Source organism: Occultella glacieicola (genome assembly GCF_004353825.1).
Taxonomy (GTDB): domain Bacteria; phylum Actinomycetota; class Actinomycetes; order Actinomycetales; family Beutenbergiaceae; genus Occultella; species Occultella glacieicola.
Map to the genome: position 1 here is coordinate 57,672 of NZ_SMNA01000013.1, position 56,932 is coordinate 114,603.

Consider the following 56,932-nt stretch of genomic DNA (forward strand, 5'->3'; position numbering starts at 1 on the left):
CGGGCCGGGTTGGGTCGCCGTCATGATTCTCCTCGCGGGTCTGAGCACGATCGGGCCGGGTCACTCCCCTGCGTCCCCCGGACGAAACCGCGGCTGCCCTGCCCAGACCGAGTGTAACGATTCACGCCCCCGGGTGGGTGGAGCCGGGAGGATCAGAGCCGCGGGTCGATGTGGACCTTCGGTCCGCGGCCGCCGGGCCGAGCGCCGTCGAGCACAGCGGCGGCCTCGGCGAGGGGGACGGTGGCGGCCACCAGCGGTCGAGGATCCACGAGACCGGCGGCGTACGCGCCGATCGCGTCCGCCAGGCCCGCGGACGCGCCCAGGATGCCGACCGCGGTCACGTCCCGGAACACCAGTGACCGGCTGTCGATCGGGCTCGGGGTCTCCGCGATGCCGATGTACACGACCCGGCCGGCGGGTTCGACGAGGTCGACGGCCCGGGCCGGCACGCCAGCACCGGTGGAGGCATCGACGACGGCGTCCCACGGTTCGTCGGGGAGCGTCGCCTCGGTCCAGGCGTGCGTCAGGCCGAGGGAGCGGGCGAACTCCAGGGACTGCTCGTCCGGCCCGAGCAGGTGCGCCTGCGCGCCGGCCGCCTGGGCGAACAGGGCCGTGAGCAGCCCGATCGTGCCGGGCCCGACCACGAGCAGGCGGTCGCCCGGGCCGACGTTCGCGGCCCTCAGGGCCCGCACCGCGTTCCCGCCGGGCTCCACCATCGCCCCGGCCGTGTCGTCCAGGGATTCCGGCAGGGCGTGCAGCGCCGACCCGGGCACCAGCAATTGCTCGGCGAGGGCTCCGTGCCAGCCGCCGCGGATGCCGATCTCGTACCGGTCCGCGCACACGTGGTGCCGGCCGGCCAGGCACCGGCGGCAGTGGCCGCAGCCGAGCATCGTGTCGCCCGTGGTGCGCCGACCCACCCAGGCCGGATCGACGCCGTCGCCCACCGCACTGACCGTGCCGCACCACTCGTGGCCGGGCCGCAACGGGTAGGCCGCCTGACCGTCGGCCAGGTAACTCATCTCGCCCGTGAACAACTCGACGTCGGTGCCGCAGACGCCGACCCGGCTCACGTCCACGACCACCTGCCCGGGTCCCGGCTCGGGCGCCGCGACGTCCGCGACCTGAGCCGAGCGCGGGCCGGTCAGCAGCACCGCCCTCACGCCGGGACCGGTCCGGCCGGGCGTGCCGCGGGGCGCCCCGGGCTGACTAGGCTGGCGGCCAACGGAGTCATCGTCGAATCGTTCCTCGCAGGTGGAGGGGCAGGTGCGCGTGCGAACCCACCCTAGGGCCCGCGGCGCCGCAATCGGAGGAGTGAGAGTGACCGAGCAGAGCCGTGAGTTGCGCAGTCAGCAGTGGTACGCGGGGCAGGGGCGGGACGCCTACATCCACCGGGCCTGGATGCGCCGCGGCGTGCCCGCGGACGCGTTCGAGGGGCACAAGCCGCACATCGCGATCGCGAACACCGCCTCCGACCTGGCCCCCTGCAACTCCCACCTGAACGAGGTCGCCTCGAGCGTGCGGGACGGTGTGCTCGAGGCCGGCGGCGTCCCGCTGAACATGCCGGTGGTCTCCCTCGGCGAGACCCAGCTGCGGCCCACCGCCATGCTCTGGCGGAACATGGCCGCGATGAGCATCGAGGAGATGATCCGCGGCAACCCGATCGACGGCGTGGTGCTGCTCGGCGGCTGCGACAAGACGATCCCCGCGCTGCTCATGGGCGCGGCCTCGGTCGGCCTGCCGGCCGTGGTGGTGCCGGGCGGGCCGATGCTGACCGGCACGTTCCAGGGCGTCGCGCTGGGCTGTGGCACCGACGTGTGGCGGCTGTCGGAGGAGGTCCGGGCCGGCACGCTGCCGGCCGAGCAGTTCACCCGGTCGGAGTCGGCGATGATCCGCTCCCGCGGGCACTGCAACACGATGGGCACCGCGTCCACGATGGGGTTGCTGGCCGAGGCGCTCGGCATGGTCCTGCCCGGGCTGGCCGGCACCCCGGCCCCGGACAGCCGGCTGCTCGAGGGCTCCCACGCGACCGGCCGGCTCATCGTCGAGATGGTCGGAGCAGAACGCGGACCCGCGCAGGTGCTGACCAGGGCCTCCTTCCACAACGCCATCGTCACGCTCGCCGCCATCGGGGGCTCGACCAACGCCGTCGTGCACCTGCTCGCGATCGCGGGCCGCCTCGGCATCGACGTGACCCTCGACGACTTCGACCGGATCGGCTCCCACGTCCCGCTGCTCGTCGACCTGCAGCCGGCCGGGCGGTTCCTCATGGACGACCTCTACCGCGCCGGCGGGCTGCACGCCGTGCTGGCCCAGGTGCGGGACCTCCTCGACCCGACCGCGCTCACCGTGGACGGAACCCGCCTGGTCGACCACCTCGACGACGTGCCGATCTGGGACCCGGAGGTGATCCGGGTGCGCGAGGCCCCGGTGCTGACCGAGGCCGGCATCGCGGTGCTGCGCGGCAACCTCGCCCCGGGCGGCGCGATCATCAAGCCCGCCGCGGCCACGCCCGAACTCCTGCAGCACCGCGGCAAGGCGGTTGTGTTCGACTCGATCGAGGATTTCCACGCCCGGATCGACGACCCGGACCTGGAGGTCGACGGCTCGAGCGTGCTGGTGCTGCGCGGCTGCGGACCGAAGGGCTACCCGGGCATGCCGGAGGTCGCGAACATGCCGATCCCCAAGCGCCTGGTGGAGCTGGGTGTGCGGGACATGGTGCGCATCTGTGACGGCCGGATGAGCGGGACGGCGTACGGCACCGTGGTGCTGCACGTCTCGCCCGAGGCCGCGGCCGGTGGGCCGCTCGCCCTGGTCCGCACCGGCGACACGATCGTGCTCGACGTGGCCGGCCGGCGCCTCGACCTGGACGTCCCGGACGAGGAGCTCGCGGCGCGGGTCCCGAACGAGGCGACGGTGGCCGGGTTCGCGGCGCCGACCCGTGGCTGGGAGCGGCTGTACGTCGACCACGTGCTGCAGGCGGACTCGGGCGCGGACCTGGACATCCTGGTCGGCGCGAGCGGTCACGAGGTGAGCCGCGAGTCCCACTGAGGTCCCGCCGGCCGCCGTGTCGCAGCTCGCCGCGACCACCGGCACCCGGTGACGGCACCGGGTGTCGGGATCGGCCGCCACGCGTCGAGTCAGCCGCCAAGCCCTCGAATCAGTCCCTGCCCGAGGACTGATTCGAGGCCGGAGTCGCGGTGTCGGCGGGCCGCGCCGGCCGGGCATCCCGGCACGCCCGGCCCGACCCAGCCCCGCCCGCCCCGGCCCGGGACCACGGCGGCGGTCGAGCATCGCTTGACACCCGCCGTCGGCCGCTTCTACTCTGAACGCAGATGGTGAATCGTTTCAGAGCCGAAGGCCGATCATCGTCGTACCGAACCAGACTTTTGGAGCTCACCATGACCACGCCGGCCACCGTCGCGAACGGGGTGCGCGACGCCCTCGCCGCCCAGACCATCGAGCTGCCCTCGTGGGCGTTCGGGAACTCGGGCACCCGGTTCAAGGTGTTCGCGCAGGCCGGCGTGCCCCGCGACCCCTACGAGAAGATCGCCGACGTCGCGCAGGTGCACGCCTACACCGGCGCCGCGCCGCGCGTCTCGCTGCACATCCCGTGGGACCTCGTCGACGACTACGACGCGCTCGCCACGCACGCCCGTGACCTCGGGGTGAGCATCGGGGCGATCAACTCGAACCTGTTCCAGGACGACGACTACATGCTCGGCTCGCTCACCCACCCGGACGCCAAGGTCCGGGCGAAGGCGGTCAAGCACCACCTCGACTGCATCGACGTGATGCGCGCGACCGGGTCCACCGACCTGAAGCTGTGGCTGCCCGACGGCACGAACTACCCGGGCCAGGACGACATCCGGGCCCGCCAGGACCGGCTCGCCGAGGGCCTCGCGGAGATCTACGCGGCGCTCGACGACAACCACCGGCTGCTCCTGGAGTACAAGTTCTTCGAGCCGTACTTCTACACGATGGACGTCCCGGACTGGGGCACCTCGCTGGTGCACTGCCTCGCGCTGGGGGAGCGGGCCACCGTGGTGCTGGACACCGGCCACCACGCCCCGAACACGAACATCGAATTCATCGTCGCCCAGCTGATCCGGCTCGGCCGCCTCGGTGCGTTCGACTTCAACTCCCGCTTCTACGCCGACGACGACCTCATGGTCGGCGCCGCGGACCCGTTCCAACTGTTCCGGATCATGAACGAGATCGTCGGCGCGGATGCGCTCCGCGCCGAGTCCGGCGTGAACTTCATGCTCGACCAGTGCCACAACATCGAACCGAAGATCCAGGCCCAGATCCGGTCCGTCATGAACGTCCAGGAGGCCACCGCGAAGGCGCTGCTGGTGGACCGGGAGGCCCTGAAGGTCGCCCAGGCCAGCGGCGACGTGCTCGGCGCGAACGGCCTGCTCATGGACGCCTACAACACCGACGTCCGCCCGCTCCTCGCGCAGGTGCGCGAGGACCAGGGCCTGGCTGCCGACCCCATCGCCGCCTACCGCGCGTCCGGGTACGGCGAGAAGATCATCGCCGAGCGCGTCGGCGGCACCCAGGCCGGATGGGGCGCCTGACCTCCCGCCGCACCGGCGCCCGCAACCGGAACCGACTCCTACCACCCACGAGAGTGAAGGCTCTTCCATGACCAACCCGGCCGTCGCCGACCTCATCGCCCGGTCCAACCGCCTCGGCGCGGACCCGCGCAACACCAACTACGCCGGCGGGAACACCTCCGCCAAGGGCACCGAGATCGACCCGGTCACCGGGGAGTCCGTGGAGCTGTGCTGGGTGAAGGGCTCCGGCGGAGACCTCGGCACCCTGAAGGAGTCCGGCCTGGCGGTGCTGCGTCTGGACCGGCTGCGCGCCCTGACCGGCGTGTACCCGGGCGTGGACCGCGAGGACGAGATGGTCGCCGCGTTCGACTACTGCCTGCACGGCAAGGGCGGGGCCGCGCCGAGCATCGACACCGCGATGCACGGGCTCGTCGACGCCGCCCACGTGGACCACCTCCACCCCGACTCCGGCATCGCGATCGCCACCGCCGCCGACGGCGAGCAGCTCACCGCCACGATCTTCGGCGACCGGGTGGTCTGGGTCCCGTGGCGTCGCCCCGGCTTCCAGCTCGGCCTGGACATCGCCGCCATCAAGGAGGCGAACCCGGCCGCGATCGGCTGCATCCTCGGCGGCCACGGCATCACCGCCTGGGGGGAGACCTCCGAGCAGGCCGAGGCGAACTCCCTCGAGATCATCGCCACGGCCGAGGCCTACATCGCCGACCACGGCACGGCGAACCCATTCGGCGCCGTCGTGCCCGGCTACGAGGCGCTGCCCGAGACCGAGCGCCGCGCGAAGGCCGCCGCCCTGGCCCCCGCGATCCGGGGCATCGCCTCCGCCGACGCCCCCCAGGTGGGCCACTTCACCGACGCACCCGAGGTCCTGGACTTCCTCGCCAGCGAGAAGCTCGGTCCGCTCGCGGCGCTGGGCACGTCCTGCCCGGACCACTTCCTGCGCACCAAGGTCAAGCCGCTCGTGGTCGACCTGCCCGCGGCCGCCCCCGTCGAGGACGTGCTCGCCCGCCTGGCCGAGCTGCACGAGGCCTACCGCGCCGACTACGCCGCCTACTACGACCGGCACGCCACGCCGGACAGCCCGGCGATGAGGGGCGCCGACCCGGCGATCGTGCTGGTGCCGGGCGTCGGCATGTTCTCCTTCGGGAAGAACAAGCAGACCGCGCGCGTGGCCGGCGAGTTCTACGTCAACGCGATCAATGTGATGCGCGGCGCCGAGGCGCTGTCCAGCTACGCCCCGATCGAGGAGTCCGAGAAGTTCCGGATCGAGTACTGGGCCCTCGAGGAGGCCAAGCTCGCCCGGATGCCCAGGCCGAAGGCGCTCGCCACCCGGGTGGCCCTGGTCACCGGCGCCGGCTCTGGCATCGGCCGCGCGATCGCCGAGCGGCTCGCCGCCGAGGGTGCCTGCGTCGTCATCGCCGACCTCAACCTCGAGGGCGCGCAGGCCGTCGCCGCCGAGCTCGGCGGGCCGGACGTGGCCGTGGCCGTTCAGTGCGACGTCACCAGCGAGGAGCAGGTGTCCGCGCTCATCGACGCGGCGGCGCTCGCGTTCGGGGGCGTGGACCTGGTGGTCAACAACGCCGGCCTGTCCATCTCGAAGCCGCTGCTGGAGACCACGGTCAAGGACTGGGACATCCAGCACGACGTGATGGCCCGTGGCTCGTTCCTGGTGGCCCGCGAGGCCGCCCGCGCGCTGATCGCCCAGAAGCTCGGCGGCGACATCGTCTACATCGCGAGCAAGAACTCCCTGTTCGCCGGCCCGAACAACATCGCCTACTCCGCGACCAAGGCGGACCAGGCCCACCAGGTGCGGCTGCTCGCGGCCGAGCTCGGGGAGCACGGCGTGCGGGTCAACGGCATCAACCCCGACGGCGTGGTGCGCGGTTCCGGCATCTTCGCCGGCGGGTGGGGCGCCAAGCGGGCCGCCGTGTACGGCGTCGAGGAGTCCGAGCTCGGCGCGTACTACGCGCAGCGCACGCTGCTCAAGCGTGAGGTGCTGCCCGAGCACGTGGCCGCCGCGGTGTTCGCCCTCGCCGGCGGCGACCTGAGCCAGACGACCGGTCTGCACATCCCGGTCGACTCCGGGGTCGCGGCCGCGTTCCTGCGCTGATGGGGCGCCGGTGACCGCGTTCGCCGCCGTCGACCTGGGCGCCTCCTCGGGGCGGGTGATCCGCGCCGAGGTAGTGCAGGTCGACGGCGAGCCGCGCATCGTTCTCGAAGAGGTAGCCCGGTTCTCCAACGGCGCGGTGCCTGATCAAAACGGGGTGCCCGACGGCGCAGGCACGTTGCGCTGGGACCTCACCGGGCTCTTCGGTGAGATAGTGCAGGGGCTGCGCGCCGCTGCGCGGCGCGGCCCGCTCGCCGGGATCGGCATCGACACCTGGGCCGTGGACTACGGGCTGATCGGCGCCGACGGCGCACTGCTCGCCGAGCCCGTCGCCTACCGCGACGAGCGGACGGCGACCGTCATCGAGAACGTGCACTCCGCCGTCGGGCCGGAGGAGCTGTACGCGATCGCGGGCATGCAGCACCTGCCGTTCAACACGATCTACCAGCTCGCGGCCGAGCGGGACGCCGGCAGCCTCGACGGGGTGGCGCGGGCGCTGCTGATCCCGGACCTGCTCGCGTACCTGCTCACCGGCAACGAGGTGAGCGAGTTGACGAACGCGTCCACCACGGCCCTGCTCGACCAGCGGACCCGGACCTGGTCCGTCGACCTGCTGCGGCGGCTCGGGTTGCCGGCGGGGCTGTTCCCGGACGTCGTCGAACCGGGACACGTGATCGGCACCCTGTCCGGGCCGGTGCGGGAGGCGACCGGTCTCGGCGACGTGCCCGTGATCGCCGTCGGCTCCCACGACACCGCGTCCGCGGTCGCGGGCATCCCGGCCACGGGCGACGACTTCGCGTACGTCTCCTGCGGCACCTGGTCCCTGGTGGGTGTCGAGCTCACCGAACCGGTGCTCACCGAGGCCTCGCGGGCGGCGAACTTCACGAACGAGCTCGGCGTCGACGGCACCGTGCGGTACCTGCGGAACGTGATGGGGCTGTGGCTGCTCCAGGAGTCCCAGCGCACCTGGCGCGAGGCCGGGGACCCCGACCTCGAGATCACGACATTGCTGGACGCGGCGGCGCGGGTTCCGGCCCGGCGGACCCTCGTGGACGTCGACCACCCGGACTTCCTGCCGCCGGGGGACATGCCCGCCCGGATCGCCGCGCACGCCCGCGCGGGCGGCCAGCCGGTCCCGGTCGGCCCGGCCGAGGTGACCCGGTGCATCCTGGACTCCCTCGCCGTGGCCTACCGGCGGGCGGTCCGTGATGCCACCGACCTGTCCGGCCACCCGGTGCGGGTGCTGCACATCGTCGGCGGTGGGTCCAGGAACGCGCTGCTGTGCCAGGCCGCGGCGGACGCCACCGGCCTGCCGGTGGTCGCCGGGCCGGACGAGAGCACCGCCCTGGGGAACGTGCTCGTCCAGGCCCGTGCCGTCGGGGCCGTCACCGGCGATCTGGCCGGCCTGCGCGCGATCGCCGCCCGCGGGCTGCACCTGACCCGGTACCGGCCGGACCCGGCCGAGCGGGACGCCTGGGCCCTCGCCGAGGAGCGCGTGCACGGCGCCCGCGCCGACCTGGTGTGAGCGGCTACCGGAACCCGCTCGCCGGGCCGGCGGACGTAGCCGACTGGGTCCTCGAGGGCGACGGCGCGGTGACGTTTCCGCAGGGCCGGATGCGGCTGGAGTCCACCCGCGACCCCGCCGAGGGACAGGCCGCGAACCTGGTGTTCTGGTGCCCGGTCGAGGTGTCCGACGGCGTGGCGATCAGCTGGGACTTCTGGCCGGTCCACGAACCGGGGCTGTGCATCCTGTTCTTCGCGGCCACCGGGCACGGCGGGCTCGACTTGTTCGACCCGGCCCTGCCGGCCCGGACCGGTGAGTACGAGCAGTACCACCACGGCGCCCTGGACGCCTACCACGTGTCCTACTTCCGGCGCCGCTGGCCGGACGAGCGGGCCCTGCACACCTGCAACCTGCGCAAGTCCCACGGCTTCCACCTGGTGGCATCCGGTCCCGACCCGCTGCCGGGGGTGCCGGACGCCCGCGGGCCCTACCGGGTCCGGCTCACCCTCTCCCGCGGCGCCGTGACGTTCTCGATCAACGACGTCGAGTCCTTCCGGTGGGTCGACGACGGCTCGGTGGGCGGGCCGCCGCTGGGGTCGGGCCGGATCGGGTTCCGGCAGATGGCCCCGATGATCGCCGAGTACGCGAACCTGCGGATCGAGCCGATCTGACGACCGTGGGGTCCGCCGCCGGTCAGCCAGCGAGCCAGATCGCGGTCAGCAGGAGCGCCCAGAAGCCGACCACCACGTAGCCGAGCACCAGCGCCGCCATGGCAAGGCCCCGGCCGCGCATCAGGTTGTTCCGGGTCTGGACCACGCCGATGTGCCCGAAGACGATCGCGAGCAGCGCGGGCACCGACAGCACCACACCGAGCAGGGCGAACACGAGGGCGAGGGTCGCCCAGACCGAGGACTTCGGCGGTGGCGTGAAGTAGCCGGGACCGGAGAACGTCTCGGCGTAGGAGGGTAGCGGCCGGGTGTAGCCGTTCACGAACGGCGAGACGCCGTACTGGGCGGTCGCCTGCCAGGGCCGCATGGGCTCACCCCGGGGTTCGGGCTGACCCGCCCCCGGCACCGGGGCGCGAACCGTGCCGAGCGTTGCGAAACCGGCGCCGTCGGGCACGACTCAGCCGGTCGCCGTCGGGAGTGGTTCGCAGCCCTGCGGAGCAGGGATCACGACGGTCGGATCGAGGAGCACCTCGTCGGCGGGGAGCAGCATCTCGAACGTGCCGCCGAGCACCACGTCGACGGTGGCGTCCGCACGCTCGTCGAGCACGATGGTGGACTCGGGGAAGAGCAGCGCCACGCTGTACGCCTGGCCGAGGCCGGTGGGGCCGGCGACGAGCCGGACCACCCCCGCGTAGCTGGACTCGGCGTTGGCCTGGCTCGCGACGACGATGCCGCGGGCCTGCAGTTCGGCCGCGGTGGTGCCGGCGAGACCGGCCCGGGAGGTGCCGTTCAGGACGTTCGTGGTGATCTCGGCGAAGTTGACGTAGGTCTGCCCCTCGGGCGGGCACGGGCCGGGCGGGGCCGTCGCCTCGGTGGGCTCGGGGGAGTTGATCGGGATGTTCACGGGCGTCGGGAGGATCCCGACCCACATGGCACCCGCGGTCAGCGCGATCACCAGCAGCGCCGCGATCAGGGCCCCGAACACGACGGTCTGACGCTGCTGCAGGTGCCGGCGCCGGGCCAGCCGGGCCTCGGCGGCCGCGCGGTTGCCGTTCGTGCTCACGGAAGGAACCTAGCGGATGCCCGGACCACGGCGGTGCTCATGGCGTCAGATCTCCAGGACCCGGGCATGCAGCACGTTGCGCTGCTGCAGCGCGGTACGCAGGGCGCGGTGCAGGCCGTCCTCGAGGTAGAGCACCCCGCGCCAGGACACCACGTGGGCGAACAGGTCGCCGTAGAACGTGGAGTCCTCCGACAGCAGGCTGTGCAGGTCGAGGGTGGCCTTGGTGGTGACCAGTTCGTCCAGGTGCACCTGCCGCGGGGGGATCTCCGACCAGTCCTTGGGCGTGGTCAGCCCGTGGTCCGGGTAGGGGCGCTCATCGCCGACGGCCTTGAAGATCACCAGATGATCCTAAGTGAGGTAGCGGCCTGCCCCTACCGACCCACCATCACGGTTGGGAAATCCACTCTGTGGGAGTAGCATCCATTCGCATGCCGTCCGACGCGCCACCCGCTCTGGCCACGATGTCCTGGACCGACCTCGACGGCGCCCGCGGGGCGTTGCGGGAGGGATCGGCCCGAGGGTCGCTGCGGAGCGCGCGGGACGGGCTCCTGGCTCGGGCGCGGACGCTGTCGGTCCTCGCTCCGGTGGCCGTCACGGACAAGCCGGAACCGGGACCGTCGGGGCAGATCCGCGACTTCTACGCGATCGGCAAGTACGCCTGGCCCGACCCGGACCGACCGGACGGGATGCCGTACCAGCGCCGCGACTGCCTGATCAACCCCGACTCGAACTCGGCCCGCTATGACAAGGCGCGCTATGACGAGATGGTCGAACGGGTCCGGGTGCTCACCCTCGGCGCGTTCCTCGGCGACGACGCCGAGCTCGGCGCGGCCGCCGCTGCGGTGCTGCGGACCTGGTTCGTGGACCCTGCCACGTCGATGACACCGCACCTGCGTCACGCGGCCGTGCTGCCGGGGGTCAACGACGGCGCGGCGATCGGCATCATCGAGGGTGCCGTGCTCGTCGAGGTGCTCGACCACGTGCGCCTCCTCGAGGCGGACGGCCACTGGAGCGGCGCGGACCGCGACGGTCTGCGGGTCTGGATGGCCGAGTACGCCCGGTGGCTGCGGACGAGCGAGTTCGGCACCACCGAGGGCCGGATGGTGAACAACCATGGCTCGTTCTGGCTCGCACAGGTGGCCGCGGCCGCCGGCTATGCGGGCACCGCGACACCCGAGGTGATCGCCGACCTGGCCGGGCTCGGCCGCACGCACCTCGAGCACCAGCTCGGCCCGGACGGCTCACTGCCGGAGGAGATGGCCCGCCCGGACGCGTGGCAGTACGCGACCTACGGGTTGCGCGCGCTCGCCACCGAGGCCCAGGTCCTCGCCGGGCTCGGGGTGGACCAGTGGGCGTACGAGACGAGCGACGGGCGAAGCCTGCGCCTCGCCTACGAGTTCCTCCTGCCCTACCTGGGTGGTGCCGAATGGCCCTATGCCCGGGTGGACCAGGACGAGGACAACCACGCCGCCGACCACGCGATCGCCGCGGCCCGGATGGGAGCGATCGGACTCGCCGACCCGCGCGCGGTCGAGGCGCACCGCCGCATGGCCGCCAGCGGCGAGCCGAGGCACGTGGTGCTGGCCGGCGACGTTCGCCAGGGTGTGGACGCCTAGGAGTAGGCAAGATAGCGGCCGGGCTTGCCCGGATTCTCGACCGTGAACCGCAGTTGCAGGTCGGTCTGACCGATCAGGCCGACCTGCTGGGTGAACTGTTCGTTGGTGACGAAGAGGTGCCCGTGCAGGCTCCAGTCCTGCGCGAGCCAGGTCCGAAGTGCCTCGAGCAGCGCCCGATCCGTCTCCGTCGCCAGTCGGGACCGGCGCACCCAGAAGTACACCGCGGCCTCGTAGGAGTCCCAGCGTTGGTCGCCCACCGCGGTGATGCGCGCGCCGTTGAACGAGCGCCCATCGGTCGCCATGAGGTAGACGCACCCGAGACACTCCGTGCCGGACGGGTCTGTCACGGTGTAGGTGAACGCCCGGCGGTCGGCGTGCCGCTCCTCCAGCCCCACCAGGTCCTTGCGGTTCGCTTCGACCGTGAAGTCGTCCGCCGGCCACGTCGACTGCTCCCAGGTGCGCAGGTAGTCTCGGCTCTCCATCACGGCCGCGTAGTCCAACTCGGCGTCGTCGGCCATGATCGGGCGGAGGATGAACTCGGCGGTTGCCAATCCCTCAGGGATGGATTCCAGGTTCGTGAAGGGCACGTCGTGCTCCCGCATGTCGGTGGCTCTCGGTTCACGGTAACGACTCCTCCGGGAGCCTCAAGCGAATATGCCCGACGGCGCCCGGGCGCGTCGCCCTACTCTGGGCTCTCATGGGGCGACGTCGCAGCGCAGGGCTGGTGGTGGCCGTGGCGCTCCTGGGAAGCGGCACCTCCTGCACGGACCCGTCGCCGACGCCGTCCACGGAATCATCGGTGACACCGTGTGACATCGCGGCTCCCGACGCCGCATTTCTGCCGCCGGACTTCTCAGGGGAGATCCAGCATCAGGCCGATGGGTTCGGGGGCTTGTTGTTCGAGTCGCTCGAATCGGCCGTATGTGACGGCTTCGAGAGGGTACTTGTCGAGCTCGGCTCCTACCGCGGTGAGGACCCCGGTCAACCCGGCCTGTGGGCCGAGTGGGTCGATCAGGTCACGCTCGACAGCGGAGAGATCGTGCCCATCGAGGGTTCGCAGATCTTGGTGCTCAGCATCATCGGCGCCACCTGGCAGCCCGACACCGGCGGCACTCATGGTGTCTCCGGTCCTACCGGCGACCCGATCGCCGAGGCCCAGTACCAGGAGCAGTCGGGAGGTTCGGCCGGGCTGTTCGTGGGGCTCATCGAACGTTCGGAGTTCCGCGCCTTCACCCTGGCTGACCCTTACCGGGTCGTGGTGGACGTCCGGTCGCCTTCCTGAGCCGCTCGGTGTCCGACGAGCCGGTTGAGTCGCTCGGACATGAGTAGACCCAGTGCGGTCAGCACGGCGAGGAACAGCGGAAGGATCCACATTCCCGTCCAGGTCGAGATCGCGCCGAACAGCGGGGGCGCGAGGGTGGAGCCGGTGTAGGCGGCGGCCATCTGGATGCCGATGATCGCCTGGGAGTTGCGGCGGCCGAAGTTCACCGGTGTGGAGTGGATGATGGCGGGGTAGATCGGCGCGGATCCGAGCCCGGCGACCACGAGCCCGACGAGCGCGAGCACATTCGTCTCCAGCGGAAGCGCCAGCATCACCACGCCGATCCCGACGCTCAGGAAGCCGCCACGGATCAGTAGCCGGTCCCCGATCCGGTCGGCGAAGAAGCCGGCCAGGAACCGCCCGGCGGTGATGCCCAGCAGGAAGAGCGAGGCGAACGCGGCCGCCGTGGCGGGCGCGACTCCGCGATCGGTGACGAGGTACGTCGACGCCCAGAGGATCGACGTGCTCTCGAGCGCGCAGTAGGCGAAGAAGGCGGTCAGGATCAGGGCGACGCCCGGGATCCGCAGGGCGCGCGCGAGGGGGACGTGGGTGCTGCCCTGTCCCGACGGTCCGGGCCCGGCCTCATGAGCCTCGTGGGGTTCGGCGGCGTGCCCGTCCGGGATGACGGAGTTGACCCTGCCCCAGAGCGGGAGGCTGACGAGCAGCAGGAACGTGAGGGCGGCCTGGATCGTGCCGACGATGAGGTAGGCGTTGGACCACCCCAGGCCGGAGGTGATGGCGTAGCTCATGATGAACGGGCTGATCGACGCACCGACACCCCAGAAGCTGTGCAGCCAGTTCATGTGTCGTGCCGCGTAGTGCAGGGCCACGTAGTTGTTGAGAGCCGCGTCGACCGCGCCGGCTCCCAGGCCGTAGGGGATCGCCCACAGGCACAACATCCAGAACGAGTCGGAGAAGGAGAACCCCACGAGGGCGGCCGCGGTCATCCCGACGCTGACGGCCGTGACCAGGCCGGCGCCGAACCGGCGGGTGACCCGCTCGGAGGCGAGGCTCGATGCGATGGTGCCGCCGGCGATGATCATGGTGATGATGCCGGCGAAGGCCACGGGAACGCCGAGGTCCTGATGCATGACCGGCCAGCCGGCACCCACCAGGGAGTCGGGGAGCCCGAGGCTGACGAAGGCGACGTAGATGATGGCGAGGAGGAGCGAGTACACGGCTTGGCGAACTGCCTTTCACGGGGCGTGGCGATCACGACGCAGCACCGCCGCGCACGGACGAGCGTACACAATGTGTGTGCACGCTCGTACACATAGAGGTAGATTCGCGAGCATGGTGGCAACCCAGCCCGCGGCCTCCGCAGGACCGAGCGATCCGATGCCCGACCACAAGCGCGCCGCGGGCACACGGCTCGGTCGCCGGAACGACCCCGACCGGCGCGACCGGATCATCGACGCCTGCATCGAGGTCGTCTCACGCGCCGGTGTCGCCGGCACCTCCCACCGGAAGGTCGCTGCCCAGGCCGCCGTCCCGCTCGGCGCGATGACGTACTACTTCGACGGCATGGACGACCTCCTGCGAGAGGCCTTCACTAGGTTCGCCACGACGATCAGCGACAGGTTCGAACGCCGCATGGCCGCGGCCCCCGATGCCGACGCCGCACGGGAGGCCGTGATCGCGATCATCCTCGAGGACGTCTTCGGCGATGACCGCGAACTCGTGTTGTCGCACGAGCTCTACACGCTCGCCGCCCGCGACCGGTCCTACCGCTCGATCACCGCCGACTGGATGGCACGCAGCCGCGCCGCCCTCGAGCGCCACTTCGATCCCGAAACCGCGCGCATGCTCGACGCGCTCATCGAGGGGCTCACCATCCACCGTGCGCTCGACTCACAGCCTCGCGACCCTCGCGAGGTCGAGATCGCCGTCACCCGCATCCTGACCCGTGGCGGCGAAGCTCGATAGGCATCGGGGTCATCCCCACGGGGTGCGAAGGCCCGCAGGCGGGCATAGCGTGCGGAAATGAACGCCAATGAACCCGGCTCACTGTCCGCCGTGATGCTCAACTGCACGCTGAGTCCTTCTCCGGCCGATTCGAGCACCGACGTGCTGGGCCGGCAGGTGCTCGACTCTCTTGCCGAGCACGGGGTTTCCGGCTCTCAGGTGCGCGTCGTCGACCGCGACGTGCGTCCCGGCGTCGAACTCGACATGGGGGAGGGGGATGAGTGGCCGGCGATCCGCGAGCAGATCATGGACTCGGACATCCTTATTCTGGCCACGCCCACGTGGATGGGGCAACAGTCGAGCGTCGCGCAGCGGGTCTTCGAGCGGCTCGATGCGGAACTGTCCGAGACCGATGACGAGGGCCGGCTCCTGACGTTCGGCAAGGTGGCGGTCGTGGTGGTGGTCGGCAACGAGGACGGTGCTCACCACATCTCCGCGGTGGCGTACCAGTGCCTCAACGATGTCGGCTTCACCATCCCGGCGCAGGGCGTGACCTACTGGAACGGTGAGGCCATGCACACGGTCGACTACAAGGAGCTCGAGCAGGTCCCGGAGGGAACCGCATCGGCGACGGCGACGCTGGCCGCCAATGCCGCCCACCTTGCCCGGCTGCTGCGCCGAGACGGCTACCCGGCAGCCTGACGTTCGGTGACGCCCAGCCTCGACCTGCTCCTGCCCGTCGGGCCGCAACCCTTCGCGCCGGCCGAACAACGACGGGTCCGTGCGGCCGTTGACGAAGGGTTGGCAGACGGGCTGTGGGTCCGGGACCTGCCGTGCGTACCGTTCGGCGACCAGGACGCCGGACAGGGTGGCGACCCGTTCGCCCACCTGGCCTTCCTCGCGGGCGCGGGGCTCGACCGCGGGCTGCGCCATCTGGGAACGGCCGCCATCATCCTGGGCCTGCGCCATCCGCTCGTCGTCGCACGTGCGGTCACCGGCCTGCAGTCGCAGGCCAGTTGCCGTCTCGTCCTGGGCGTCGGCACCGGCGGCAAACCTGCGATGAACGACGCGCTCGGCATCTCCGGTCGGTCGATGCGTGACTTCGCCGGGCAGTGGGACCAACTGCGTGAGGCGCTCCTCCGCCCGGGCGACGGCGCGGCGACGACGTTCGTGGTCCCCGGGGACTACCGCCCCCCGGACATGCAGCTGGCCACCTCGAACATCGCCAGGTGGGAGGCGATCGAGGGCAGGGCGGAGGGCTGGCAGACATTCCTCACCACGCCCGAGGACTACCTGACAGCGCTGGACGCCGTGCTGACCGTGCACAACGGACCGCTCCGGGTCTGCGTCCGCGCCGATGTCACCCTGACCAGCGACGCACCGGCGTCCCCGCAGGTCGGCGAGCGGGGACGAGTCACCTGCAACCCACAGCAGCTCGCCGGGCTCCTGCGCCCCTGGGTCCAGCTGCCCGTCGATCACCTGCTCCTGAGTCTGCGCGGAGCCGACCCGCTCGCGACCCTGCGACTGGTTCGCGAGTCCCTGTGACCCGGCGTGGCCTGGGGCCAGCGCCGGCGGAAACCAAAGGTCGCACTGGATCCGCTGGCCCGGGTCATGAGCCGTGCGCGTGGCCGAGTCCGGCGGCAAGTAGTACGCCGCAACTCACGGACCCGGTGCTTCAGAACCGTGAACCACCCGCACCTACCCCCAATCCCGCTCAGGCAATCACCGTCGCCGGCATTCGCGGATACGTGTGCAACAACTCCCGGATCGCAGGCTCCGCCGCGTGCACGACCGAGCCTTTCGCCGCCCGCGCATGCTTCGGCGGCGATTCGCGCGCCAGCGCCCGGTGCAGCCTGCGGATCTACGCCCAGTCCTCCACGGTCATCACTCTCCTCGGCTTGGCCGAGGGGTCTGAATTCGGCCGTCGCTACGGGGTGAGTCTTCAGGCGTCGTCGACACCCCTAATTGTCTGGAACGTTCCCCTTTCGTTCAGATGCCGCACGCGTGCTGGAAGCACGGTGCCTCAACCGCCTCCGCAACTGACTCTTGAACCGTCGTTGCGCCGTCTCAAGCATCACGAAGCGCGGGTCGTTCGCGCCCTCGAAGTAGGAGTTCTCAGCGGCGTCGCGGCCACCGTCGGCCTCGATGACCCGAGCCAGGCTTTCCCGCATCGGCGGTCCGTCAGAGAACTTTCTGGCCCACGCGGCCTTCGGCGTCTCCGGCCCGGTCCCTCCTTCGGTTATGAATCCAAGGCCGACGTCTACCTGCTCGCGCAACGCTTCGGCTAGGGACGCCCTTATCAAGCAGGCGAAAGCGCTCGATGCGGGATTCGACCTTCACGGACTGGGCGAGCGAGATCGGCTAGAGGGCCTGGGACAGCCGTACGTCGCTGGCGGTGCTCATGTCGAAACGAGGTCCTCGCTCAGGTGCGGCATCCAGTCGATGGCGCGCGCGGTCATGGTCGTGAGATCGGTCAGTGGCTCGTCAGCGAACAGGCTGATCGCGGTGTTGTGCTTGGTGACCCAGCCGGTCATGGCCGTGATGCCGAGGAACGAGCGAAACAGGTGCTGGAAGAACGCCCCGTGCGTGAGAAGGGCGACCACGTCGGTCGCCTGGTGCTGCTCGCGAAGCCCCTCGATCAGGATGCGCGCACGTTCGGCGCGCGCCTGATGGTCGTGCTCGTAGGGCTTGACGTACCAGCCGTTCGGTCCGGCGCCGGCTGGTAGCACCAGCCGTGAGCTGACCGCCTGGAGCGCGTCTGCCGTCGCGCCGGGGTGTGTCCTGGGCATGCCGTCCTCACCGTCGATGAAGACGCCGGCCGTCTCGTAGGCGTCGAGGTGGCCAAGCAGCGGGAGGTCGACGGCGTCCGCGAGTGGCGCGGCGGTCTGCACCGCGCGTGTCATCAGGCTGGTGTGGATGTGGGTGAGTTGCCAGGGCAGCACCCCGGCCGCGACCGCCTGAGCCAGCAAAGCGGCCTGGGTGTGGCCGAGGTCGGTCAACTCGGGGTCGTGGTGACGGCCGATGGAGGCGCCGGTCTGGGACTCGAGGAGGTTGTTGGCCGACTGGCCGTGTCTGATCACTACGAAGCGCACAGGCACATTCTTCCCGAGACTCGGCCAGTCCGGTGCGCGGCGAAGCCGTTCACCCGCGGTGACGACGGTTCAGGCATCCGGAAACGGTCGATCGTGGTCGATCATTGCTGCCAGGCCCTCGTTGAGTCCCTGTGCACGTGTGCCTTCGCAGACCGGAGCGGGGTTCTCGTGGCACAGGGCCGCCAGATCGATCCCTGGGTCGATGGACTCCGCACCGGTCAGTCCCACAGCGCCTGGATGGAGCATGAGCGTTTCGACCCAATCTGTGACGTTCGTGCACGTTGTCACGGTGGCCCGGATGGCTGTTTTCTCCGCTCCTCCCGTCCGCGTCATTTCCTCATCGGCGGCCTCATTGCCTCGACGCAAGCCGCTGAAATGGCGCGGCACTGGGGGCCGCGGTCGCGGATGGTGCTAGTACGTCCGTGGTCGTGGCGCGCGCTCTGGCCGCAGGAGGCGTCGGGTCGCCAGTCTCAGCAGTGCACGAGGTAAGTACCAGCGCGAGCAGGCCGATGATGGTCCGACGAGCGAGTGTGTCAGCGTGCGACGATCTCAGCCGGCTGCTAGAGGGGCCCGGGTCGGCTCCGCTCTCGGCTTCCGCAACCTGACCCACTACATCGCCCGATCACTCCTGGAAGCAGGCGGCTTCAGACGGCTGCTACACCCCATCTGCGATGAGCCCCGAATCGCCCCACTTCGGTGGTGCGGAAACCACTAGGCTCCGACGCAAGCGGAGTTTCCGACAAAGGGGTGCAGAATGGATATCGGCGAGCGGCTGGCGTCACTTGCGACGAAGATCGAGCAGCAGAAGGCGTCCATCGGGACTGAGGAAGCGACGAAGAACGCCTTCGTTATGCCGTTCATTTCCCTGGTCCTTGGGTATGACGTGTTCAACCCGAGCGAGGTGATCCCGGAGTTCACTGCAGACGTCGGGACGAAGAAAGGCGAGAAGATTGACTACGCCATCGTCAAGGGCGGCGAACTCCAGATGCTCATCGAGGCCAAGACGGTCGGCTCCTCGCTCAGCCTGAACCACGCCTCGCAGCTGTTTCGCTACTTCGCGACAACGAACGCACGCATCGCGATCCTGACCAACGGGCAGCACTTCCACTTCTTCACCGACCTCGACAAGCCCAACCGGATGGACGAGAAGCCGTTCCTCCAGTTGGACTTGCTCGACCTCGACGAGACGCTCATCCCGGAGGTCCAGAAACTCACCAAGGACGCGTTCGACCTTGATTCGATCGTCAGCGCCGCCGAGGAGCTCAAGTACATCGGCGCGCTCAAGCGGGCGCTGGCCGCCCAGTTCCGTGAGCCGGACGACGAGTGGGTCAAGGCACTGACGAACCAGGTCTACGACGGTTCGTTCACCCAGAAGGTCAAGGAGCAGTTCCGCGTCCTAGTGCCCAAGGCCATGAAGCAGTTCCTCGCCGACCAGGTCAACGACCGCCTCAAGGCAGCGCTCGGTGGCCAGACCTACGCCGACACGACCGTGCCGATGACGGGGGCCGAGGCGGCCGTGGAGAGCGTCGCTGAGGCCAAGGCGTCCGATGAACGTGGCATCGAGACCACGCTCGAGGAGGTCGAGGGTTACCAGATCGTGCGCGCTATCGCCTGCAGCGAGATCACGCCAGCGCGGATCATGCACCGCGACACCAAGAGCTACATGGGCATCCTGCTCGACGATAACAACCGCAAGCCGATCGCCCGCCTGCACTTCAACACCGGCCAGAAGTACCTTGGCCTGTTCGACGAGGACAAGGCCGAGACACGACACCCGATCACCTCGCTCGATGAGATCTACGAGCACGCCGAGCACATCCGCAAGACCGTGCACAACTACCTCTGAGCACCATCGCCGCGCTTGGCGCCGGATCAGGTTGTGTGCCGCCGTTACCGCGCGGGTACCGCCGAGGGTGTCGAGGACGCCGAGGGCGTGGGTGTGCCGTTGACGATCTTCGTGCCCACTACTGCACATCGCGGCTCGGGCAAGAACAACAGAATCCCGCCGAAAACTGGTGTTTCTGGCGGGATCCTGGAGACTGCTGGGCGGAGGATGGGGGATTCGAACCCCCGAGGGCTTGCACCCAACACGCTTTCCAAGCGTGCGCCATAGGCCACTAGGCGAATCCTCCTGGTCAGGCGTCCACGAGGATACCCGAGTTGGGCGGCGGTTCCGAACCGGCTGCCGTGACCCGCCACACAGCGCGTCGGTTGCGCCGACCGTGGCCCAGACGGTTGCATGGTGATATGGACGACCCTCCGCATAGACCCGCCCGACTGCGACGCGCCGCCGAGCCGCCCGCCGGAACGGCCCGCTGATGGACGGCGGCACGCTCGTCAGCATCGGCCTCGTGCTGCTGTTCATCCTCATCGGAGGGGTCTTCGCGGCCACCGAGATCGCGCTCGTGTCGCTGCGCGAGAGCCAGATCGACCAGATCGCCGAGAAGAGCGAACGGGGTGCCCGGGTGGCCGCCGTGGCCCGCGACCCGAACCGGTTCCTGGCCGCCGTCCAGATCGGTGTGACGGTCGCCGGGTTCTTCTCCGCGGCGTACGGGGCGTCCACGATCGCCCCCGACTTCGTCCCGATCCTGGTCGGCTGGGGGATGCCGGAGTCCGCCGCGAGCACGGTGGCCCTGATCGTGATGACGCTGCTGATCGCGTATCTGTCCCTGGTGCTCGGCGAGCTCGTGCCGAAGCGGTTCGCGCTGCAGCGCTCCACCGGGGTCGCCCTCGGCGTCGGCCCGCTACTGGACCGGTTCTCGACCCTGATGCGGCCGGTGATCTGGCTGCTCTCGGTGTCCACGAACGCCGTCGTGCGGCTGTTCGGCGGCGATCCGAACGCCACGAACGAGGAGATCACCGACGAGGAGTTGCGTGGCCTGGTCATCGCCCACGAGGGCCTGCCCGAGGACGAGCGGCAGATCCTGCGGGACGTGTTCGACGCGGGCGAACGCTCGGTCAGCGAGGTGATGCGCCCCCGGCACGAGGTCGCGTTCCTCGACGGCGACCTCGGCATCCGCGAGGCGACCCGGTTCATCGCGGACCAGCCGTACTCCCGGTACCCGGTCATCGGTGAGGACTTCGACGACATCCTCGGCTTCGTGCACGTCCGGGACCTCTTCCTCGCCGACGTCGCCACCCTCGCCCCGGACGACGAGGTGCCCCCGACCGTGCACCCGGGCACGTCCGCGCAGAAGGTCCGGGACCTGGCCCGCGAGATCGTGGTGCTGCCCTCCACGAACGCGCTGCTGCCCTCGATGTCCATCATGCGGCGGGCCCGGATCCACATCGCGGTCGTCATCGACGAGTACGGTGGCACGGACGGGATCGTGACGCTGGAGGACCTCGTCGAGGAGCTCGTCGGCGAGATCCACGACGAGCATGACGTCGAGCTCGTCGGGGACGCGTCACCGGCCGAGGACGACGGCCTGATCGACGCCGGCCTCAACCTCGAGGACTTCGCCGACCGGGTCGGGTTCGAGCTGGTGGACGAGGGCGACTACGAGACCGTCGGCGGCTACTTCCTGGACCGGCTGGGCCGGGTCGCGCAGGTCGGCGACGTGGTGCCGGCGGGCGACCACGTCCTCGAGGCGGTCGAGATCGACGGGCACCGGATCGTCACGGTGCGGGTGCACCGGACCGAGACCGGCAGCTGAAGCCGCCGATTGGGCATGCCCGACGGCGGATGGTCGCCGTCGTGGTCGGTGCCGGCTTCGTCCCGTGCCCGACGGCGGATGCTCGCCTCGGGTGGTCGGCGCACCTGTGCGCGCTGGTCGGCCGGTTCGAACCTGTCCGAACGCCCGGTTAGTATGGACGGCAGACCCCCCGTGTGGCGTCATCCCGCTGAACCCCCCCAGGGCCGGAAGGCAGCAAGGGCAGGTGGGCTCTGATGGGTACGCGGGGGGTCCTTCATGCCCGCCTCTGCCCGGTCGGCGGCGGCCGCAGCCGGGGCTTCGCGGCCGGAGCGCACCGGCGACTGGGGCAACGTCGGTGCTGCCGCCTATTGTGATCGGGTGAGCACCGCGCTGTATCGCCGCTACCGGCCAGAGACGTTCGCCGACGTGATCGGGCAGGAGCACGTCACCGAGCCGCTGATGGCTGCCCTGCGGGCGAACCGGGTGACGCACGCGTACCTGTTCTCCGGGCCCCGCGGCTGCGGCAAGACCACCTCCGCCCGGATCCTGGCCCGCTGCCTCAACTGCGCGCAGGGCCCGACCGATACCCCGTGCGGCACCTGCGACAGCTGCGTGGAGCTGGCCCGCGGCGGCCCCGGCAGCCTCGACGTCGTGGAGATCGACGCGGCCAGCCACAACGGTGTCGACGACGCCCGTGAGCTGCGTGAGCGGGCCGCGTTCGCCCCGGCCCGGGACCGGTACAAGATCTTCATCCTCGACGAGGCGCACATGGTCACCACGCAGGGCTTCAACGCCCTGCTCAAGCTCGTCGAGGAACCGCCGGCGCACGTGAAGTTCGTGTTCGCCACCACCGAGCCGGACAAGGTGATCGGCACGATCCGGTCCCGGACCCACCACTACCCGTTCCGACTCGTCCCGCCGGAGCAGCTCACCGCCTACCTGGACCGGCTCGCCGTCGCCGAGGAGATCTCGGTGGCCTCGGGTGTGCTGCCGCTCGTGGTCCGCGCCGGTGGCGGCTCGGTGCGGGACTCCCTCTCGGTGCTCGACCAGCTGATCGCCGGCGCGGACGCCGGTGAGGTCACCTACGAGCGGGCGGTCGCGCTGCTCGGGTTCACCCACGGCGCGCTGCTCGACGACGCGATCGACGCCCTCGCCGCGCGGGACGGCGCCAGCCTCTTCCGGGTCGTGGAGCGGGTCATCGACTCCGGGCACGCGCCGCGCCGGTTCGTCGAGGACCTGCTGGAGCGGATGCGGGACCTGATCGTGGTGCTCGCGGCCGGGGAGCAGGCGGGCACGGTGCTGCGGGCCGTCCCCGAGGACCAGCTCGAGCGGATGCGGGTGCAGTCCCAGCACCTCGGGCTCGGCGCCCTGTCCCGGGCCGCGGACCTGGTGAACCTCGCGCTCACCGAGATGGTCGGAGCGACGTCGCCCCGGCTGCAACTGGAACTGCTCTGCGCGCGCCTCCTGCTGCCCGCCGCGGATGACGGGGTGGACGGCTTCAACGCGCGCCTGGACCGGCTCGAGGGGGCCCTCAGCGGCGCCGCGCCACTGTCCCCGCGCTCGCCGGTGGCGGTGCCCCCGGCGCCCACCTCCACGGTGCCGCCGGCCCCCGTCCCCGCGGGGGCCGAGCCTGCTCCGTCCGCCGAGCCGGCCGAGCAGGTCCCGCCAGCCGGGCACGCTGCGCCCCCTGCGGCAACCGAGCACGCCGAACCGCCTGCGGCGTCGGAGGGCGCCGACCCCCGCGCGGCAGCCGAGCGCACCGAGCCCGGTGTGCCGTCGGAGCGCGCTGAGAACCCGGTGCCGACCGAGCGCATCGAGCCGCCCGCCGCGGCCAAGCCCGCAGCGCCCGATCCGGTCGCGCCGTCGGGCGGCGCCGGTGGGATGACCGCGGAGCAAGTGCGTCGGCGCTGGCCCGAGGTCCTGGAGACGCTGACCAGGATCAAGCGCACCACGTGGGCGCTCATCTCCCAGGACGCTCAGGTCGTCGACCTGACCGCGACCAACCTCGCGCTCGGGTTCTCGACCTCCGGGCTCGCCTCCGCGTTCCGCAACGGCCCTCACGGCGAGCACCTGCAGCGAGCACTGTCGGAGACCCTCGGCCTGAACGTGCGCATCGACGCCGTCGTCGCCGACGGCAGCGCTCCGGCCGGGCAGTCCGAGCCAACGGCTGATCGCGACGGCGGCTCCGGCCCGGATGCGGCCGGTGCCAGCGGCGGCGCTCAGGCTTCCGTGAACGATGCGGTCAGCCGGGCCGAGGCCGACTGGGGCCGGCCGGCCGCGCCGGCGGGTACGGCACCGCGATCGACCGCTCCGGAGCAGGCCCCGCGGCCGCAGGCGGCCGAACCCGCACACGAGGTTTCGTCCGAGGTCCGGCCCGAGCCGGCACACCGGCCGACGCAGTCCTCGACGCGGTCGGCGTCACCGACGGGCAACGCGGACGCCGGCGCGGCCGACGCCGAGGACCCCGAGCCGGCGGGAGCCACGGCCACCGGAACGCCAGCCGCGGACGACGACTTCCCACCGCCGCCGTGGGACATCCCCGAGGACCCGCCCGCACCGACCACCGGCGAGGACCCGCCCTCCGGCGGCGTGCGCCGCGAGGGGAGTCCGGGTGACCGGCCCGGCCCCATGGGCGGAGCCCGTGGTGAGTCGGGCGGGGGCGACGGGCCGACCCCCAGGGGTGGAGCGGGTGGTGAGTCGGACGGGGGCGACCGGCCGACCGCCAGGGGCGGAGCCCGCGGTGAGTCGGACGGGGGCGACCGGCCGACCGCCAGGCGTGGAGCCGGTGGTGAGTCCGATGGGGGCGACCGGCCGACCCCGACAGATGGAGCCGGCGGTGCGTCGAGCCAGGGTGGCCGGCCCGGATCGTCGGCCGGTGCGCGCCCACCGGTGCCGGAGGACGACATCCCGCCGGCGGAACCGCCGGACTTCGACGACGGTCCCGCACCCGACCGGTTCCGGGGGGGCCCGGCCGGGGCGTCCCGAGCGGCAGCACCCCGCGGCTCCGCGCTCGCGGACCGCCCGTCGTCCGCGTCCGCCCGCGACGCCGCGTTCGCGGCCGCCCGCGCCCACACCAGCGGCGCCGGCAGCCGCGGTGGCGACCGGACGCCGTCGGGCCCCGGTCCGGTACCGATGGACGAACCCGACATGTCCGACCCGGACATCGAGTCCTCGTCCCTGATCGGGGCGCCGCTGGTGGCCCGCCTGCTCGGCGGCACCGTGATCGATGAGATCACCGAGACCACGGACGGAGCGCCCTGATGGCCGCGTACGAGGGGATCATCGCCGACCTGATCGAGGAACTGGGCCGGCTGCCCGGGGTGGGCCCGAAGAGCGCCCAGCGGATCGCGTTCCACATCCTCGCGGCCGACCCGGCCGAGGTGCAGCGGCTGGCGGCCGTGCTCACCGAGGTCAAGAGCAAGGTCCGGTTCTGTGAGATCTGCGGCAACGTCTCCGAGGACGTCCAGTGCCGGATCTGCCGCGACCCACGCCGCGACCCGTCGATCCTGTGTGTGGTCGAGGAGGCGAAGGACGTCGTCGCGATCGAGCGCACCCGGGAGTTCCGCGGCCGCTACCACGTGCTCGGCGGGGCCATCAACCCGATCGACGGGGTCGGCCCGGACGACCTGCGGATCCGGGAGCTGATGACCCGGCTGGCCGACGGCGCCGTGCAGGAGATCATCATCGCCACCGACCCGAACGTGGAGGGCGAGGCCACGGCCACCTACCTGGCCCGGATGCTGCGGCCGATGGGGTTGACCATCTCGCGGCTGGCCTCCGGTCTGCCGGTGGGTGGAGACTTGGAGTACGCGGACGAGATCACCCTCGGCCGGGCGTTCGAGGGACGGAGGAGCATCGATGTCTGAGAGCCACGGACTGGACAATGACCTGCTGGTGCTGGCCACCGCGACCGCCGGGGTCGCCGAACGCTACCTGGACACGGTCCGCGAGGTCGCTGCCGGGGTGAGCCCGGACGCCTCCATCCCGCTGCTCCTGCTCGCCGTCTCCGACCTCAGCGCCGCCGGCGCCCGCCTGGGCGCCATCGTGGACATCGTGCCCTCCGAACGGTTCGAGCCCGACGACGGCCCCGAGGGCGACCTCGAACCGCTGCGGGTGTCCCTGGCGAACGTGCTCGAGGGGATCGACGAGTACACCGAGGTCGCCGACCCGCTGGTCAGCCCCGAGGTCAGCGCCGGTGCGCTCAGCAACGACCTGTCCGACGTCGCCCAGGCCCTGAGCGTCGGCCTGCAGCACCACCGGGCCGGGAACCCTTCGGAGGCCCTGTGGTGGTGGCAGTTCTCCTACCTGTCGGCCTGGGGTGAGCGCGCGGCCAGCGCGATGCGGGTCCTGCTCAGCCTGATCTCGCACCTGCGCCTGGACGTGGACGACGACATCGCCGGGGAGGCCGAGTTCGACGCGCTGCACGGCGGCGCCTGAACCCCGGTGACGGCGTGTGAGAGCCGCGGCCCGGCGGCCGCGCCGGCAGCCCGCGGTTACGCGACCCGGGTGCCGCCCGGCAGCGTGCGGTAGGGCACCCTGAGCCGGCGGATCGCGACCGCGAGCCCGACCGCCCCGAGCAGCAGGTTCGCCGCGAGGCCCCACGGCCAGATCGGCGCCGCGTCATCGACCGTCGGCGGCGGCGCGCTGTCCAGCCAGCACTCCTGATGCACGTCCGGTGGGCCGCTGCGCACCTGGTTCGTGGCCGAGCGGATCGCCTCGAACGGGCCGGAGTCCCGCGGGTCCAGGCCCGGTTGGGCGCCGGTGTCGGCGAGGATCACGAACGGGTTGATCGCGAGCAGCCACCAGGTCCGCTCCGTGTGGGTGACCTCGCGCTGGGCCGTGAACGTCTCGCACTCGTAGGTCTGGTCACCGGCCATGGCCTCCTCGCTGACGCCGTAGACCTCGACCTCCTCCGTGGTGGTCACCAGCGGCGCGGTCAGCGCGAACAGGATCAGCGAGATCACGGTGAGCGAGGCGACGGCCACATAGGTGAGTACGCTCGATCCGGCCGTGCGGGCGGTCAGCGCGGAGAACCCGAGCCCGATCGCGCAGACCACCCCGAGCAGCAGCGCGAGCACCACGATGGAGAGGAAGAACCCGGCCACGGTGGTGCCGCCGAGCAGTGCGCTCCAGATCAGGAACGGCAGCGAAACCGCGAGGAACGCGAGCGCCGCGGCCCAGCCGGCGAGCAGCTTCCCGACGGCGATGTCCGCCGGGGAGAGCAGCGTCACCTGCAGGATCGCGAGGGTTCCCGCGTTGCGGTCGCCGTTGATGGCGGTGGACGCGAGCGTCGGCGCCACCACCAGGCCGAGTCCGAGCACGAACATCAGGACCAGCCCGAAGGACCAGGTCGGGTCACCGCCGAGAGCGGCGAACGCCCCGCCGATCAGGATGCTGACCAGGCCGACGAGCGCGAACCAGACCGCCAGGGCGACCCGCCAGCGGGTCGACCGGATCCGTTGCCGCAGTTCCAGGACGGCGATCGTGCGGACGCCCTGCCAGGAGATCGCCCTGGCGGAGGTGTCGGGCCCGGGCGGCGCCGGGTCCAAGGGGTGGCCGGGCTCCAAAGGCACGTCGAAGGTCGTCATCGTCGCTCCGTATCCAGGGAGAGGTAGGCCTGCTCGAGCCGGCCGCTGACGGGAGCGAGCGAGACCACCGGAACCCCGGCCCCGACCGCTGCGGCGAGCAGCGCGGCCGCAGCCGCGTCATCGGTGAGATCGACGAGGACCGAGCCGGCACCGTCGGGCGCGTCGGTGTCCGGGTGCAGGGTGACCCGGGCCGCGGACGCCCACCGCTGCAGCGCCGGACCGTCGAGCGTGCGCAGCCGCCACCGGCGCTCGGTGACGCCCACGCGCAGCTGTTCGGAGCTGACCGTGCGGCCGCGGGAGAGGAACACGGCGTCGTCGACCATCTCGTCCAGCTCGGCCAGCACGTGGGAGGAGATCAGCACGGTGGTGCCGGCGGCGGCCAGGCCGCGCAGCAGCGAGCGCATCTCGATCCTCGAGCGGGGATCGAGCCCGGACGCGGGTTCGTCCAGCAGCAGCACCTCGGGGGAGTTGATCAGCGCCCGGGCCATCCCCAGGCGCTGCTTCTGCCCGCGGGAGAGGGTGTGCGCGGGTGCGGCGGCCAGGTCGTCGAGGTGCACCGTCCGCAGGAGCTCCCAGGCCCGCGCCCGGCCCTGCCCGGCCGGCAGCCGGTAGGCGCCGGCCATCGTGGTGAGCACCTCGACCGCGGTCAGGGAGTCCCAGGTGCCGAACGCGTCGGGCATCCAGCCGACCCGGGACCGGGCGGTCGCCGACGACCCGGGGTCGGCGCCGGCCACCAGCACGGAGCCGTGGTCCGGGGCGAGGAGTCCCGCCAGGATGAGCAGCAGGGTCGTCTTGCCGGAGCCGTTCGGGCCGACCAGCGCGGTCACCGAGCCGCGCCGCACGGTCAGGTCCACCCCGGCCACCGCCCGGACGGTGCCGAACGAGCGGTGCAGGTCCCGCGCGAGGATCCCCGGCGGCGGGTCGGGCGGGGCGCCGGGCCCCGCCGGCTGAGGTGTCGACATGACCCACACGGTAGGGCCGGCTCCCCACCTTCGGGCTGGTTCCGGCCGGTGCGGCCTGCGTGGATCCTGTGGCCGTCCCGTGTGCCTCACGGTCCGGATCCGTTCGGCGTCGAGCCCGGTGAGGTGGTAGACCTGCTCGGTGCCCCACGCCCCGATGCTCGCCGACGCCACGATCACCCTCCCGGGGACCGGCGGCATCGAGCTGACGCTCGGCGTGATCGCCCTGATCCTGCTGGCCGGGTTCGCGGCGGGCTGGGTCGACGCCGTCGTGGGCGGCGGCGGGCTGATCCAGCTGCCCGCCCTGCTGGTGCTGGTCCCGGACATCACCGCGGTGCAGGCCCTGGCCACGAACAAGGTCGGGTCCATCATGGGCACCTCCACGAGTTCCCTGACCTACTACCGGCGGATCCATCCGGACCTGCGCACGGCCGCGCCGATGGCGATCGCGGCCTTCCTCGCGGCCGTCGGCGGCGCGGCGCTGGCCTCGAACATCCCGGAGTCCGCCCTGCGCCCGATCATCATCGTGGTGCTCGTCCTGGTCGCGGTGTACACGGCGGCCAGGCCGCGGCTCGGGGCGGTCACCGACCTGCGCTGGAGCGGGAACCGGCACTACGGCGCGGCCGCCGGCATCGGCCTAGCGATCGGGGCCTACGACGGGCTGCTCGGCCCCGGGACCGGCAGCTTCCTGGTCATCGCCCTGGTCAGCGTGCTGGGGTATGCGTTCCTGCCCGCCAGCGCGCTCGCGAAGATCGTGAACTTCGCCACGAACCTCGGTGCGCTGGTGTTCTTCGTGCCGTACGGCGCCGTGCTCTGGGGGATCGGGATCGGGGTCGGTGCCGCGAACATCCTCGGCGCCTACATCGGGGCGCGGATGGCGGTGGCCCGGGGCAGCGGCTTCATCCGGGTCGCGTTCCTGGTGGTGGTCGCCGCCCTCATCGTGAAGCTCACCTGGGACGTCGTCAGCGGCAACTGATCCGCGGCGGGCCCGGACGACAGGTTTCGCGATGCGGACCGCGCCGTGTCCACGGACTGGTCCGCTCTAGAATCAGACGTTCCATTTTCCCCACCCCATCGGAGCCTCCGTGGCACTCATCGTCCAGAAGTTCGGCGGATCGTCGGTCGCTGACGCGGCCAGCATTCAGCGTGTGGCCAAACGGGTGACCGAGACCAAGGCCGCCGGCAACGACGTGGTCGTGGTGGTCTCCGCGATGGGCGACACCACCGACGAGCTGCTCGACCTGGCCGGCGCGTTGTCCGACAGCCCGCCGAACCGGGAGATGGACATCCTCCTGACCGCCGGCGAGCGGATCTCGATGGCGCTGCTCGCGATCGCGATCCACGAGCTCGGCACCGACGCCCAGGCGTTCACCGGTCAGCAGGCCGGTGTCATCACCGACACCTCGCACGGCAACGCCCGGATCATCGACGTCTCCCCGAGCCGCATCCAGCGGGTTCTCGAGGGGGGTGCGGTGGCCATCGTGGCGGGCTTCCAGGGCGTCACCCAGCACACCAACGACGTGACCACCCTGGGCCGCGGCGGCTCGGACACCACCGCCGTGGCGCTCGCCGCCGCGCTCGGCGCGGACGTGTGTGAGATCTACACCGACGTCGACGGACTGTTCACCGCCGACCCGCGGATCGTGCCGGCCGCGCGGCGGATCGACCGGATCACCACCGAGGAGACCCTCGAGATGGCGGCCAACGGCGCGAAGATCCTGCACCTGCGGGCCGTGGAATACGCCCGCCGCTACGGCGTTCCCATTCATGTGCGCAGCTCGTTCTCGCTGAACGAGGGCACGCTCGTGACCGACGCAGACACCGAAGAAGGACCCATGGAAAACCCCATCATCTCCGGCGTGGCCCACGACAGCTCCCAGGGCAAGGTCACCGTGGTCGGCGTCCCGGACGTGCCCGGCAAGGCCGCCCAGCTGTTCGAGGCCGTGGCCGCCGCGGGCGTCAACATCGACATGATCGTGCAGAACGTCTCCGAGCAGAAGACCGGCCTGACCGACATCTCCTTCACGCTGCCGACCGACCAGTCGAAGGCGGCGAAGGACGCCCTCGAGGCGAAGGCCACCGAACTCGGCTACCAGAGCCTCAACTACGACGAGGGCGTCGGCAAGCTGTCCCTGGTCGGGGCCGGGATGCGCTCCCACCCGGGGGTCTCGGCGCGGCTGTTCGGGGCCCTGCGGGACGCCAACATCAACATCGAGATGATCTCCACGTCGGAGATCCGGATCTCGGTGGTCACCCGCAGCGAGGACCTGGACCCCGCGGTCCGGGCGGTGCACACGGCGTTCGGGCTGGACGCCGACGAGGTCGAGGCCGTGGTCTACGGCGGAACGGGGCGTTGAGCATGGGCGTTCGGATCGGCGTCGTCGGCGCCACCGGGCAGGTGGGCGCCGTGATGCGCCGCCTGCTCGAGGAACGGAACTTCCCCGCGGATGCGGTGCGGTACTTCGCGTCCGCCCGCTCGGCCGGCACCACACTGCCCTGGAAGGGTGAGGACATCGTGGTCGAGGACGCCGCCACCGCGGACGTCTCCGACCTGGACATCGCGGTGTTCTCCGCGGGCGCGGGCACCTCCCGGGCGCAGGCACCGCGGTTCGCCGCGGCCGGCGTGACCGTGGTCGACAACTCCTCCGCGTTCCGGATGGACCCCGACGTGCCGCTGGTGGTCTCCGAGGTCAATCCCGAGGCGATCGCGGACGCCCGCAAGGGCATCATCGCGAACCCGAACTGCACCACGATGGCCGCGATGCCGGTGCTCAAGGCACTGCACGACGAGGCCGGCCTGCAGCGGCTCATCGTGTCCACCTACCAGGCGGTCTCCGGCAGCGGCCTCGCCGGCGTGGACGAACTGGACACCCAGGTGCGGGCCGCCGTCGGGCAGGACACCAGGGCCCTGACCGAGGACGGCAAGGCGGTCACCTTCCCCGAACCGACGACGTACGTGGCGCCGATCGCGTTCAACGTGGTCGCGCTCGCGGGCAACCTCGTCGACGACGGCTCCGGGGAGACCGACGAGGACCAGAAGCTGCGCAACGAGTCCCGCAAGATCCTCGGGCTGCCCGAGCTGTTGGTCTCCGGAACCTGCGTGCGGGTGCCCGTGTTCACCGGACACTCGCTGTCCATCAACGCCGAGTTCGCGCAGCCGCTCAGCGTGGCCCGGGCCACCGAGGTCCTCGCCACCGCCCCGGGCGTGCAGCTCGCCGAGGTGCCCACCCCGCTCGATGCGGCCGGGCAGGACCCCAGCCTCGTCGGGCGGATCCGTCAGGACCCGGGGGTGCCGGACGGGCGCGGCCTGGCCCTGTTCGTCGTCGGCGACAACCTGCGCAAGGGCGCCGCGCTCAACACCATCCAGATCGCGGAACTGCTCGCGGCCCGCTGAAGGGTCCTCAGCCGGCCGGCAGATGCCGGGTGACGAACTCCAGTTCGGCCCGCATCTGCCGGATCCGCTCGTGGTCCACGTAGGACCCGTGTCCGGCGTCGTAGGTGTAGGTCTCCACCACCGCACCCCGGCCGCGCAGCGCGGTCACGTAGTTCTCGATCTGCCGGTACGGGCACCTCGGGTCGTTCTGACCCGCGAGGATCAACACCGGGGCCCGGACCGCGTCGACGTAGGTCAGCGGTGAGGAGACCCGGTAGGCCTCCGGCACCTCCTCCGGCGAACCGCCGAACAGGGACCGGTCGAACGCCTTCAGGCTGTCCATCTCGTCGGCGTAGGCGGCGACGTAGTCGGCGACCGGAACGCCGGCGATGCCGAGGGACCACCGTTCCGGCTGGGTGCCGAGCCCGAGCAGGGTCAGGTACCCGCCCCAGGACGCCCCGGCCAGCACCGACCGGTTCGCATCGAGGGTCCCGTCCGCCACCAGGGCCTCGTGCACGGCGGCGATGTCCGCGAGCTCGGTGAACCCGACCTTCGCCTCGAGGGCGTCCCGCCAGGCCGAGCCGTACCCCGTGGAGCCCCGGTAGTTGACCTTCAGGACCGCGAACCCGTGGTCGGACCACGCGGCCGCGTACGGGTCGAAGGAGTCCGAGTCGTGCCACGTCGGGCCGCCGTGCACGTCCACGATCACCGGGTAGGGGGCGGACCCGGTCGCCGGGCGGCGGAGCAGGCCGTGGATGCGCCCACCCGGGCCGTCCGCCCAGACGTCCTCCACGGGCACGGACGTGGGCGGCCGCTTCCCGCCGAGCGTGATCAGGGATGCCCCGCTCGCGGCCGAGACCACGTCCCGGGGTTCAGCCGCGGACGAGCGCGCGATCCAGACGTCACCGTCCGGCCGGGGCGTTGCCCCGGAGACCGTCCCGACGGCGGAGCCCACCTGCCGTACGGAGCCGTCCTGGAGGTCGTAGCGGAACAGGAGGGTGCGCGCCTCGTGGTCCTGGGCGATGAGCAGGGCGCGCCCGTCCGGGTAGAAGTCCGCGTCCGAGACGTCGCCCGGCAGGCCCGGCTCGATCGGACGGATCAGCCCGGTCCGCACGTCCCAGATCAGCAGCCGGTTGGCGCCGGACCGCTCGTGCCGGACCAGGAGCCGCGAGTCGGCGGCGTGTGGTGCGAACGCGATCGCCCACAGGCCCAGACCGGGCCCGTCGTCCAGGTCCGCGACCGCGGCGCCGTTGTCGACCGAGAGGACCCGGATCGCCGGGTGCCGGTTGTCGCCGCGCTCGCTGTGCTCGACGGCCACCAGGTTGCCGTCCCGGCTCAGGGCAGCCGCCTCCGCGTCCTGGGCGTGCCGGTACAGCGGCACGGGCACGGCATCGGGGTATCCGGCCCGGACGGCGTGGATCTGGGTTCCGTAACTCTCATCGCTGCGCCCGATCACGGCCGTGCCGTCGTCGTGGAGCAGCAGCCCGGCGGAGTAGGCAGGCGGCAGGTTGATCGGGTGCTCAGGCCGGCGGGTCACGGTGGAGCCGAACGGTTGCCGCCGCCAGGTACCGAACTCGTCGCCGTCGTGGTCGTCGAACCACCAGATCCACGCCCCGGTCGGGTCGATCGTGGCGTCCGTGGTGCCGTGCGGGCGGTCGGTCGCGCGCACCAGCGCACCGGTGGAGACGGTCCAGGAGTGCACCTGCTGCGCCCCACCCGCGGTGGCGATCACCACCGCGCGGTCCGGGTTGGCGTGCGCCCACTCGGGCAGACCGACCCGGCGGGCCCGGAAGCGCTCCTCCCAGGGCGGCGGCGGCCAGGTCTCGACGTCCGCGCCGGGTCGGGCGGAGCGGTCGGTGGCCCGGTGGGTGCGGCCGGTGACGCGATCGATCGGCATGTCGGCAGCCTACGACCACCGCGCCGACCGCGGTGCCGGGTGTTCGACGAGCGCCCGTGGCCGACGCGGTCGTGGTGATCCGGCGTGCCCACCCGGTGCGTCGAAATGTATACACGCGAGGCTGATTCCGGACGGAACTGGTCAGAACGAGGGATTGGTGTATACGCTGGGGTCAAGATCTGACCAAGGCAGGTGAATCTGATGCGGGCTGGTTCGCGGGCCTACCACGCCCTGCGCGAGGACATCCTCGAGTGGCGGCTGCCGCCCGGTACACCCCTGGGCGAGGTGGAGCAGGCGCAACGGCTCGGCGTCTCCCGCACCCCGGTCCGGGAGGCGCTCGCCCGGCTCGCCGCCGACGGACTCGTGCGTGGCACCGGCGCCCGGGGCGCCGTCGTCGCCGATCTCTCGCCCGCGGACGTGCGCGACCTGTTCGACCTGCGGATCGCCGTCGAGACCCGGCTCGCCCGGCTCGCGGCGCAGCGACGCGACCCCGGACCCTTCCGGGCCCTCGCCGCGGACCTGGGCGCCGCCGTCGACCTGGATCTGGGCGCACCCGGGGACCGGGCCTCCTACTACGACCTGGTGCAGCGACTCGACGACGCGATCGACACGGCGGCCGCGAGCCGGCTGCTGTCCCAGGCCCTCGACGGGGTCCGGCTGCACCTGAGGCGGCTGCGACGGGTAGCCCGGGACCACCCCGACCGGTTGCGGGAGTCGGCCAGCGAGCACCTGAGCGTGACCCGCGCCATCCTGGACTCCGACGCCGAACTGGCGGCTGCCGCGACCCTCGTGCACCTGCGCGCGAGCCTCGGCCACATCCTGCACACCTACGAGGACGACCCCGCACGACCGCTGCCGACGGCGCCGACGGCGCTCTCGGCCGACGAACCCACCGCGCGAATCGGAGAGGCCCCATGATCACCCACCAGGTACGCACCCACCGCAGCGACGAGGACCTACCCCGCACGCAGCAACTCGCCTGGAGTCTCGCCGAGCTCGCCACCGACCCGGTGCCGGTGACCCCCGAGGTCACCGAGATGATCATCAACCGGGTCATCGACAACGCGGCCGTGGCGACGGCGTCCCTGCTGCGGGCGCCGGTGGTGGCGGCCCGTTCGCAGGCGCTCGCTCACCCGTACACGCCCGGGGCGACCGTGTTCGGTCGCAGCCCGGACCTGCGGGTCAGCCCCGAGTGGGCCGCCTGGGCGAACGGGGTCGCGGTCCGCGAGCTCGACTACCACGACACGTTCCTGGCCGCGGAGTACTCCCACCCGGGCGACAACATCCCGCCGATCCTCGCCGTCGCCCAGCACACCGGCGCCTCCGGTGCGGACCTGGTCCGGGGCATCACCACCGGGTACGAGATCCAGGTCGACCTGGTCCGGGCGATCAGCCTGCACAAGCACAAGATCGACCACGTGGCCCACCTCGGGCCGAGCGCGGCCGCCGGCATCGGCACCCTGCTCCGGCTGGACGCCGAGACGGTCTTCCAGGCCATCGGGCAGGCGCTGCACACCACCACCGCGACCCGGCAGTCCCGCAAGGGGCAGATCTCGACGTGGAAGGCGTACGCGCCCGCCCTGGCCGGCAAGCTCGCCATCGAGGCCGTCGACCGGGCGATGCGCGGGCAGACGTCCCCCGAGCCGATCTACGAGGGCGAGGACGGCGTGATCGCCTGGCTCCTGGACGGGCCGGACGCGACCTACGACGTGCCGCTGCCGGGCCCGGGGGAGCCGCGCACCGGGATCCTCGACACGTACACGAAGGAGCACTCCGCGGAGTACCAGTCGCAGGCGCTCATCGATCTGGCCCGGCGGCTGCACCGGACCCGCCCGGAACTGGCCGAGCCGGGCCGGATCGAATCCATCGTCATCCACACCAGCCACCACACCCACTACGTGATCGGCTCCGGCGCGAACGACCCGCAGAAGTACTCCCCGTCCGCCACCCGGGAGACGCTCGACCACTCGATCCCGTACATCGTCGCGGTCGCGCTGCAGGACGGCACCTGGCACCACGAACGCTCGTATGCCCCGGAGCGGGCGGGCCGCCCGGACACCGTGGCCCTGTGGCAGAAGATCACCACCGCCGAGGACCCCGAGTGGACCCGCCGCTACCACTCCACGGACCCGGCCGAGAAGGCGTTCGGGGGCCGGATGGAGATCACCACCACCGACGGGCAGCGGATCGTGGAGGAGATCGCCGTGGCCGACGCCCACCCCCTCGGGGCCCGCCCGTTCGAGCGCGCGCAGTACGTCGAGAAGTTCCGCACCCTGGCCGACGGCGTCCTCGAGCCGGCCGAGATCGACCGGTTCCTCACGGTCGCGGCACGGCTGCCGGAGCTCGAACCGGGGGAGCTGTCCCAGCTCACCGTGGTGGCCCGGCCCGGGCTGCTCGGCACGGTGCGCTCACCCAAGGGCCTGTTCTGATGCTGCACGCCCCGGCGAGTGCGGCGGCCAAACGGCGCGGGCTGCGCGAGGCTCTCGCGGGCCCGGACCTGCTTCGCTTCCCCGGGGCGTTCAACCCGCTCTCGGCCCGGCTGATCGAGGAGAAGGGCTTCGAGGGGGTCTACATCTCCGGGGCCGTGCTCTCCGCCGACCTCGGTCTGCCGGACATCGGCCTGACCACCCTCACCGAGGTGGCGGCCCGGTCCGGACAGATCGCCCGGATGACGAACCTGCCGGCGATCGTGGACGCGGACACCGGGTTCGGAGAACCGATGAACGTGGCCCGCACCATCCAGGTCCTCGAGGACGCCGGGCTCGCCGGCGCCCACATCGAGGACCAGGTGAACCCCAAGCGGTGCGGGCACCTGGACGGCAAGTCCGTGGTGGGGCTCGGTGACGCGGTCAAACGGATCCGCGCCGCCGCCGACGCCCGCCGGGACCCGGACTTCCTGATCATGGCGCGCACCGACGTGCGCGCCCTCGAGGGGCTGCCCGCGGCCGTCGACCGGGCCCGGGCGCTCGTGGACGCCGGAGCGGACGCGATCTTCCCCGAGGCGATGGCGGACCTGCGCGAGTTCGAGGCCGTCGCCTCCGCGGTGGAGGTCCCGGTGCTGGCGAACATGACCGAGTTCGGCAAGTCCGAGCTGTTCACGACGGCGCTACTCGCCTCCGCCGGGGTCCGGATCGTCATCTATCCGGTCACCCTGCTCCGGCTGGCGATGGGGGAGGCCGAGCGGGGCCTGGACGAGATCGTCGCCGCCGGCACCCAGGCGGGGGTGGTGCCCCGGATGCAGACCCGGGCCCGGCTCTACGAACTGCTCGACTACGCCGCGTACAACGAGTTCGACTCCGAGATCTTCACCTACCGGCCCTGAACCGGCACCCGAAGCGATCCACCGACGATGGAGGACACACCATGACCGAGACGGACATCAAGAAGGGGCTGGCCGGGGTCGTCGTCGACGTCACGGCCATCTCCAAGGTCAACCCCGAGACCAACTCGCTGCTCTACCGCGGCTACCCGGTGCAGGACCTCGCCGCGCACTGCTCGTTCGAGGAGGTCGCCCACCTGCTCTGGCACGGCGAGCTGCCCACGCCCGAGGAACTGGCGGCCCAGAACGAGGCCGAGCGCGCCCAGCGCGCCCTGCCCGACGGCGTCGTCGACGTCGTCTCGGCCCTGCCGACCACCTGCCACCCGATGGACGTGTGCCGCACCGCCGTGTCGGTGATCGGCGCGCACGACCCGGCCGCCGAGGACCCCTCACCCGAGGCGAGCCTCGCGAAGTCTCTGCGCCTGTTCGCCCAGCTCCCCGCCGTCGTCGCCTTCGACCAGCGCCGACGCCGCGGCCAGGAACTCGTGCCCCCGCGCGCGGACCTCGGCTACGCCGAGAACTTCCTGTACATGACGTACGGCGAGGTCCCCGAGCCGGAGGTGGTGCGGGCGTTCGAGGTGTCGATGGTGCTCTACGCCGAGCACTCCTTCAACGCCTCCACGTTCACGGCCCGGGTGATCACCTCGACGCTGGCGGACCTGCACTCGGCCGTGGTCGGCGCGATCGGCGCGCTCAAGGGGCCGCTGCACGGCGGCGCGAACGAGGCCGTGATGGCGACCTTCGAACAGATCGGATCGGCCGAGAACGCCGAGGCCTGGCTGGACGACGCGCTCGCGAACAAGAAGAAGATCATGGGCTTCGGGCACCGGGTCTACAAGAACGGCGACTCCCGGGTGCCGACCATGAAGTCGGTCCTGGACGACCTGGTCGCCCACTACGACCGGCCCGACCTCGGCGCGCTCTACGCTGCGCTCGAGAAGGCCATGGGGGACCGCAAGAACATCAAGCCGAACCTCGACTACCCGGCCGGGCCCGCCTACCACCTGATGGGCTTCGACACCCCGACCTTCACCCCGCTGTTCGTCGCCTCCCGGGTCACCGGGTGGACCGCGCACATCATGGAGCAGGCTGCCTCGAACGCTCTGATCCGGCCGCTCAGCGAGTACGTCGGTCCGGACCAGCGCGAGGTGCCCCGGCGCGGCTGACGCACCGCGCTGCGCCACTGACCCGCGGGACGGGTCAGTGGCGCAGCGCGCGCGTCGGGCAGGGCCTCCCGCCGACTGCCGCAGCGCCGGGCCGGGCTCAGACGGCCGTGTAGCCGCCGTCGACCAGGTGGTAGCTGCCGGTGATGAAGCTGGCCCGCTCGGACAGCAGGAAGCAGACCAGCGCCGAGACCTCCTCGGGTCGCCCGAGACGCCCGAGCGGGTGCCGCCCGATCAGCGCGTCCCGGAACTCCTCGGGCAGCCCGGCCAACAGCGGGGTGTCGATGTAGGCCGGGCCGACGGAGTTGATCCGCAGGCCGGCCGGGCCGTACTCCGCGGCGGCATTCTTGGTGAGCCCGACGACGGCGTGCTTGGCGGCCGTGTAGGCGCCGTTGCCGATCGCCGCCACGGTGCCGTGGATCGAGGCCATGTTCACGATCGCGCTGCGCCGGGGATCCTTGAGCAGCTCCGGGATCTGGTACCGCATCCCGTACAGGACGCCGTTGAGGTTGATGTCGATGACCCGGTCCCAGTCGGCCAGGTCGACCTCGCCGGCCGGCGCCTGCGCACCGCCGATCCCGGCGTTGTTCACGGCCAGGTGCAGTCCGCCGTACGTCGCCACGGCGTGCTCGACGAGCGCACGCGAGGACTCCGCGTCGGCCACGTCCTGCGCGAACGGGGACGCGGTGCCACCGGCCGCCACGATCTCCTCCGCGACCCGGGTCGCGCCGTCCAGGTTCAGGTCGCTGACCACCACCGCCGCCCCGCCGTCGGCGAGCTCCTTCGCGATCGCCTCGCCGAGACCGGAGCCGCCCCCGGTCACGATCGCCACCTTGTCGTCGAATCGGAAGTCCGCCATCGCCGTCTCCTGTCGCTGAGGTTGCTGAGGTTGCTGTGCCTTCAGCGTAGGCGTGGGACCGGCGGCCCGCCTGGGCCCTCGGTCCCACGACGCCGGAGCGGAGACCGAGCCCGCTCCGGCGGGATCCGATCACCCCCTTGACGCCTTCCGGGACTCCCGCCTATGGTCTGCGCATACGTAGTACCGCCTCGTGCGGAAATTCTCGTGCCACGATGGGCATACGAATGACCATCCCGGAGAACCATCGCGGCGCATCGACTGATCGACCTCGACGACGAGAGAGTTCTCATGCGCATCAAGCACACGATCCTGAGGGTTGCCCTCCCGCTGGCGGTCACCGCCGCCCTGGTGGCGGCTTGTTCGCCGAACACCGTGGCGGACCCGGACGGCACCTCCGACGACAGCGTCCCGGCCCTGGTCTACGGCAATACCGACGGTGGTACGACGTACACGCTCAACTACAACGTGTACTCGCCGGCCACGGACAAGTCCCCCAACAGCTCGCTCGTCTACGAGCCGCTCGTCCGCATCGACTACAGCGACGGCGGGAACCTCGCCCCGTGGCTGGCCGAGTCCTGGACGTTCTCCCCGGACGGCACCTCCGTGACGTTCGTGCTGCGGGACGACGTCACGTTCTCCGACGGCGAGCCCATGACGGCGGACGACGTCGCGTTCTCGCTGTCGATCCCCCTCGAGCACGCCGAGCTGAACGCCACCGGCGCCACCTACGAGTCCGTGGAGGCGGTCTCCGAACACGAGGTCCAGGTGACCTACGCGGCACCGTCCTACAGCTCGCTGAACCAGTTCGCCAGCCTGCAGATCGTGCCCGAGCACATCTGGAGCGAGCAGGAGCTGACCACCTGGACCAATCCCGAACCGGTGGGCACCGGTGGCTTCACGGTGGCGGACTTCTCGCCGCAGCAGGTGACCTTCGAGGCCCGTGACGACTACTGGGGCGGCACCTTCGAGGTGCAGACGTTCAAGGTGGTTCCGGTCACCCAGGACACCGTGAAGGCACAGCTGCTCAGCGGTGACGTCCACTGGGGCACGGTCTCCTGGGCGAACGGTGAGGAGGAGTTCGTAGCCCTCGACCCCGAGGCGAACCACTACCAGCTCTATGCCACGGGTGGCGCGTTCTCGGCGATCTTCAACACCGGCCGCGCCCCGTTCGACGACGTCCACCTGCGCCGGGCCCTCGCGATGACCATTCCGCGGTCGGACATCGTGGCGACGCTGAACCGGCCGGGCACCGAGGCCGGCCCCACCGGACTGGTCGACGGCGTCTACGCCGACTGGCTGCGGCCCGAGTACCAGGGCCTGGTGCAGGAGGTCGACGCCGAGGGAGCGTTGGCCGAGCTGGCCCAGTCCGGCTTCACGGTCGAAGGCGGCGCCCTCGTGCGGGACGGGCAGGTCTACAACCCGACGATCTCCTTCAACACGGACTTCGGGTGGGAGGCCTACGCGGACATCATGATCAACAGCTGGCGCGAGCACCTCGGCCTCGAGGTCGCACCGGCCGGGGCGCCGGGCGCCGCGTTGTTCGAACAGCAGCAGCTCGGCCAGTTCGACATCACGATCAACGCCACCGGAGGGGCGGGCGTGTACGGGGTCTACAGCGGCCTGAGCTCGCAGTACCTGGCTCCCGAGGGCGAGCAGGCGGCCATCAACTACGGCCGCTGGAACGACCCCGCCACCGACGAGGTGATCGCCCAGATGGCGTCCACCGCGGACCCCGAGGAACTGCGCGAACTCGGACAGGAGATGCAACAGATCGTCGTGGAGGGTGTCCCGTACAGCCCGATCTACACCAGCTACTGGTTCATCGACATCAACGCGAGCGAATGGACCGGTTGGCCGACCCCCGAGGACTTCAGCTACGTACCGTCGCCGCAGCAGAGCACGGACAACACGCTGACCCTGCTCGGCCTCGAGCGGGCGGAGTCGTGACGGCGGGCCCTCGGCCCGGGGAAGCGCCATGACCGTCGTCACCGACGTGTCGGCGCCGGCGGCACCGACCACGCGGCTCCGGGTGCCGAGCCGGTGGGCCTTCCTGGCCCGCCGGCTGGGGTTCTACCTGACCGCCGCGTGGGCGGCGATCACGCTGAACTTCCTGCTCCCGCGGCTGATGCCCGGTGACCCGTCGGTCGCGATCGTGGACCAGCTGCAGCGGGTCAGCGGGCGTCAGCTGCCGCCCGAGACCCTGGTCTCGATCCAGACGCTCTTCGGCGATCCGGACGCGAACCTGGCCGAGCAGTACCTCGCCTACCTCGGCCAGCTCGCCAGGTTCGACCTGGGCATCTCGATCTCCCGCTTCCCGACCCCGGTCGCGGACCTGGTCGCCTCCGGGCTGCCGTGGACGCTGATGCTGGTGGGCACCACCACCGTGCTGGCCTTCGTGATCGGGACCGGCCTGGGGGTGCTGACCGGCTGGAAGGCGGGCGGCCGCTTCGACGCGATCGTCACCCCCGCCTCGACCTTCATCTCGTCCGTCCCGTACTTCTGGGTGGCGCTGATCGCGCTGTGGGTGTTCGCGTTCGAACTGCGCTGGCTCCCGTCCTCCGGTGGCTACGACCCGGATCTCGAGGGCCCCGCGTTCTGGCTGAGCGCGCTGCGCTACGGCATCCTCCCGGCGGCCACGATCGTGTTCTCCGCGTTCGGCGGCTGGCTGCTGGGGATGCGCAACATGACCGTCACCACCGTCCGGGAGGAGTACGTGCTGCTCGCCCAGGCGAAGGGGCTGTCCCCGTCCCGGGTGGTCCTGCGCTACGCGGCCCGCAACGCCATGCTGCCCAGCTTCACGGGATTCGCACTGGCACTGGGCGGGGTGATCGGGGGCGCCCTGCTCACCGAGATCGTGTTCAGCTACCCGGGCATCGGCTACCTGCTCTACGACTCGCTGACCAAGCGCGACTACCCCGTGATGCAGGGCGTGTTCCTGCTGATCGCGCTGACCGTCCTGTTGGCGAACCTGATCGCCGACTCCGTCTACGTGTTCGTGGACCCCCGGGTCCGCGAGCAGGGGTGAGGCCGACATGAACTCGTCCTTCGGGTCCAACCCCAAGGTCCGCTTCGGACTCGTGGTGGTGACCTTCTTCGCCGCCCTGGCGATCCTCGGCCCGTGGCTGACGGGCACCGTGATGGGCATCGACCCGCGCGCGAACGACATCTCGGCGATCGCCTCCCCGCCGAGCTCGGAGCACTGGCTCGGCACCACCCAGTTCGGGCAGGACGTCCTCGCCCAGCTGATCGCGGGTGCCCGAGGCTCGATGTTCGTGGGCGTGCTCGCGGCCCTCATCGGCACCGTTCTGGCGATCGTGTTCGGTGTCACGGCCGGCTACTTCGGCGGCCGCACCGACCACGTCCTGAACTTCGTCACGAACATCTTCATGGTGATGCCGGTCCTCCCGCTGATCTTCATCGTCTCCGGCTACCTGCGCGGCACGGGTCTGTGGATGATCGCGATCATCATCGGGGTGTTCGGCTGGGCCGGCGGGGCCCGCACCCTGCGGGCGCAGACGATGAGCGTGCGCAACCGCGACTTCGTGCTCGCCATGCGCATGCTCGGGGAGTCGAACCCGCGCCTGATCGGCTCCGAGGTGCTCCCGCACTTGGGTGGCTGGGTCGCCTCGATGTTCCTGTCCGCGATGATCGGGGCGATCCTGGCCGAGGCCGGTCTGGCGTTCCTCGGGATCTCCGACTCCGGGGCGATCAGCTGGGGGTCGATGATCCAGGCAGCCCAGTCCCAGAGCGCGGTGCTGCGCGGACTCTGGTGGTGGTTCGTGCCGCCCGGCCTGTGCATCGCCCTGATCGGCACGGCCGCGGCCATGCTGAACTTCGGCGTGGACGAGCTGTCCAACCCGAAGCTGCGCTCGGCGACCCGCAAGGTCGTGCGTCGCACCCGTCGGGTGGAGCGAGCCGTGGCGGCCGAGACGAGGACGGCATGAGCGCCCCCGCCCGCACCGAGACCCGGACCCTCACCCGGAGCAGCCCCCACGAGGCGGTGCTCGAGGTGCGTGACCTCACCGTCGACTACATCGGGCCCGACGGCGCCGTGACGGCGTGCAAGGACGTCACCCTCTCGCTTCGGCGTGGTGAGATCCTCGGCATCGCCGGTGAGTCCGGCTCCGGCAAGTCCACGCTGATCACGGCCCTGACCCGGTTGCAACGGCCGCCCGCCGCGACCACCTCCGGCAGCATCACGTTCCATCCGCGGGACGGCCGGGCCGGGATCGACCTGGTCGGTCTCTCCCCGCGGGAGCTCCGCCGGCTGCGGTGGTCCACGATGTCGATCGTGCTGCAGAGCGCGATGGACGCCCTGAACCCGGTGATGCGCCTCGGCGACCAGTTCGCCGACGTGCTGCGCACCCACTACCGGGATCTGGACCGCAGCGGCGCCAGGGACCGGACCACCGAGCTGCTCGCGATGGTGGGCATATCCGCGGACCGGGCCCGGAGCTTCCCGCACGAGATGTCCGGCGGGATGCGCCAACGCGCCACCATCGCCCTCGCCCTCGCGTGCGAGCCGGAACTGGTGGTGATGGACGAGCCGACCACCGCCGTCGACGTGGTCATGCAACGGCAGATCCTCGCCCAAGTGCTGCGGCTACGACGCGAACTGGGCTTCGCCGTCGTGATCGTCACGCACGACCTGTCCCTGCTCCTGGAGGTGGCCGACCGGATCGCGATCATGTACGCCGGACGCATCGTGGAGGTGGGCACGGCCAGCGCCCTGTACCGGGACCCGGCCCACCCGTACACCCGCGGGCTGCGGGACTCCTTCCCACCACTGCACGCGCCGTTGCGGGAACTCCGGGGGATCCCGGGGACGCCACCGGACCTGCGCCGCCCGCCGAGCGGGTGCCCGTTCCATCCCCGGTGCCCGGTGCGCGTCGAAGCCTGCCAGAGCACCCTGCCCGCGCTCGTACCCTTGCCCGAACAGGAGGCCGCGTGCCTGCTGCTGACCTCGGAGGAGAACCCATGACACGCCACGACGGCGCACCGGCGGACACGGCCGACCACGAGGTTGCGGTCCTGTCCGCGGTGGACGTGAGCAAGCACTTCGTGGTGCGCAACGCCGTCGGGAACTCCTCGGTGGTGCGTGCCGTGGAGCACGCCTCGGTGGACCTGCACGCCGGACGGATCGTCGCCGTCGTCGGGGAGAGCGGCAGCGGTAAGACCACGCTGGCCCGGCTGCTGGCCCGGTTCTACGAGCCGACGCAGGGACAGATCCGCCTCGACGGCGCCCCGGTCGCCAAGGGGTCGGCCGCCCGCGGCTACCACCAGCAGGTCCAGCTGATCTTCCAGGACCCGTTCGGGTCGCTGAACCCGGTGCACCGGGTCCGGCACAACCTCGACCGGGCCCTGCGCATCCACGACCGCCGTCTCGGCCGGGCGGAGCGACGCAGGCGTGCCGTCGAGCTGCTGGAGCGGGTCAGCCTCACCCCTGGCGAGGACTTCCTGGACAAGTTCCCGCACGAGCTCTCCGGAGGCCAGCGGCAGAGGGTGGTGATCGCGCGGGCGCTGGCGGTGGCGCCGAAGGTCCTGCTGGGCGACGAGCCGATCTCGATGCTGGACGTCTCGATCCGGCTCGAGATGCTCAACCTGCTCGGTCGGCTCAGCCGCGAGGAGGGGCTGGCCATGCTCTACATCACGCATGACATCGCCAGCGCCCGTTACGTCTGCGACGACGTGGTGGTGATGTACGCCGGGCAGATGACCGAGGGGGGCCCCAAGGACCGGGTCATCGGCGCCCCGGCGCACCCGTACACGAAGCTGCTCGTGGAGTCCTCACCGGATCCGGACCGGGTGGGCACCACCTCAAGGGACGACCAGTTCGCCGACGCCGAGGCGCTCGGCGAGCCGCCGAGCCTGATCGAGCCACCGACCGGCTGCCGGTTCCACCCGCGGTGCCCGTTCGCGATGAGCCGGTGCGCCGAGGAGGAGCCGCCCCGCACCGACCTCGGGGACGGGCACTGGTCCCGGTGCTGGCTGCACCAGGTGGGCCGCGCGGACGAGATCGGTGCGGACACCTACTCGGCGGCGCTGGCCCGGCGCGACCCGGCCGAGGTGGCGTCGTGACAGCCGTGCGCCGGGACCGGCCGGTGCGGCAGTCCGACGTGGCGCGCCTGGCCGGGGTCTCCCAGTCGGCCGTGTCGCGCGTGGTGAGCGGGGACCTCGCCCGCATCCCCGCGGCCACGGCGGAACGCATCCGGGAGGCCGTCCGGGAACTCGGCTACGTGCCGAACCCGGCGGCTCGCAGCCTACGGGGGCGGCGGAACTCGCTCCTGGGGGTGCACGCGTTCGAACCACTGTTCCAGTGGGCCCGGGACGGGTTCTACCTGGACTTCCTGCTCGGCATCGAGGAACGCGCCGAGGAGACCGGCAACGACCTGGTCCTGTTCACCTCCGCCACCGGCCGGCACGGGTCGGGCACCGTGTACACCTCGGAGATGAACCGTCTCGGCATGGCGGACGGCAGCATCCTGCTGGGTGTCGCCTCGGACCCGCACGAGCTCGCCCGCCTCGCCGGCGACGGCTACCCGTTCGTGCACGTCGGTCGCCGGGACGTCCCCGGCGTCGAGATCTCGTGTGTGATCCCGGACTACCGCACCGCGTCCGTGGAGGTGGTCACCCGGCTGGCCGAGCTCGGCCACCGCACCCTCACCTACCTGCGGGACCCGAACGAGAACGAGCCCTACCAGGATCGGCGCGCCGGGTACCAGGCGGCGCTCGCCGAGCTCGGGCTGGAGGACGACTCGCCCGGTGCCGCCGGCCGGTCGGGCTTCGACGACTCCTCGGTCGAGGACCTGCTGCGACGTGGGTCCACCGCGGTGGTGGCCGAGAGCGTGTGGCTGGCCGAGCAGATGATGGCCGCGCTGACCGCCCGGGGCCTGACCGTGCCCACCGACGTCTCCGTCGCGGTCCTCGAGACCCGTTCTCCGGACTCGGCGGTCGAGTGGGACTGCCTCGTGATCCCCCGGCTCGAGGTCGGCCGCCGGGCCGTGGACCAGCTGATCGAACTCGTCGAGGATCCCCGGACCCCTCCGACCCAGACCTGGGTGCCGTGCTCCATGGCGCCGGGCACCACCATCACCATCGCGAAGACGAGCCAACGGAAGGTCGAGCCATGACAGAACGTCGAACCGAGATCCTGGTGGTCGGGGGTGGGCTCGGCGGCGTCGCCGCGGCCCTGACCGCGGCCCGCCTGGGCCGGAAGGTGATCCTCACCGAGGAGACCGACTGGCTCGGGGGACAGCTGACCGCCCAGCTCGTGCCACCGGACGAGCACGCCTGGATCGAGTCCGACCTGGTCTCCCCGACCTACGCCGAGCTGCGGCGCCGGATCCGTGACTACTACCGGCGCAACTACCCGCTGTTGCCCGCCGCCGCCGAGAACCCGACCCTGAACCCCGGGCTCGGCTGGGTCTCCCGGCTCTGCCACGAGCCCCGCGTCGCGGTCGCCGCGATCGAGGAGATGCTCGCGCCGTGGCGCGCCTCCGGCGCGATCGAGGTCCTCCTCGAGCATGTCCCGACGGCGGTGCACACGGGCGGCGACGTGATCGACGCGGTGACGCTGAGCGACCGGCGCACGGGGGACGAGCTGACCGTCGCCGCGGACTTCGTGGTGGACGCCACCGAGCTGGGTGACCTGCTCGAGCTCGGCGGGGTCGAGCACGTCATCGGAACCGAGTCGCGGGAGGACACCGGGGAGCTGCACGCTCCGGAACGGGCGGACCCGCTCGACCAGCAGGCCGTCTCCTGGTGCTACGCCCTGGAGCACCGGGAGGGGGAGGACCACACCATCGACCGGCCCGCGAGCTACCAGCACTGGGCCACGAAGGTGGACGACTTCTGGCCCGGACCGCAGCTGTCCTGGGTGGACGTGGAGCCGGTGTATCTGGGCAGGCGGGACCGGCCGATCTTCATGTCCGAGCCGACGCCGGGGGTGCCCTTCGACCTGTGGGACTACCGCCGGATCCTCGCCGCCGAGCAGTTCGACCCGGCCGCGGGCCTGCGCGACGTCTCCGCGGTGAACTGGCCGCAGATCGACTACTGGGAGGCGCCGCTGCTCGGTGTCGACGCCGCCGCGAAGGAGCGGGCCCTCGCCCGCAGCCGGGAGCTGTCCCTCTCCTTCCTGTACTGGATGCAGACCGACGCACCCCGGGAGGACGGCGGCACCGGCTACCCCGGGTTGCGGCTGCGGCCGGACGTGGCCGGCACCGCGGACGGGCTGGCCAAGACCGCCTACATCCGCGAGTCACGCCGGATCGCGGCCGAGTTCACCGTGCTCGAGCAACACGTCGGCGTCGAGGCCCGTGGCGTGGAGGCGGGCTCCGCCGTGTTCGACGACGCCGTGGGGATCGGCCACTACCGGATCGATCTGCATCCCTCCACGGCCGGCCGCACCTACGTGGACATCGAGTGCTTCCCGTTCCAGATCCCGCTCGGGGCCCTGCTCCCGGTCCGGGTGGACAACCTGCTGCCGGCGTGCAAGAACATCGGCACCACCCACATCACGAACGGGAGCTACCGCCTGCACCCGGTCGAGTGGTCGATCGGTGAGGCGGTCGGGGCGCTGGTCGCGTTCTGCCTCGACCGCGGCGTGGTGCCCCGCAAGGTGCGCGCCGACTCCGCCAGCCGCTCCGACTACCAGGAACTGCTGCGCGGTCGGCTCGGGGTGACCACGGCCTGGCCGGACGAGGTCCGGCGCACCCGACCCGGCCACTGACCGCGGCCGGCGCCGTCGGGCGGGCCGGTGCGGCTCGGGGACAGTTGGTCCCCGGTCCCGCATGCAGAGACGCCCGACGGCGCCCGCTCGCCGGGTGTGTAGTCTCCCCTTATGCGTTGCGCACCCAGGTATTGGTTTAGCGTGTCGGCCCCGGCCGTCGCGCTCAGCCTCTGACGCGCGCAACCGGAGCCGACACAGGGCGTGGACCAACGGGGTCCGCGCCCTTCGCCATTGAGGCGGGCGCTCCGGGAGCTGGGGTGATCCGCCCGGACCCGGAAGGACCAGCCGTGGATCTCACCCAGACCGAACGCACCAACGACCTGCGCGTGTTGCGCATGGAGCCGCTGCCGACCCCGAGCGAGGTGCTCGCCGAGCTGCCGCTGCCGGACGCCTCCGCCGAGCTCGTGGCCCGCTCGCGGGCGCACACCCAGGACATCCTGGCCGGCCGTGACCACCGGCTGCTCGTGGTGGTCGGCCCGTGCTCGGTGCACGATCCCGTGGCCGGTGTGGAGTACGCGCACCGGCTGTCCGCGCTCGCGGCCGAGCTGAGCGACGACCTGCACGTCGTGATGCGCGTCTACTTCGAGAAGCCGCGCACCACCACCGGCTGGAAGGGCCTCATCAACGACCCCGGGCTGGACGGCAGCTACGACATCCCGCGGGGTCTGCGTCTGGCCCGGACCGTGCTGCTGGACGTGCTGGCCGAGGGCGTGAGCGCCGGGTGCGAGTTCCTCGAGACGACCTCGCCGCAGTACATCGCGGACACGGTCAGCTACGGAGCGATCGGGGCGCGAACGGTCGAGTCCCAGGTGCACCGGCAACTGGCCTCCGGGCTGTCCATGCCGATCGGGTTCAAGAACTCCTCCGACGGCGACGTCCAGGTGGCCGCGGACGCGTGCGTGGCCGCGGCCTCGCCACAGACGTTCCTCGGCGTGGATGCCCGCGGCCGGGCCGCGGTCGTCGACACCGCCGGCAACCCGGACTCCCACGTGATCCTGCGCGGCGGCCGCCGTGGCCCGAACTACGCACCGCCGGCGCTCACCGCCGCGCTGGACGTGCTCGAGCGGTCCGGCCTGGCCCGCCGCCTGGTCGTGGACGCCAGTCACGGCAACAGCGGCAAGGACCACGTCCGGCAGGCCGAGGTGGCCCGGGAGATCGCCGAACAGGTCGCCACCGGCGAGCACGGGATCGCCGGGGTGATGCTGGAGAGCTTCCTGGTGGCCGGGCGGCAGGAACCGGCGCCGACGGGACTCACCTACGGCCAGTCGGTCACGGACGCGTGCCTGTCCTGGGACACGACCGAGTCGGCGATGCGGAACCTGGCCACCGCGGCGGCGCGGCGACGCGCGAACTGACGTTGCGCCGTCGGGCGGAGCGACGAGGAGCAGCCGGCGCCCTGGCGCGGTGACCGACCGGACCGGGCTGACGCCGTCGGGCACCACCGGCGACGGCGTCGCCTCACCGCTCGAAGGCGGGTCCGGCGGACGGGTCGGACCGGAAGGCGAGCGTGTCCGCGATCCGCTGGGCGGTGGTGTCCGCGAGCGGCGCCGGCAGCGCGTCGGTCGCGAACCAGCCGACCTCGAGCGACTCGTCGTCGCCGACGCGGGCCTCACCGCCCGTGTGCCGGCACCAGAACGTCAGGTCCAGGTACTGCGCCCGGTCGCCGTTCGGGTAGGTGATCACGTCGCCGGTGCGGACCGCCGTCAGCGCCTCCACCCGTGCGCTCACGCCGGTCTCCTCGGCGACCTCGCGCAGCGCGGCGCGGGCGGGCTGCTCGCCGGGGTCGAGGATGCCACTGATCACCGCCCAGGCGCCGGTGTCGCTGCGGCGCCCGAGCAGGACCCGGTCGGCGGCGTCGAACACCACCGCGCTCACCCCCGAGAGCCACAGGAGCTCGGTGCCGACGTGCCGGCGCAGGTCCGTCACGAACTCGGGGATCGGCATGGCATCGATCCTGCCACGGGCGGCGGACGGCCGGTCCCGACGTCGCCGCTACGATGCCGGACGGGCCCCGGCCGGTGGCCCGAACAGATGAGGAGCATCCGTGCAGGGTTGGACGTTGTATCGAGACGGCAGGACGATCAGGCCGGGCGAGGTGGTCGGGCCCGGGCAGCGGCTGTCCTGGCCGCGCACGATCGGCATCGGCGCCCAGCACGTGGTCGCGATGTTCGGCGCCACGTTCCTGGTGCCGCTGATCACCGGGTTCCCACCCTCGACCACGCTGTTCTTCTCCGCGATCGGGACGTTCGGCTTCCTGCTGATCACCGGCAACCGGCTGCCCAGCTACCTCGGGTCCAGCTTCGCGTTCATCGCTCCGATCGGTGCGGTGATGGGCACGCACGGGATGTCGACGGCGTTGGGTGGCATCCTCGTGGTGGGGGTGCTGCTGGCGCTCGTGGGCGTGGTGGTGCACGTGGCCGGCGCGCGCTGGATCGACCTCGTGATGCCACCGGTCGTGACCGGCACCATCGTGGCCCTGATCGGCTTCAACCTCGCCCCGGCGGCGTGGGGCAACGTGTCCGAAGCGCCCGTGACCGCCATCGTCACGATCGCGGCGATCGTGCTGATCACGGTGCTGTTCCGGGGGATCCTGGGGCGGCTCGCGGTCCTGCTCGGGGTGCTCGTGGGGTACGCGGTGGCCGCCTGGCGCGGCGAGGTCGACTTCACGAAGGTGGGGGAGGCGGACTGGATCGGGCTGCCGCAGTTCACGACCCCGTCGTTCGACCTCGCGACGCTGGGGCTGTTCATCCCGGTGGTCCTGGTGCTGATCGCGGAGAACGTCGGGCACGTGAAGTCCGTGGCCGCGATGACCGGTGACAACTACGACGCGATCACCGGCCGGGCGCTGATCGCCGACGGTGTCGCGACCACCCTGGCCGGGGCCGGCGGCGGGTCCGGCACCACGACCTACGCGGAGAACATCGGCGTGATGGCCGCCACCCGCGTGTACTCGACCGCCGCCTACGCGACGGCGGCGGCCTTCGCGCTGGTGCTGAGCCTGTCCCCGAAGTTCGGCGAGGTCATCAACACGGTGCCGGCGGGCGTGCTCGGCGGCGCGGCCACCGTGCTCTACGGGATGATCGGGGTGCTCGGCGCCCGGATCTGGGTCCAGGCCAAGGTCGACTTCTCCGACCCGGTGAACCTGACCACGGCCGGGATCGCGCTGATCGTCGGGATCGCGAACTACACCTGGGTGGCCGGCGCCCTCAAGTTCGAGGGCATCGCGCTCGGTACCGCGTCCGCGCTGATCGTCTACCACGCGATGCGCGCCATCTCCCGGTGGCGGGGGACCGCGGTGGAGCCGGTGGGTGCGGGCACGCCCGTCGACGGCGACTGACGCCGCACCTCGGACCACATGCGAAACAGGCCGGCCCCGTGAGGGACCGGCCTGTTTCGTGTTGCTCTCCGAGCGACAATCTTGTCGGGGTGACAGGATTTGAACCTGCGACCTCTTCGTCCCGAACGAAGCGCGCTACCAAGCTGCGCCACACCCCGGGGAGCCTCGTCAGGATAGCGGAGTCCGGGGCCCAGAGTGAAACCGGGTCGGTGTGCGGAGTCTCACACGGGCGGGCGGGACCGCTCAGTCGGCCGAGGTCAACGTGAGCAGTGTCGCCTCGGGGCGGCAGGCGAACCGGACCGGTGTGAACGGGGACGTGCCCAGCCCCGCACTCACGTGCAGCCAGGTCGAGCCGGAAGCGCCGCCGTCGACGTCCGGGCGCGCGCCCGGCCAGCCGTGCAGGCCGCTGGCGCGCCCGGTGTCGAGGTCGCAGTTCGTGACCAGTGCGCCGTATCCGGGGACGCACAACTGGCCGCCGTGGGTGTGCCCCGCGAGGATCAGCCCGCAGCCGTCATCGCGCATGGCGTCGAGGACCCGGACGTAGGGGGCGTGGGACACGCCCACGTGCAGCGCGGGTTCGTTCTGACGAGGTGCGCCCCGACCGAGCGCGCTCCCATTGTCGAGGTGAGCGCCGCCGTCGCCGGTCGGGGACGGGAAGCGGTCCCGCTCCAGGTGCGGGTCGTCGACCCCGACGAACGAGAACGTGACGCCGCCGGCGCGGACCTGCGCGCGCGTGTTGGTCAGATCCGCCCACCCCGCGGACACGAACGCCTGACCGAGCGCGCGGGCCGGCAGGGACGGAGCCTTCGGGGCGTTCGGATTGCGGGGGTCGTCGCGCAGGTAGCGGGCGGGATTGCGCAGCACGGGCTCGTAGTAGTCGTTCGAGCCCATCACGAAGACGCCGGGAACCTTCAGCAGCGGCGCCAGGGCCTCCAGGACCGCCGGCATCGAGTTCTGGTGGGCCATGTTGTCGCCGGTGTTGACGACCAGGTCCGGCCGCAACCCGGCGAGGGCCCGCACCCACTCGATCTTGCGCCGTTGGCTGGGCAGCAGGTGCAGGTCGGAGATGTGCAGGACCCGCACGTCCGGTGCCCCCGCGGGCAGCACCGGCACGGTGACCCGGCGCACCGTGTACGCCTGGGCCTCCAGCAGGGCCCACCCGAGGCCGGTGGCGGCGCCGAGCACGCCGATCCCGATGGCGCGGCGCACGACCGCGCCGGTGCTGTTCAGGGTGTCCCCGACCCGACCACGGGGCGTGGGCGTCGATCAGTCGTCACGACCGCCACCGCCCCCGTTGCCGGGACCGCCGCCGCCGTTGCCGCCGCCGTTCCCGTTGCCGTTGCCGTTGTCAGCGTCGGGGCTCGCCGGGGGTTCGGCCGCGGGGCCGCCGCTGATCACGATCGTGACGGCGCTGCCCGGTGTCAGCCGGCTGCCCGGGCCCGGGGAGGTGCCGATCACGGACCCGGCCGGCACGCTGTCATGGTTCTCCGTGGACCCGGTCCGGACCGTGAAGCCGGCCCCCTCGATGGTGGAGGTGGCGTCCGCCACCGAACGCCCGCTCACGTCGGGCACCGCACGGCGTTCACCGTAGATCTCGCGATCGCCCGCTGCCGCGAAGGTCTCCACCGGCAGCCCCTCGACCGCCTGGCTCATGTAGTCCTGCCAGATCGGCGCGGCCATCGCGCCACCGTAGACCCACCGGTGGTAGCGGCCGTTGATCGTGATCCGCTGCATGGGCTCGGTGCCCTCGGAGAAACCGACCCACACGGCCGAGGCGAGCTGCGGCACGTACCCCACGAACCAGGCCGCGGTGTCGTCGTTCGCGGTCCCGGTCTTGCCCGCGGACGGGCGGTCCAGCCGGCTCGGCCGGCCGGTGCCGTCCGCGACGACCTGACCGAGCGCGTAGTTCATCGCGTTCGCGATGTGCGGCTCGAGGGCCTGCGAACAGGTCTGCGGCGGCACCGGGAGGTCCTCACCGTTCGAGTTCTGGATCGACAGGATCGCGATCGGCTCGCAGTAGACGCCGCCGGCGGCATAGGTCGCGAACGCGGCGGCCATCGTCAGCGGGGCCAGCTCATTCGTGCCGAGTGCCATGGACGGGATCACCGAGAGCTCGTAACCGTTGTCGAACGTGGAGCCGGGTGCGAGCGTTGCGTGGTGCACGCCCATCGCCTGTGCGGTGTTCGCGAGATCGCAGAGGTTCATCTGGTTCGCCAGGTTCACGAACGCGGTGTTCACCGACTGCTCGGTGGCGGCGAGCACGCTCATCCGACCGGTCCCGATGCCCTCGAGGTTCTTCGGTTCGTAGGGGTCGCTGGAGATGTACTCGGGCAGACATGTGTCCCAGGATCTCCGCGGGAAACTCTGCCCCTGGGAGCCGTCGACCGAGTCGTTGAGGGAGTGTCCGTCGATCAGCCACTGGGTCAGCACGAACGCCTTGAACGTCGAGCCGGTCTGGAAGCCGCTGGAACCCCCGTATCGGGAATCGGCGTTGAAGTTCACCTCGGTGGTTCTCGCCGCGCCCTCGGTGGGCTTGCCGTACAGGGTGTTCTGCGCCATCGCCATGATGTGCCCGGTGCCGGGCTCGACGGTCGAGGTGGCGGTCGAGACGCCGGACGGGTCGTCGACCGGGATCGCGTCGACCAGTGCCGCGTAGGCCTCGGCCTGCATCTCGAGGTCGATCGTGGTGTTGATGGTCAGGCCACCGCGCACGAGGAGCTGGTACCGCTCGGCCTGGGTCTCCCCGAAGATCGGGTTGTTCAGGATCTCGGACTTGACGTAGTCACAGAAGTACGCGGCCGTGCCCGCGGCCGAGCAGCCCACCGGGGTGGTCGAGACGTTCAGCATGTCCTCGATCGGCTGCGCGGCGGCGACGTCGTGCTCCTCCTGCGTGATGACGCCCTGGGAGAGCATCAGTGCGAGCACCGTGTTCCGGCCGGAGAGGGCGTTCTCCGGGTTCGTCACCGGGTTCCACTTGGCCGGGCTCTGCGTGATCCGGGCGAGCATCGCGGACTGCCCGAGGCTGAGCTCGGCGGCACTGATCGAGAAGAAGTACTGGGAGGCGGCCTCGACCCCGTACTGGGACGGGCCGAACTGCGCGATGTTGAGGTAGCCCTCGAGGATCTCGTCCTTGGTGCGGACCTGCTCCAGCGCGATCGCCAGCTTCGCCTCGCGGAGCTTGCGGCCGAGCGTGGTCTCGGTCGCGGCCTCGATGGCCTCCGGGTCGTTCGCGTTCCGCCCGGCCTCGATGAGGACGTTCTTCACGTACTGCTGGGTCAGCGTCGAGCCACCCTGGTTGCTCTGCCCGGTGATGTTCTGGAAGGCGGCCCGCATGAGGCCCTCGGGGTCCACCCCACCGTGGTCGTAGAAGCGCCGGTCCTCCACCGCGACCACGGCCGCAGCCACGTACGGCGAGATCTCGGACAGCGGCACGACGATCCGGTTCTCCAGGAAGAACGTGGCCAGCCGGGTGCCGTCGGAGGAGTTCATGACCGTCTGCTCGGACAGGTCCTCCGAACCCAGTTCCGTGGGCAACTCGTCGAAGAGCCGCGTCGATGCCTCCGTGGTCGCCCCGACGGCGGTCACGAAGGGCATCATGAAGCCCGCCGAAAGTACGCCACCGACGCCCGCGACCAGGAGGAACGCGAGGAACAGGGAGACGAGTTGCGCCGCGTTGACGGCGCGCGAAGTCGACCGGGAGGGAGGAGCCATACCCCATAGGATACGTTGTCGTCCGGTTGCACCCACGCTCCGGCGCCGGCGGCGTGCGTCCGGCCGCGAGACCTCGTTCGTGCGGGACGGTCCGGTGAGCGCGCGGCGAACGCCCGACGAACCGGACACCAGCCGCCGGTCGTTGCCCGGGCCGAGCCCGATCGCCTCTGACGGCGCCGGTTTCACGGGCCGGGACGGATCCGGACAGCCCGCGGAGGAGGGGCCGCCGGGAGCCAGATTCCGGCGCCGCTGTCTTTTGTCGGCGCGGAGGTGTATAACTCCGCTCATAGGAGGAGCGCTCGAGCCGATGTATTTCCTGAGGCCGAGTCAACTCCTCTGGATTGACTGGGGCAGGGCAATCTCGTCGTGGAGGTCAAGGTGGACGTACGATTCGATGAAAGTTGGACGTTGCAGGCGGCGTGTGCGCAGAAGGCACCCGACGACCTCTTCGTCCAGGGCGCGGCGCAGCGGCAGGCTCGGGAGGTCTGCTTCTCGTGCACGGTGCGCCTGGAGTGTCTGGTGGACGCCCTCGACAACCGGATCCAGTTCGGGGTCTGGGGTGGCATGACCGAGCGGGAGCGTCGCGCACTGCTGCGCCGGGCGCCCACGGTCGAGTCGTGGCGGATGGCGCTGGCGGACACGGACCGCAATGCCATCAACGAGCTGATCAGCCAGAAGTGGCCGGCGACGAAGCCGCGCCGAGGGGCTGACCCGCGCAACAACTGAAGCCATAGGATCACTGCATGGCTACTTGGGAGTACGCGACGATTCCGCTGATCATCCACTCGACGAAGGCGATCCTGGACCAGTGGGGCGCCGACGGGTGGGAGCTCGTGCAGGTGGTGCCCGGGCCCGACGGTCAGGGTCTGGTCGCCTACCTCAAGCGGGAGAAGGCGTGAGTGCATCGGCGCGTCTCGCCGAACTAGGGATCGCCCTGCCCGACGTGGTCCCGCCGGTCGCGTCCTACGTGCCGGCCCTGCGTCAGGGTGACCTCGTGCACACCTCCGGGCAACTGCCGATGGTGGACGGCACGATGGCCCACACCGGCAAGGTGGGCGACGGTGACGGCCTCGTCAGCCCCACGGACGCGACCGCCCTCGCCCGGGTCGCGGCCCTGAACGGGCTCGCCGCGGTCTCGGCGCTGGTCGGTGGGGTGGACCGGATCGTCCGGGTGGTCAAGGTGCTCGGCTTCGTCGCCTCGGACCCCTCCTTCACCGGTCAGCCCGGGGTGATCAACGGGGCCTCGAACGTGCTCCAGGAGATCTTCGGCGACGCGGGCGTGCACGCACGCTCCGCCGTCGGCGTGGCGGTCCTCCCGCTCGACGCGCCCGTCGAGGTGGAGCTGACCGTCGAGGTCCTGCCGGACTGACGACAGGCCGGCCGGCGCACCCGCGCCGGCCCTGCGGCGTCGCCTCGGTCGAGCGCGCTGTTGCCCCTACGCCCCCGGCCAGTTGACCGGGGGTTTCCGCGCGCTCGGCGGGGGCCAGAGGGTTAGCGGCCCCGGCGGGCGAGGCGGTCGACGTCGAGGAGGATGACGGACCGGCCCTGCAGTTGCAGCCAGCCCCGGGAGGAGAACTCGGCGAGGGCCTTGTTCACCGTCTCCCGGGTCGCGCCGACGAGTTGGGCCAGTTCCTCCTGGGTGAGGTCGTGGGTGACCTTCAGGCCGGCGTCGGTGCGTTCCCCGAACCGGCGGCCCAGGTCCAGCAGGGCCTTGGCGACCCGGCCGGGCACGTCGGAGAAGATCAGGTCCGCGACCTTGTCGTTCGTGCGTCGCAACCGCAGCGCCAGGGAGCGGAGCAGGTGCTGGGACACCTCCGGGCGGGCGTCGAGGATCTTCAGCAGCCCCTGGTGGCTCAGTTCGACGAGCTCGGTCGTGGCGAGCGCGGTGGCCGTCGCGGTGCGGGGGCCCGGGTCGTACAGGGAGACCTCGCCGAGGATCTCACCGGGGCCGAGGATGGCCAGCAGGTGCTCCCGGCCGTCCGGGGCGACGTGGCCGAGCTTCACCTTGCCGGAACCGAGCACGAACAGGCGGTCCCCGGCCGAGCCCTCGTGGAAGATCTCCTCGCCGCGCCGGAACGTCAGGGATTCCATCCGTTCCCGGACCGCGAGGTAACTCTCGTCGCTCAGCTCCGCGAAGAGTGGTGCGTTACGGACCACGGTCTCGTTCATCGATTCTCCCTGTTCGGTGCCCAACGGGGCAGGCGTGTGAGGCAAGCCACAGTCTGCCACCCACCCGGGCTTCGGGCAGACCGTGACAGGCCCGAACGCGGCCCGGACCCGGGCGCCGGGGCGCTCACGGCAGTTCGGCGAGCCAGGCGAGCAGCAACCCACCCACCTCCTGTGGTGCCTCCTCCGACAAGAAGTGACCTGCGCCGTCGAGCACCACCCGGCTGTACCGCGCGGTGACCATCTCGCCGTCGCGGCGGCAGGAGCGCGGCGGCAGGTTCCCGTCCGCGGAGCCGTGCAGGGACAGGACCGGCACCGTGACCGGGTCCGAGACGGCGGCCCGGAACCGG

51 protein-coding genes, 2 tRNA genes and 1 other RNA gene (2 of these 54 only partly in view) are annotated in these 56,932 nt (G+C 71.4%); 35 read left to right on the top strand and 19 right to left on the bottom strand.

Annotated elements, in window-relative coordinates; genetic code table 11:
* Positions 1–24, bottom strand: partial view of a LacI family DNA-binding transcriptional regulator gene (locus EXU48_RS20965; RefSeq protein ID WP_133109644.1) — the start only. The gene continues 1,020 nt to the left of window position 1, outside the view; the window shows 24 of its 1,044 coding nt (coding positions 1–24); its start codon is at positions 22–24; its stop codon lies beyond the left edge, outside the window.
* A gap of 128 nt (positions 25–152) precedes the next feature.
* On the bottom strand, positions 153–1,160 hold the full coding sequence (locus EXU48_RS20970) for a zinc-dependent alcohol dehydrogenase (RefSeq protein WP_133109645.1): 1,008 nt from the start codon (positions 1,158–1,160) through the stop codon (positions 153–155).
* A gap of 151 nt (positions 1,161–1,311) precedes the next feature.
* Between EXU48_RS20970 and EXU48_RS20975 the strand changes: the two genes are divergently transcribed.
* From EXU48_RS20975 to EXU48_RS20995, 5 genes are all read left to right on the top strand, one after another.
* Positions 1,312–3,048, top strand: a complete 1,737-nt coding sequence (locus EXU48_RS20975) for an IlvD/Edd family dehydratase (RefSeq protein ID WP_407938765.1) — start codon at positions 1,312–1,314, stop codon at positions 3,046–3,048.
* A gap of 350 nt (positions 3,049–3,398) precedes the next feature.
* Complete coding sequence (gene rhaI / locus EXU48_RS20980) at positions 3,399–4,577, top strand: L-rhamnose isomerase (RefSeq protein WP_133109647.1); 1,179 nt, start codon at positions 3,399–3,401, stop codon at positions 4,575–4,577.
* A gap of 67 nt (positions 4,578–4,644) precedes the next feature.
* On the top strand, positions 4,645–6,681 hold the full coding sequence (locus tag EXU48_RS20985; protein ID WP_133109648.1) for a bifunctional aldolase/short-chain dehydrogenase: 2,037 nt from the start codon (positions 4,645–4,647) through the stop codon (positions 6,679–6,681).
* A gap of 10 nt (positions 6,682–6,691) precedes the next feature.
* Positions 6,692–8,203, top strand: a complete 1,512-nt coding sequence (locus EXU48_RS20990; protein ID WP_133109649.1) for a rhamnulokinase — start codon at positions 6,692–6,694, stop codon at positions 8,201–8,203.
* A complete protein-coding gene (locus EXU48_RS20995) occupies positions 8,200–8,853 on the top strand; it encodes a DUF1961 family protein (RefSeq protein ID WP_207947854.1) in 654 nt (217 codons plus the stop codon). Before EXU48_RS20990 ends, EXU48_RS20995 begins: the two co-directional genes overlap by 4 nt.
* 22 nt (positions 8,854–8,875) lie before the next feature.
* Here EXU48_RS20995 and EXU48_RS21000 read toward each other — a convergent pair whose 3' ends face one another.
* The 3 genes from EXU48_RS21000 to EXU48_RS21010 all read right to left on the bottom strand — a co-directional run bounded on the left by EXU48_RS21000 (position 8,876) and on the right by EXU48_RS21010 (position 10,252).
* Entirely contained in the window at positions 8,876–9,217 is a 342-nt protein-coding gene (locus tag EXU48_RS21000; RefSeq protein WP_133109650.1) for a DUF4190 domain-containing protein, read from the bottom strand.
* A gap of 90 nt (positions 9,218–9,307) precedes the next feature.
* Positions 9,308–9,913: a LytR C-terminal domain-containing protein gene (locus EXU48_RS21005; RefSeq protein ID WP_133109651.1), complete on the bottom strand. Its 606-nt coding sequence runs from the start codon at positions 9,911–9,913 to the stop codon at positions 9,308–9,310.
* 45 nt (positions 9,914–9,958) lie between these two features.
* Positions 9,959–10,252, bottom strand: a complete 294-nt coding sequence (locus tag EXU48_RS21010) for a type II toxin-antitoxin system VapB family antitoxin (RefSeq protein ID WP_133109652.1) — start codon at positions 10,250–10,252, stop codon at positions 9,959–9,961.
* Positions 10,253–10,341: 89 nt separating this feature from the next.
* Between EXU48_RS21010 and EXU48_RS21015 the strand changes: the two genes are divergently transcribed.
* On the top strand, positions 10,342–11,529 hold the full coding sequence (locus EXU48_RS21015; RefSeq protein WP_133109653.1) for an alginate lyase family protein: 1,188 nt from the start codon (positions 10,342–10,344) through the stop codon (positions 11,527–11,529).
* On the opposite strand, the gene EXU48_RS21020 is transcribed toward EXU48_RS21015, so the two are convergent.
* Complete coding sequence (locus tag EXU48_RS21020) at positions 11,526–12,131, bottom strand: GNAT family N-acetyltransferase (RefSeq protein ID WP_133109654.1); 606 nt, start codon at positions 12,129–12,131, stop codon at positions 11,526–11,528. The two genes, EXU48_RS21015 and EXU48_RS21020, sit on opposite strands and share 4 nt — an antisense overlap.
* Before the next feature lie 197 nt (positions 12,132–12,328).
* Here EXU48_RS21020 and EXU48_RS21025 point away from each other — a divergent pair, with 197 nt between their 5' ends.
* A complete protein-coding gene (locus EXU48_RS21025; RefSeq protein ID WP_133109655.1) occupies positions 12,329–12,811 on the top strand; it encodes an AMIN-like domain-containing (lipo)protein in 483 nt (160 codons plus the stop codon).
* Here EXU48_RS21025 and EXU48_RS21030 read toward each other — a convergent pair.
* Complete coding sequence (locus tag EXU48_RS21030; protein WP_133109656.1) at positions 12,775–14,028, bottom strand: MFS transporter; 1,254 nt, start codon at positions 14,026–14,028, stop codon at positions 12,775–12,777. The genes EXU48_RS21025 and EXU48_RS21030 overlap by 37 nt on opposite strands.
* A gap of 115 nt (positions 14,029–14,143) precedes the next feature.
* On the opposite strand from EXU48_RS21030, the gene EXU48_RS21035 reads away from it, so the two are divergent.
* Genes EXU48_RS21035 through EXU48_RS21045 form a run of 3 tightly spaced genes read left to right on the top strand, consistent with a single transcriptional unit; the run spans position 14,144 to position 16,300 of the window.
* Entirely contained in the window at positions 14,144–14,776 is a 633-nt protein-coding gene (locus tag EXU48_RS21035; protein ID WP_328591664.1) for a TetR/AcrR family transcriptional regulator, read from the top strand.
* Between the two features lie 57 nt (positions 14,777–14,833).
* Entirely contained in the window at positions 14,834–15,457 is a 624-nt protein-coding gene (locus tag EXU48_RS21040; protein WP_133109657.1) for a flavodoxin family protein, read from the top strand.
* Positions 15,458–15,463: 6 nt separating this feature from the next.
* Positions 15,464–16,300 carry an LLM class flavin-dependent oxidoreductase gene (locus tag EXU48_RS21045; RefSeq protein WP_133109658.1) on the top strand — a complete coding sequence of 279 codons (837 nt, stop codon included), beginning with the start codon at positions 15,464–15,466 and terminating at the stop codon, positions 16,298–16,300.
* An 854-nt stretch (positions 16,301–17,154) separates the two neighbouring features.
* On the opposite strand, the gene EXU48_RS21050 is transcribed toward EXU48_RS21045, so the two are convergent.
* Positions 17,155–17,847 (bottom strand): phosphoglycerate mutase family protein, encoded by a 693-nt coding sequence (locus EXU48_RS21050; RefSeq protein WP_133109659.1) that lies wholly within the window; start codon positions 17,845–17,847, stop codon positions 17,155–17,157.
* A 754-nt stretch (positions 17,848–18,601) separates the two neighbouring features.
* On the opposite strand from EXU48_RS21050, the gene EXU48_RS21055 reads away from it, so the two are divergent.
* Positions 18,602–19,693: a type I restriction endonuclease gene (locus EXU48_RS21055; RefSeq protein WP_133109660.1), complete on the top strand. Its 1,092-nt coding sequence runs from the start codon at positions 18,602–18,604 to the stop codon at positions 19,691–19,693.
* A 201-nt stretch (positions 19,694–19,894) separates the two neighbouring features.
* Here EXU48_RS21055 and EXU48_RS21060 read toward each other — a convergent pair.
* Positions 19,895–19,979: transfer RNA gene (locus EXU48_RS21060), tRNA-Ser, on the bottom strand.
* A 186-nt stretch (positions 19,980–20,165) separates the two neighbouring features.
* Here EXU48_RS21060 and EXU48_RS21065 point away from each other — a divergent pair.
* The 5 genes from EXU48_RS21065 (at position 20,166) to EXU48_RS21085 (ending at position 25,919) form a co-directional block, all read left to right on the top strand.
* Positions 20,166–21,503 carry a hemolysin family protein gene (locus EXU48_RS21065; protein ID WP_133109661.1) on the top strand — a complete coding sequence of 446 codons (1,338 nt, stop codon included), beginning with the start codon at positions 20,166–20,168 and terminating at the stop codon, positions 21,501–21,503.
* Between the two features lie 160 nt (positions 21,504–21,663).
* An RNA gene (gene ffs, locus EXU48_RS21070) (signal recognition particle sRNA small type) lies at positions 21,664–21,760 on the top strand.
* A gap of 100 nt (positions 21,761–21,860) precedes the next feature.
* Positions 21,861–24,743 (top strand): DNA polymerase III subunit gamma and tau, encoded by a 2,883-nt coding sequence (locus tag EXU48_RS21075; protein WP_133109662.1) that lies wholly within the window; start codon positions 21,861–21,863, stop codon positions 24,741–24,743.
* The gene (recR, locus tag EXU48_RS21080; protein ID WP_133109663.1) at positions 24,743–25,348 is read left to right on the top strand and encodes a recombination mediator RecR; all 606 of its coding nucleotides are present in this window, start codon (positions 24,743–24,745) and stop codon (positions 25,346–25,348) included. Before EXU48_RS21075 ends, recR begins: the two co-directional genes overlap by 1 nt.
* The gene (locus EXU48_RS21085) at positions 25,341–25,919 is read left to right on the top strand and encodes a DUF5063 domain-containing protein (RefSeq protein WP_133109664.1); all 579 of its coding nucleotides are present in this window, start codon (positions 25,341–25,343) and stop codon (positions 25,917–25,919) included. Before recR ends, EXU48_RS21085 begins: the two co-directional genes overlap by 8 nt.
* Before the next feature lie 56 nt (positions 25,920–25,975).
* Here the strand turns inward: EXU48_RS21085 and EXU48_RS21090 are convergent, their stop codons facing one another.
* Entirely contained in the window at positions 25,976–27,070 is a 1,095-nt protein-coding gene (locus EXU48_RS21090; protein WP_133109665.1) for an ABC transporter permease, read from the bottom strand.
* Entirely contained in the window at positions 27,067–28,032 is a 966-nt protein-coding gene (locus tag EXU48_RS21095) for an ABC transporter ATP-binding protein (RefSeq protein WP_133109666.1), read from the bottom strand. Before EXU48_RS21095 ends, EXU48_RS21090 begins: the two co-directional genes overlap by 4 nt.
* A gap of 154 nt (positions 28,033–28,186) precedes the next feature.
* On the opposite strand from EXU48_RS21095, the gene EXU48_RS21100 reads away from it, so the two are divergent.
* The 3 genes from EXU48_RS21100 to EXU48_RS21110 all read left to right on the top strand — a co-directional run bounded on the left by EXU48_RS21100 (position 28,187) and on the right by EXU48_RS21110 (position 31,423).
* The gene (locus tag EXU48_RS21100; protein ID WP_133109727.1) at positions 28,187–29,005 is read left to right on the top strand and encodes a sulfite exporter TauE/SafE family protein; all 819 of its coding nucleotides are present in this window, start codon (positions 28,187–28,189) and stop codon (positions 29,003–29,005) included.
* A 109-nt stretch (positions 29,006–29,114) separates the two neighbouring features.
* Entirely contained in the window at positions 29,115–30,386 is a 1,272-nt protein-coding gene (locus EXU48_RS21105; protein WP_133109667.1) for an aspartate kinase, read from the top strand.
* A gap of 2 nt (positions 30,387–30,388) precedes the next feature.
* On the top strand, positions 30,389–31,423 hold the full coding sequence (locus tag EXU48_RS21110) for an aspartate-semialdehyde dehydrogenase (protein WP_133109668.1): 1,035 nt from the start codon (positions 30,389–30,391) through the stop codon (positions 31,421–31,423).
* A 7-nt stretch (positions 31,424–31,430) separates the two neighbouring features.
* Here the strand turns inward: EXU48_RS21110 and EXU48_RS21115 are convergent, their stop codons facing one another.
* A complete protein-coding gene (locus tag EXU48_RS21115) occupies positions 31,431–33,299 on the bottom strand; it encodes a S9 family peptidase (protein ID WP_133109669.1) in 1,869 nt (622 codons plus the stop codon).
* Between the two features lie 201 nt (positions 33,300–33,500).
* Here EXU48_RS21115 and EXU48_RS21120 point away from each other — a divergent pair, with 201 nt between their 5' ends.
* Genes EXU48_RS21120 through EXU48_RS21135 form a run of 4 tightly spaced genes read left to right on the top strand, consistent with a single transcriptional unit; the run spans position 33,501 to position 37,784 of the window.
* Positions 33,501–34,217: a GntR family transcriptional regulator gene (locus EXU48_RS21120; RefSeq protein ID WP_133109670.1), complete on the top strand. Its 717-nt coding sequence runs from the start codon at positions 33,501–33,503 to the stop codon at positions 34,215–34,217.
* Positions 34,214–35,728: an MmgE/PrpD family protein gene (locus EXU48_RS21125; RefSeq protein WP_133109671.1), complete on the top strand. Its 1,515-nt coding sequence runs from the start codon at positions 34,214–34,216 to the stop codon at positions 35,726–35,728. The genes EXU48_RS21120 and EXU48_RS21125 overlap by 4 nt, the downstream gene beginning before the upstream one ends.
* Positions 35,728–36,621: a methylisocitrate lyase gene (prpB, locus tag EXU48_RS21130; RefSeq protein ID WP_133109672.1), complete on the top strand. Its 894-nt coding sequence runs from the start codon at positions 35,728–35,730 to the stop codon at positions 36,619–36,621. The genes EXU48_RS21125 and prpB overlap by 1 nt, the downstream gene beginning before the upstream one ends.
* A 41-nt stretch (positions 36,622–36,662) precedes the next feature.
* A complete protein-coding gene (locus EXU48_RS21135; RefSeq protein ID WP_133109673.1) occupies positions 36,663–37,784 on the top strand; it encodes a bifunctional 2-methylcitrate synthase/citrate synthase in 1,122 nt (373 codons plus the stop codon).
* 97 nt (positions 37,785–37,881) lie between these two features.
* Here the strand turns inward: EXU48_RS21135 and EXU48_RS21140 are convergent, their stop codons facing one another.
* Positions 37,882–38,640 carry an SDR family NAD(P)-dependent oxidoreductase gene (locus EXU48_RS21140; protein ID WP_133109674.1) on the bottom strand — a complete coding sequence of 253 codons (759 nt, stop codon included), beginning with the start codon at positions 38,638–38,640 and terminating at the stop codon, positions 37,882–37,884.
* A gap of 288 nt (positions 38,641–38,928) precedes the next feature.
* On the opposite strand from EXU48_RS21140, the gene EXU48_RS21145 reads away from it, so the two are divergent.
* The 8 genes from EXU48_RS21145 to EXU48_RS21180 all read left to right on the top strand — a co-directional run bounded on the left by EXU48_RS21145 (position 38,929) and on the right by EXU48_RS21180 (position 48,723).
* Positions 38,929–40,587 (top strand): ABC transporter substrate-binding protein, encoded by a 1,659-nt coding sequence (locus EXU48_RS21145; protein ID WP_133109675.1) that lies wholly within the window; start codon positions 38,929–38,931, stop codon positions 40,585–40,587.
* Between the two features lie 28 nt (positions 40,588–40,615).
* Positions 40,616–41,665 carry an ABC transporter permease gene (locus EXU48_RS21150; RefSeq protein ID WP_235857181.1) on the top strand — a complete coding sequence of 350 codons (1,050 nt, stop codon included), beginning with the start codon at positions 40,616–40,618 and terminating at the stop codon, positions 41,663–41,665.
* 7 nt (positions 41,666–41,672) lie between these two features.
* Positions 41,673–42,584: an ABC transporter permease gene (locus tag EXU48_RS21155; protein ID WP_133109676.1), complete on the top strand. Its 912-nt coding sequence runs from the start codon at positions 41,673–41,675 to the stop codon at positions 42,582–42,584.
* Positions 42,581–43,621, top strand: a complete 1,041-nt coding sequence (locus tag EXU48_RS21160; protein WP_133109677.1) for an ABC transporter ATP-binding protein — start codon at positions 42,581–42,583, stop codon at positions 43,619–43,621. The genes EXU48_RS21155 and EXU48_RS21160 overlap by 4 nt, the downstream gene beginning before the upstream one ends.
* Positions 43,618–44,718: an ABC transporter ATP-binding protein gene (locus tag EXU48_RS21165; protein WP_133109678.1), complete on the top strand. Its 1,101-nt coding sequence runs from the start codon at positions 43,618–43,620 to the stop codon at positions 44,716–44,718. The genes EXU48_RS21160 and EXU48_RS21165 overlap by 4 nt, the downstream gene beginning before the upstream one ends.
* Positions 44,715–45,770, top strand: a complete 1,056-nt coding sequence (locus EXU48_RS21170) for a LacI family DNA-binding transcriptional regulator (RefSeq protein WP_235857182.1) — start codon at positions 44,715–44,717, stop codon at positions 45,768–45,770. The genes EXU48_RS21165 and EXU48_RS21170 overlap by 4 nt, the downstream gene beginning before the upstream one ends.
* Positions 45,767–47,368, top strand: coding sequence for an FAD-dependent oxidoreductase (locus tag EXU48_RS21175; RefSeq protein ID WP_133109679.1), 1,602 nt, complete (start codon positions 45,767–45,769; stop codon positions 47,366–47,368). The genes EXU48_RS21170 and EXU48_RS21175 overlap by 4 nt, the downstream gene beginning before the upstream one ends.
* Positions 47,369–47,655: 287 nt before the next feature.
* Positions 47,656–48,723, top strand: a complete 1,068-nt coding sequence (locus EXU48_RS21180; RefSeq protein WP_268958250.1) for a 3-deoxy-7-phosphoheptulonate synthase — start codon at positions 47,656–47,658, stop codon at positions 48,721–48,723.
* Positions 48,724–48,826: 103 nt separating this feature from the next.
* Here EXU48_RS21180 and EXU48_RS21185 read toward each other — a convergent pair whose 3' ends face one another.
* On the bottom strand, positions 48,827–49,312 hold the full coding sequence (locus EXU48_RS21185) for an NUDIX hydrolase (RefSeq protein ID WP_133109680.1): 486 nt from the start codon (positions 49,310–49,312) through the stop codon (positions 48,827–48,829).
* A 100-nt stretch (positions 49,313–49,412) separates the two neighbouring features.
* Between EXU48_RS21185 and EXU48_RS21190 the strand changes: the two genes are divergently transcribed.
* On the top strand, positions 49,413–50,705 hold the full coding sequence (locus EXU48_RS21190; RefSeq protein WP_133109681.1) for a uracil-xanthine permease family protein: 1,293 nt from the start codon (positions 49,413–49,415) through the stop codon (positions 50,703–50,705).
* Positions 50,706–50,789: 84 nt separating this feature from the next.
* Here the strand turns inward: EXU48_RS21190 and EXU48_RS21195 are convergent.
* The 3 genes from EXU48_RS21195 to EXU48_RS21205 all read right to left on the bottom strand — a co-directional run bounded on the left by EXU48_RS21195 (position 50,790) and on the right by EXU48_RS21205 (position 54,416).
* Positions 50,790–50,863, bottom strand: a tRNA-Pro gene (locus EXU48_RS21195).
* A gap of 85 nt (positions 50,864–50,948) precedes the next feature.
* On the bottom strand, positions 50,949–51,914 hold the full coding sequence (locus EXU48_RS21200; RefSeq protein WP_133109682.1) for a metallophosphoesterase: 966 nt from the start codon (positions 51,912–51,914) through the stop codon (positions 50,949–50,951).
* A 57-nt stretch (positions 51,915–51,971) separates the two neighbouring features.
* Positions 51,972–54,416, bottom strand: a complete 2,445-nt coding sequence (locus EXU48_RS21205) for a penicillin-binding protein (protein WP_165962933.1) — start codon at positions 54,414–54,416, stop codon at positions 51,972–51,974.
* A gap of 378 nt (positions 54,417–54,794) precedes the next feature.
* Here EXU48_RS21205 and EXU48_RS21210 point away from each other — a divergent pair, with 378 nt between their 5' ends.
* The 3 genes from EXU48_RS21210 to EXU48_RS21220 are packed head-to-tail and all read left to right on the top strand — an operon-like array spanning position 54,795 to position 55,785.
* Complete coding sequence (locus EXU48_RS21210) at positions 54,795–55,142, top strand: WhiB family transcriptional regulator (protein ID WP_133109684.1); 348 nt, start codon at positions 54,795–54,797, stop codon at positions 55,140–55,142.
* 17 nt (positions 55,143–55,159) lie between these two features.
* A complete protein-coding gene (locus EXU48_RS21215; protein ID WP_133109685.1) occupies positions 55,160–55,315 on the top strand; it encodes a DUF4177 domain-containing protein in 156 nt (51 codons plus the stop codon).
* The gene (locus tag EXU48_RS21220; RefSeq protein ID WP_133109686.1) at positions 55,312–55,785 is read left to right on the top strand and encodes a RidA family protein; all 474 of its coding nucleotides are present in this window, start codon (positions 55,312–55,314) and stop codon (positions 55,783–55,785) included. Before EXU48_RS21215 ends, EXU48_RS21220 begins: the two co-directional genes overlap by 4 nt.
* A gap of 122 nt (positions 55,786–55,907) precedes the next feature.
* Here the strand turns inward: EXU48_RS21220 and EXU48_RS21225 are convergent, their stop codons facing one another.
* Both EXU48_RS21225 and EXU48_RS21230 read right to left on the bottom strand, forming a co-directional pair.
* The gene (locus tag EXU48_RS21225; RefSeq protein WP_133109687.1) at positions 55,908–56,585 is read right to left on the bottom strand and encodes a Crp/Fnr family transcriptional regulator; all 678 of its coding nucleotides are present in this window, start codon (positions 56,583–56,585) and stop codon (positions 55,908–55,910) included.
* Between the two features lie 124 nt (positions 56,586–56,709).
* A protein-coding gene (locus EXU48_RS21230) for an alpha/beta fold hydrolase (protein ID WP_133109688.1) crosses the window boundary here: on the bottom strand, positions 56,710–56,932 show its 3' end. 686 nt of this gene lie beyond the right edge of the window; the window shows 223 of its 909 coding nt (coding positions 687–909); the start codon falls outside the window, past its right edge; its stop codon occupies positions 56,710–56,712.

Excerpts from the sequence above, each read along its gene's own strand:
- EXU48_RS21090 (WP_133109665.1), bottom strand. The coding sequence starts at position 27,070 with ATGACGACCTTCGACGTGCCTTTGGAGCCCGGCCACCCCTTGGACCCG.
- EXU48_RS21115 (WP_133109669.1), bottom strand. The coding sequence starts at position 33,299 with ATGCCGATCGATCGCGTCACCGGCCGCACCCACCGGGCCACCGACCGC.
- EXU48_RS21135 (WP_133109673.1), top strand. The coding sequence starts at position 36,663 with ATGACCGAGACGGACATCAAGAAGGGGCTGGCCGGGGTCGTCGTCGAC.
- EXU48_RS21000 (WP_133109650.1), bottom strand. The coding sequence starts at position 9,217 with ATGCGGCCCTGGCAGGCGACCGCCCAGTACGGCGTCTCGCCGTTCGTG.
- EXU48_RS21185 (WP_133109680.1), bottom strand. The coding sequence starts at position 49,312 with ATGCCGATCCCCGAGTTCGTGACGGACCTGCGCCGGCACGTCGGCACC.
- EXU48_RS21055 (WP_133109660.1), top strand. The coding sequence starts at position 18,602 with ATGGATATCGGCGAGCGGCTGGCGTCACTTGCGACGAAGATCGAGCAG.
- recR (WP_133109663.1), top strand. The coding sequence starts at position 24,743 with ATGGCCGCGTACGAGGGGATCATCGCCGACCTGATCGAGGAACTGGGC.
- EXU48_RS21040 (WP_133109657.1), top strand. The coding sequence starts at position 14,834 with ATGAACGCCAATGAACCCGGCTCACTGTCCGCCGTGATGCTCAACTGC.
- EXU48_RS21175 (WP_133109679.1), top strand. The coding sequence starts at position 45,767 with ATGACAGAACGTCGAACCGAGATCCTGGTGGTCGGGGGTGGGCTCGGC.
- EXU48_RS20985 (WP_133109648.1), top strand. The coding sequence starts at position 4,645 with ATGACCAACCCGGCCGTCGCCGACCTCATCGCCCGGTCCAACCGCCTC.
- EXU48_RS21035 (WP_328591664.1), top strand. The coding sequence starts at position 14,144 with ATGGTGGCAACCCAGCCCGCGGCCTCCGCAGGACCGAGCGATCCGATG.
- EXU48_RS21145 (WP_133109675.1), top strand. The coding sequence starts at position 38,929 with ATGCGCATCAAGCACACGATCCTGAGGGTTGCCCTCCCGCTGGCGGTC.
- EXU48_RS21225 (WP_133109687.1), bottom strand. The coding sequence starts at position 56,585 with ATGAACGAGACCGTGGTCCGTAACGCACCACTCTTCGCGGAGCTGAGC.
- EXU48_RS21205 (WP_165962933.1), bottom strand. The coding sequence starts at position 54,416 with ATGGCTCCTCCCTCCCGGTCGACTTCGCGCGCCGTCAACGCGGCGCAA.
- prpB (WP_133109672.1), top strand. The coding sequence starts at position 35,728 with ATGCTGCACGCCCCGGCGAGTGCGGCGGCCAAACGGCGCGGGCTGCGC.
- EXU48_RS21015 (WP_133109653.1), top strand. The coding sequence starts at position 10,342 with ATGCCGTCCGACGCGCCACCCGCTCTGGCCACGATGTCCTGGACCGAC.
- EXU48_RS21085 (WP_133109664.1), top strand. The coding sequence starts at position 25,341 with ATGTCTGAGAGCCACGGACTGGACAATGACCTGCTGGTGCTGGCCACC.
- EXU48_RS21215 (WP_133109685.1), top strand. The coding sequence starts at position 55,160 with ATGGCTACTTGGGAGTACGCGACGATTCCGCTGATCATCCACTCGACG.
- EXU48_RS21150 (WP_235857181.1), top strand. The coding sequence starts at position 40,616 with ATGACCGTCGTCACCGACGTGTCGGCGCCGGCGGCACCGACCACGCGG.
- EXU48_RS21110 (WP_133109668.1), top strand. The coding sequence starts at position 30,389 with ATGGGCGTTCGGATCGGCGTCGTCGGCGCCACCGGGCAGGTGGGCGCC.
- EXU48_RS21160 (WP_133109677.1), top strand. The coding sequence starts at position 42,581 with ATGAGCGCCCCCGCCCGCACCGAGACCCGGACCCTCACCCGGAGCAGC.
- EXU48_RS21120 (WP_133109670.1), top strand. The coding sequence starts at position 33,501 with ATGCGGGCTGGTTCGCGGGCCTACCACGCCCTGCGCGAGGACATCCTC.
- EXU48_RS21020 (WP_133109654.1), bottom strand. The coding sequence starts at position 12,131 with ATGCGGGAGCACGACGTGCCCTTCACGAACCTGGAATCCATCCCTGAG.
- EXU48_RS21065 (WP_133109661.1), top strand. The coding sequence starts at position 20,166 with ATGGACGGCGGCACGCTCGTCAGCATCGGCCTCGTGCTGCTGTTCATC.
- EXU48_RS21095 (WP_133109666.1), bottom strand. The coding sequence starts at position 28,032 with ATGTCGACACCTCAGCCGGCGGGGCCCGGCGCCCCGCCCGACCCGCCG.
- rhaI (WP_133109647.1), top strand. The coding sequence starts at position 3,399 with ATGACCACGCCGGCCACCGTCGCGAACGGGGTGCGCGACGCCCTCGCC.
- EXU48_RS21100 (WP_133109727.1), top strand. The coding sequence starts at position 28,187 with ATGCTCGCCGACGCCACGATCACCCTCCCGGGGACCGGCGGCATCGAG.
- EXU48_RS21140 (WP_133109674.1), bottom strand. The coding sequence starts at position 38,640 with ATGGCGGACTTCCGATTCGACGACAAGGTGGCGATCGTGACCGGGGGC.
- EXU48_RS21165 (WP_133109678.1), top strand. The coding sequence starts at position 43,618 with ATGACACGCCACGACGGCGCACCGGCGGACACGGCCGACCACGAGGTT.
- EXU48_RS21125 (WP_133109671.1), top strand. The coding sequence starts at position 34,214 with ATGATCACCCACCAGGTACGCACCCACCGCAGCGACGAGGACCTACCC.
- EXU48_RS21155 (WP_133109676.1), top strand. The coding sequence starts at position 41,673 with ATGAACTCGTCCTTCGGGTCCAACCCCAAGGTCCGCTTCGGACTCGTG.